General features: G+C 59.1%; 42 protein-coding genes and 1 pseudogene (1 of these 43 running past the window's edge). 16 read left to right on the top strand and 27 right to left on the bottom strand.

What is annotated here, in order from left to right; genetic code table 11:
* From GOB85_RS19585 to GOB85_RS07380, 3 genes and pseudogenes are all read right to left on the bottom strand, one after another.
* Window positions 1-2,073: pseudogene (locus tag GOB85_RS19585) on the bottom strand (peptidase domain-containing ABC transporter); it reaches 113 nt to the left of the window's first position.
* Window positions 2,070-3,380 carry an HlyD family secretion protein gene (locus tag GOB85_RS07385; RefSeq protein WP_173576917.1) on the bottom strand — a complete coding sequence of 437 codons (1,311 nt, stop codon included), beginning with the start codon at window positions 3,378-3,380 and terminating at the stop codon, window positions 2,070-2,072. Before GOB85_RS07385 ends, GOB85_RS19585 begins: the two are co-directional and overlap by 4 nt.
* 190 nt (window positions 3,381-3,570) lie before the next feature.
* A complete protein-coding gene (locus tag GOB85_RS07380; RefSeq protein WP_173576918.1) occupies window positions 3,571-3,972 on the bottom strand; it encodes a hypothetical protein in 402 nt (133 codons plus the stop codon).
* A gap of 429 nt (window positions 3,973-4,401) precedes the next feature.
* Here GOB85_RS07380 and GOB85_RS07375 point away from each other — a divergent pair, with 429 nt between their 5' ends.
* From GOB85_RS07375 to GOB85_RS07345, 7 genes are all read left to right on the top strand, one after another.
* Window positions 4,402-6,141 (top strand): Hint domain-containing protein, encoded by a 1,740-nt coding sequence (locus GOB85_RS07375; protein WP_173576919.1) that lies wholly within the window; start codon window positions 4,402-4,404, stop codon window positions 6,139-6,141.
* A gap of 551 nt (window positions 6,142-6,692) precedes the next feature.
* Window positions 6,693-8,762, top strand: a complete 2,070-nt coding sequence (locus tag GOB85_RS07370; protein WP_173576920.1) for an AfsR/SARP family transcriptional regulator — start codon at window positions 6,693-6,695, stop codon at window positions 8,760-8,762.
* A gap of 169 nt (window positions 8,763-8,931) precedes the next feature.
* Window positions 8,932-9,444 carry a DUF3576 domain-containing protein gene (locus tag GOB85_RS07365; RefSeq protein WP_173576921.1) on the top strand — a complete coding sequence of 171 codons (513 nt, stop codon included), beginning with the start codon at window positions 8,932-8,934 and terminating at the stop codon, window positions 9,442-9,444.
* A 122-nt stretch (window positions 9,445-9,566) separates the two neighbouring features.
* Entirely contained in the window at window positions 9,567-12,185 is a 2,619-nt protein-coding gene (gene leuS / locus GOB85_RS07360) for a leucine--tRNA ligase (RefSeq protein ID WP_173576960.1), read from the top strand.
* A gap of 1 nt (window position 12,186) precedes the next feature.
* Entirely contained in the window at window positions 12,187-12,888 is a 702-nt protein-coding gene (locus tag GOB85_RS07355) for a hypothetical protein (protein WP_242011347.1), read from the top strand.
* 51 nt (window positions 12,889-12,939) lie between these two features.
* Window positions 12,940-13,956 carry a DNA polymerase III subunit delta gene (gene holA / locus GOB85_RS07350; protein WP_173576962.1) on the top strand — a complete coding sequence of 339 codons (1,017 nt, stop codon included), beginning with the start codon at window positions 12,940-12,942 and terminating at the stop codon, window positions 13,954-13,956.
* A 1,160-nt stretch (window positions 13,957-15,116) separates the two neighbouring features.
* Window positions 15,117-16,406 carry a glycosyltransferase family 61 protein gene (locus GOB85_RS07345; protein WP_173576922.1) on the top strand — a complete coding sequence of 430 codons (1,290 nt, stop codon included), beginning with the start codon at window positions 15,117-15,119 and terminating at the stop codon, window positions 16,404-16,406.
* Window positions 16,407-16,966: 560 nt separating this feature from the next.
* Here GOB85_RS07345 and GOB85_RS07340 read toward each other — a convergent pair.
* The 3 genes from GOB85_RS07340 to GOB85_RS07330 are packed head-to-tail and all read right to left on the bottom strand — an operon-like array spanning window position 16,967 to window position 20,815.
* Window positions 16,967-18,289 (bottom strand): cytochrome c, encoded by a 1,323-nt coding sequence (locus GOB85_RS07340; RefSeq protein ID WP_173576923.1) that lies wholly within the window; start codon window positions 18,287-18,289, stop codon window positions 16,967-16,969.
* A gap of 50 nt (window positions 18,290-18,339) precedes the next feature.
* Window positions 18,340-20,124: a GMC family oxidoreductase gene (locus GOB85_RS07335; protein WP_173576924.1), complete on the bottom strand. Its 1,785-nt coding sequence runs from the start codon at window positions 20,122-20,124 to the stop codon at window positions 18,340-18,342.
* Window position 20,125: 1 nt separating this feature from the next.
* Window positions 20,126-20,815 (bottom strand): gluconate 2-dehydrogenase subunit 3 family protein, encoded by a 690-nt coding sequence (locus GOB85_RS07330; protein ID WP_173576925.1) that lies wholly within the window; start codon window positions 20,813-20,815, stop codon window positions 20,126-20,128.
* A gap of 408 nt (window positions 20,816-21,223) precedes the next feature.
* On the opposite strand from GOB85_RS07330, the gene arfB reads away from it, so the two are divergent.
* Window positions 21,224-21,646 carry an alternative ribosome rescue aminoacyl-tRNA hydrolase ArfB gene (gene arfB / locus GOB85_RS07325; RefSeq protein WP_173576926.1) on the top strand — a complete coding sequence of 141 codons (423 nt, stop codon included), beginning with the start codon at window positions 21,224-21,226 and terminating at the stop codon, window positions 21,644-21,646.
* A gap of 307 nt (window positions 21,647-21,953) precedes the next feature.
* On the opposite strand, the gene GOB85_RS07320 is transcribed toward arfB, so the two are convergent.
* From GOB85_RS07320 to glnK, 3 genes are all read right to left on the bottom strand, one after another.
* The gene (locus GOB85_RS07320) at window positions 21,954-22,724 is read right to left on the bottom strand and encodes an exodeoxyribonuclease III (RefSeq protein WP_173576927.1); all 771 of its coding nucleotides are present in this window, start codon (window positions 22,722-22,724) and stop codon (window positions 21,954-21,956) included.
* A gap of 48 nt (window positions 22,725-22,772) precedes the next feature.
* Window positions 22,773-23,123, bottom strand: a complete 351-nt coding sequence (gene erpA / locus GOB85_RS07315) for an iron-sulfur cluster insertion protein ErpA (protein ID WP_173576928.1) — start codon at window positions 23,121-23,123, stop codon at window positions 22,773-22,775.
* Between the two features lie 135 nt (window positions 23,124-23,258).
* Complete coding sequence (glnK, locus tag GOB85_RS07310; protein ID WP_173576929.1) at window positions 23,259-23,597, bottom strand: P-II family nitrogen regulator; 339 nt, start codon at window positions 23,595-23,597, stop codon at window positions 23,259-23,261.
* Window positions 23,598-23,800: 203 nt separating this feature from the next.
* Between glnK and GOB85_RS07305 the strand changes: the two genes are divergently transcribed.
* Window positions 23,801-25,030, top strand: a complete 1,230-nt coding sequence (locus tag GOB85_RS07305; RefSeq protein WP_173576963.1) for a UbiH/UbiF/VisC/COQ6 family ubiquinone biosynthesis hydroxylase — start codon at window positions 23,801-23,803, stop codon at window positions 25,028-25,030.
* An 803-nt stretch (window positions 25,031-25,833) separates the two neighbouring features.
* Here GOB85_RS07305 and GOB85_RS07300 read toward each other — a convergent pair.
* From GOB85_RS07300 to radA, 7 genes are all read right to left on the bottom strand, one after another.
* Entirely contained in the window at window positions 25,834-26,121 is a 288-nt protein-coding gene (locus GOB85_RS07300) for a hypothetical protein (RefSeq protein ID WP_173576930.1), read from the bottom strand.
* 199 nt (window positions 26,122-26,320) lie between these two features.
* Window positions 26,321-27,388 carry a histidinol-phosphate transaminase gene (hisC, locus tag GOB85_RS07295; protein ID WP_173576931.1) on the bottom strand — a complete coding sequence of 356 codons (1,068 nt, stop codon included), beginning with the start codon at window positions 27,386-27,388 and terminating at the stop codon, window positions 26,321-26,323.
* Window positions 27,385-27,894: an ankyrin repeat domain-containing protein gene (locus tag GOB85_RS07290; protein WP_173576932.1), complete on the bottom strand. Its 510-nt coding sequence runs from the start codon at window positions 27,892-27,894 to the stop codon at window positions 27,385-27,387. The genes hisC and GOB85_RS07290 overlap by 4 nt, the downstream gene beginning before the upstream one ends.
* Window positions 27,895-28,725: 831 nt before the next feature.
* Window positions 28,726-29,208 carry an RcnB family protein gene (locus GOB85_RS07285; protein WP_173576933.1) on the bottom strand — a complete coding sequence of 161 codons (483 nt, stop codon included), beginning with the start codon at window positions 29,206-29,208 and terminating at the stop codon, window positions 28,726-28,728.
* 498 nt (window positions 29,209-29,706) lie between these two features.
* The gene (locus GOB85_RS07280; protein ID WP_173576934.1) at window positions 29,707-30,789 is read right to left on the bottom strand and encodes an MBL fold metallo-hydrolase; all 1,083 of its coding nucleotides are present in this window, start codon (window positions 30,787-30,789) and stop codon (window positions 29,707-29,709) included.
* 202 nt (window positions 30,790-30,991) lie between these two features.
* Window positions 30,992-32,221, bottom strand: a complete 1,230-nt coding sequence (gene dgt, locus GOB85_RS07275; RefSeq protein WP_173576935.1) for a dGTP triphosphohydrolase — start codon at window positions 32,219-32,221, stop codon at window positions 30,992-30,994.
* Window positions 32,222-32,922: 701 nt separating this feature from the next.
* Window positions 32,923-34,311, bottom strand: coding sequence for a DNA repair protein RadA (gene radA, locus GOB85_RS07270; protein WP_173576936.1), 1,389 nt, complete (start codon window positions 34,309-34,311; stop codon window positions 32,923-32,925).
* A gap of 144 nt (window positions 34,312-34,455) precedes the next feature.
* On the opposite strand from radA, the gene GOB85_RS07265 reads away from it, so the two are divergent.
* From GOB85_RS07265 to GOB85_RS07255, 3 genes are all read left to right on the top strand, one after another.
* Window positions 34,456-34,917: a hypothetical protein gene (locus GOB85_RS07265; RefSeq protein WP_242011346.1), complete on the top strand. Its 462-nt coding sequence runs from the start codon at window positions 34,456-34,458 to the stop codon at window positions 34,915-34,917.
* Window positions 34,918-34,993: 76 nt separating this feature from the next.
* Complete coding sequence (locus GOB85_RS07260; protein ID WP_173576938.1) at window positions 34,994-37,267, top strand: ComEC/Rec2 family competence protein; 2,274 nt, start codon at window positions 34,994-34,996, stop codon at window positions 37,265-37,267.
* Between the two features lie 427 nt (window positions 37,268-37,694).
* Entirely contained in the window at window positions 37,695-38,351 is a 657-nt protein-coding gene (locus GOB85_RS07255) for a hypothetical protein (RefSeq protein ID WP_173576939.1), read from the top strand.
* 4 nt (window positions 38,352-38,355) lie between these two features.
* On the opposite strand, the gene bfr is transcribed toward GOB85_RS07255, so the two are convergent.
* The 6 genes from bfr to GOB85_RS07225 form a co-directional block, all read right to left on the bottom strand.
* Window positions 38,356-38,844, bottom strand: coding sequence for a bacterioferritin (gene bfr / locus GOB85_RS07250; protein ID WP_173576940.1), 489 nt, complete (start codon window positions 38,842-38,844; stop codon window positions 38,356-38,358).
* Window positions 38,845-39,406: 562 nt separating this feature from the next.
* Window positions 39,407-41,542, bottom strand: a complete 2,136-nt coding sequence (mdoH, locus tag GOB85_RS07245; protein ID WP_173576964.1) for a glucans biosynthesis glucosyltransferase MdoH — start codon at window positions 41,540-41,542, stop codon at window positions 39,407-39,409.
* A 44-nt stretch (window positions 41,543-41,586) separates the two neighbouring features.
* Window positions 41,587-43,080 carry a glucan biosynthesis protein gene (locus tag GOB85_RS07240; protein WP_242011658.1) on the bottom strand — a complete coding sequence of 498 codons (1,494 nt, stop codon included), beginning with the start codon at window positions 43,078-43,080 and terminating at the stop codon, window positions 41,587-41,589.
* A 106-nt stretch (window positions 43,081-43,186) separates the two neighbouring features.
* Window positions 43,187-43,549 carry a winged helix-turn-helix domain-containing protein gene (locus GOB85_RS07235; protein ID WP_173576941.1) on the bottom strand — a complete coding sequence of 121 codons (363 nt, stop codon included), beginning with the start codon at window positions 43,547-43,549 and terminating at the stop codon, window positions 43,187-43,189.
* Between the two features lie 86 nt (window positions 43,550-43,635).
* Entirely contained in the window at window positions 43,636-44,670 is a 1,035-nt protein-coding gene (locus GOB85_RS07230; RefSeq protein ID WP_173576942.1) for an FUSC family protein, read from the bottom strand.
* A gap of 43 nt (window positions 44,671-44,713) precedes the next feature.
* A complete protein-coding gene (locus GOB85_RS07225) occupies window positions 44,714-46,300 on the bottom strand; it encodes a DegQ family serine endoprotease (RefSeq protein WP_173576943.1) in 1,587 nt (528 codons plus the stop codon).
* A 155-nt stretch (window positions 46,301-46,455) separates the two neighbouring features.
* On the opposite strand from GOB85_RS07225, the gene GOB85_RS07220 reads away from it, so the two are divergent.
* On the top strand, window positions 46,456-48,114 hold the full coding sequence (locus tag GOB85_RS07220) for a lysine--tRNA ligase (protein WP_173576944.1): 1,659 nt from the start codon (window positions 46,456-46,458) through the stop codon (window positions 48,112-48,114).
* Between the two features lie 52 nt (window positions 48,115-48,166).
* Window positions 48,167-50,182: a putative bifunctional lysylphosphatidylglycerol flippase/synthetase gene (locus GOB85_RS07215; RefSeq protein ID WP_173576966.1), complete on the top strand. Its 2,016-nt coding sequence runs from the start codon at window positions 48,167-48,169 to the stop codon at window positions 50,180-50,182.
* A 458-nt stretch (window positions 50,183-50,640) separates the two neighbouring features.
* Here the strand turns inward: GOB85_RS07215 and GOB85_RS07210 are convergent, their stop codons facing one another.
* From GOB85_RS07210 to GOB85_RS07185, 5 genes are all read right to left on the bottom strand, one after another.
* Complete coding sequence (locus GOB85_RS07210) at window positions 50,641-51,675, bottom strand: Ldh family oxidoreductase (protein ID WP_173576945.1); 1,035 nt, start codon at window positions 51,673-51,675, stop codon at window positions 50,641-50,643.
* Window positions 51,672-52,988: a cation:dicarboxylate symporter family transporter gene (locus GOB85_RS07205; protein WP_173576946.1), complete on the bottom strand. Its 1,317-nt coding sequence runs from the start codon at window positions 52,986-52,988 to the stop codon at window positions 51,672-51,674. The genes GOB85_RS07210 and GOB85_RS07205 overlap by 4 nt, the downstream gene beginning before the upstream one ends.
* 162 nt (window positions 52,989-53,150) lie before the next feature.
* Window positions 53,151-53,540, bottom strand: coding sequence for a TonB-dependent receptor domain-containing protein (locus tag GOB85_RS07195; protein WP_194298712.1), 390 nt, complete (start codon window positions 53,538-53,540; stop codon window positions 53,151-53,153).
* 63 nt (window positions 53,541-53,603) lie between these two features.
* Window positions 53,604-54,155, bottom strand: a complete 552-nt coding sequence (locus GOB85_RS07190) for a DedA family protein (RefSeq protein WP_338421673.1) — start codon at window positions 54,153-54,155, stop codon at window positions 53,604-53,606.
* A 232-nt stretch (window positions 54,156-54,387) separates the two neighbouring features.
* Entirely contained in the window at window positions 54,388-55,920 is a 1,533-nt protein-coding gene (locus GOB85_RS07185; protein WP_173576947.1) for a replicative DNA helicase, read from the bottom strand.
* Window positions 55,921-56,136: 216 nt separating this feature from the next.
* On the opposite strand from GOB85_RS07185, the gene GOB85_RS07180 reads away from it, so the two are divergent.
* Entirely contained in the window at window positions 56,137-56,730 is a 594-nt protein-coding gene (locus tag GOB85_RS07180) for a hypothetical protein (RefSeq protein WP_173576948.1), read from the top strand.
* Window positions 56,731-57,124: 394 nt separating this feature from the next.
* On the top strand, window positions 57,125-57,604 hold the full coding sequence (locus GOB85_RS07175) for a DUF2147 domain-containing protein (RefSeq protein ID WP_173576949.1): 480 nt from the start codon (window positions 57,125-57,127) through the stop codon (window positions 57,602-57,604).
* Window positions 57,605-57,671 lie beyond the last annotated feature (67 nt).

Raw genomic sequence — 57,671 nt, 5'->3', positions numbered from 1 at the left:
ACGAATAAATATAGTCAGCATGAGCGATCGTCGCAGGCCGATGGGCCACCATGACCCGGGTGATCTTCATGTCACGAAGAGATCCCGCCACGATCGATTCAGTGTATTCGTCGAGATGACTTGTCGCTTCATCAAGAAAGAGGATTTGCGGCCGTTTGTAGAGTGCGCGGGCCAGAATGACACGCTGTTTTTGTCCTCCTGAAAGGCCCCCCCCATGTCGCCGACGAGCGTCTCAAAACCCATCGGCATACGTTTAATATCATCGAGAATCGCTGCTTTTTCAGCGCATTGTGTGATCAGTTCCTGATCCGGCTGCTCAGCAAAACCACTGATATTATCCGCGACAGACCCGGAAAAAAGTCCGTCATCCTGCAATACGCCGGCAATACGCTCACGGTAACCCTCAAGCGACAAAACCGATATATCCACACCGTCAATAAAAATATGCCCTTCATCCATAGGATGAAGCCCCATCATCGCTTTCAGCAGCGTCGTCTTGCCGCATCCTGATGGCCCGATGATCGCAACGCTCTGGCCTGCCGGAATGTCGAGATCGATACCCTGGAAAATCCATGGTTCCTGTGCGGCGTAACGCACAGACATTTCACGGCAGGCAAGGCTTGCAGCGTCATGATGCTCCGCGGGAATCGTCGGACTGACCGGCTCCGGCTCTGTCATGACGATGTCAGCGAGACGATCGCTCTGGATATTCAGCATCCGTAGCTTAAAGCCGGTTCCCACAAGAGATCCGACGCGGCTGGCGAACTGATCTTTGTAAGACAGGAACGCGACCAGCATGCCAACCGACATGGAGCCGTCCATGACCTGTCTCGCGCCGAGGACCATCATGATCAGACGATCTGCACCGAAAATAAAATCACCAAGCCGGCCATAGATCAGGTCGAAACGCTGAAGCCTGAGTTTGATGTTGATACTGTCGATGACGATGTTCAGCCAGGTCGTGCGCCGCCTCTCCCGAAGACCGAGCAGTTTGACGCTCGCCATACCACGCAGCGTCTCGATAAAATGACTCTGCTGGCGCGCATTAATGACAATCTGTTCTTCTGAAGCCTCGCGATAGGTTCGATATGTCACGAGCCGGAGCAGAATATCCAGGACCAGTGCGATACAGGCAACCAGGCCCAGCCAGCCGCCGTAAATGAACAACATGATTCCCATGCCAATGCCCATCAGACCGTCCATGATAGTCTGGACCATATCAGTCGTCAGAGCCTGCTGAATTGATCCCAGCGAACCAAAACGGGACAGAACATCTCCGACGTGGCGTTTGCTGAAATAATCGAGCGGCAAACGGGTCAGATGGTCAAAAAGACTTGTATTCCATTCAAGACCGACCCGTGTGCTGAACAATGTTACAGCCCAGGTTCGCACCGAGCCTATGAACATCTGCAGCAAAAGAAGCATGGCCAGACCGAAGGTGATCGTCATCAGCAAATCATGATCCGCAGTTACGATCACCTCGTCGATCACGACCTGTGAAATCATCGGCGAAATAAGCGCGATGACTTCCAGCCCCAGCGACAGAAAAAACAGCCCCATGAGCGCGCCACGCAGTCCGGCAACGTGACGAAACATGTCCCGTAGCCGAATGGTTTCGCGGTCGTCCTTACGTTCAAATGTCTCGTTGGGCGTGACCTCAAGTGCAACTCCCGTAAATTCACGGGAAACTTCGTCGAATGGCACCGTCCGGCGTCCGACAGCCGGATCATTGATTGTGATCAGATCACCTTTGACAGCGACCAGAACCACGAAATGGTTCATCCCCCAATGGAGGATACAGGGCGTTCGCAGCCTGGGCAGATCATCCAGTTCCAGACGAACCGCGCGACTGGTGAAACTGAGCGTATCGGCAGCCTGTACCAGGCTGCGCAGCGTCACGCCTTTGATAGAAACCGAATAGCGTCGCCGCAAAGTGGCAAGATCAATCTGATGCCCGTAATATCCGAGAATCATGGCCAGACAGGCGATACCACACTCCGCCGCCTCGACCTGAAGGACAACCGGCACTTTTTTGCCGAAACCAAACTGAAGGGAATCGAAAGCATTGCTCATTTATCGACGAGCCCGCCGCTGACCGACATAATACTGTCACGCATGCTTGTCACCGGGTCGAATATCCACTGGTAGAGACGCCGCGAATCGATTGCGATATCTGCCTCGACCTCCATCCCGGCCTGAATCGGCTTTTTTTGTCCGTAGGCCAGTATATACGGCAAATCAGGCCTGACCCGTATTCGGTACAGATCTGATCCGGAAGACGATTTCTGGTCTTTCGAACTGCCGTTCTGCTGTTGTTGCTGACCTTGTCCCGGCTCCGTTGCTGTCAAAGGCGCACGGGTAATTTCTGTTACCCGTCCCCGGGCAAGGCCGAATCTTTGATAAGGAAAAGCAGCATAACGCAACAGAACCGGCTGTCCTTCCCGGACAAAGCCGATTGAAGCGCTCGTGACGTAAAGCTCGGCATCAAGTGTACGACCTGTCGGAAGCAGGGTTACCAGCGGTGTTCCTGCACTGACCTGCTGTCCCGGATTTCCTCGCACGGCACTCAGAATACCGTCTTCCGGGGCTTCGATGATGATTTCGCGGTGGCTTTCACTCTCGTCAATCTGCTGGTCGATCTGAGCAATCTGCCGGTCAAGGTCGTTGATATCATGCGCTGTCTGACGATCATATCGCATCAGCTTCGAGGTGTTGTCTGAAATCTTACCTTCAGTATCAGTATAATTCTGAAGAAACTGAGCGTGACTGCTAAGAAGCTGAGCATAAGTATAAAGCTGGCTCTGAAACTGTGTTTCGGTGACGAGATGAGCACTTTCCGCATCCCTCATTCGTCTTACCGCAGCTTCAACCACAGGAAGTACTTTGGCATCATTTGCAAGCTGCTGCCCGGTCAGCACGTGCTGTTGCTGCAGGTTCCTGATCTGATTCACCAGAGCCTGTTTCTCGACGGGTGCATCAGCAACCCGGATCTCTTTTTGCCTCTCAAATAAGTCGCGCTGACGGCGCAACTGAGTGAGAACATGCTCCTGTGTCGCGCCAGCAGTTGTTCTCGCTTCAAGGTCGATCACGAAGAGCTGCTGGCTTTTATGCACCTGCATTCCTTCTTCAGCCAGTCTTTTGCTGATGATGCCAGTTGTGCTGGCATCGATGGTAATGAGCCCCGTTGGCGGCAGCATCAGTCCCGTCGCATGAACACGGCGCGTGTAGATACCGAAACGCAGGTAGAGAATTGTAAGAAGGACAAGTCCGAGTGTTGCCCAGGAAATAACCCGGACAGACAGGGATTGTGCTGCCTGCACCTGTCCGAGCCACGCCTGGCGACGAGCATCCAGCGCTTCCTGGCGATAAAGTGACGACATACAGAAAGGAATCTCTCGGGTACGGAGCGTGTCGCTGATAAATTAACGACAGAAAGATACAGATAAAGATAAAGAAAAGAAAAAGACGGTCCACCGGATCGCGCTGCCTGACACAGCGCGGCAGGAGGACCGTCAGTTCATCTGTAATGACAGTGCGCTCAGTATTCCGGCACGCACCCTGTTCGAAACATCAGCCCAGGTTGCCAGTTGTATTCGGCGGGAAGTCGATTGTGCTCATGGCAGTGACATAGCCGCACTGATTAAGGCTTACAGCTGAATGAATCGCTGAAACGACATTGTTAAGCAGGGTGGTTGCCTGACAAACTGTCATGCTCAGACCAGCCGTGTATCCCATTTTGGTATCAGTATAAACATTCTGTTGAGCTGAGCTTATTGTTGAGCAACTCGCATGATTAAAAATGTCTGCCTGTACATTATATTCGCCAGCGAGATACCCGGCATAAGCCGCGATAGAGGCAGCGCCTGGCGTGCAGGACGGGTGCGGATTACAGGCTGGCCGAGGGCTACAGGATGGGTGCGTATTGCATCCCCCGGAAACTTCATTGAGTTCCATCATTGTTAGTTCACGCATCTGAGTTCTCTCCATATTTTATGCCCTCCCGCGTCAGATTTCTCAGCGGAATGAGCAATGACGAGCGTGATGTCACCACAACGCCTCGCCTTAAGAGGTTGTTAATATTTTTTAGAGGCCTGTTCCAGAGAATAAATGCACCAGATGCTGGACATGCCACGAAAGACGTAACATCGCATTGTTCTTTATTAATATGAGAGAGGTTCTATTGTTTTGCTGCGTTTGTTTTATCATTTTGAAATGCATTGGAATATTGCTGGTCAGCTCAACAACATTGCAGGATTAACCTGAATAATCATCTGAAGATTAATTCTAAATTGTTTGTAAAATCAAAACATTTAACGTTTTATTTCGTTGACAGAGAAAGTTATAAAAAGTTAAAAAAAGCCAAACGGATGCCCTGTCGTCCGGAACCCCAAGGAACCTTACATGCTCGACAGCACAAAAACGAACACCAGCAGCGCGCTGACTGCCACGGCCGCTACTTCAGGCGGCACTGGTACTGAGGTCGATCCATACATCCTGGAAGGTAATTCTGGTACGATTACCCTTGCATCAGGTAAGTGGTATGTTCTGCCAGACAATGTAACGGTCGGCACAGCCGTCACGAAGGATTTCAATTCTTCGGCATCTACCGGCGGAATTAATGTCAACGGTGCCCATCTCGACATCAAGACGGGCGCTCATGTCGCCGGTACCATTGACATGTCCGGTACAGGGTCAACGCTTGTTCTGGAAAACACCAGCGGCAAGTGGGCTTATCAGGCCAATATGGCGGGTGAAGATCTGTCGGCTGGCGGTGATCAGTTCTATACTTATCCGTCGCTTCAGAATGCGACGATTGCCAATTTTGGTTCCGGTGCTGGTCTCTGCGCGCAGAATGTGCCTGGTGGTTACGGATCGAATGTCGGTATTGGCGGATCTGACACGACCAGTTCCACGCTTATTATCAAGCAGGATAGCGCAATCCCCGTCACCGGCACGCCAGCCAACCCGCAGGGTAATCCGTCTCCGGGCTATATTGGTGTCCCCGTGACTGTGGAGAAAGGCTGCCCGGTAACGTATTTTCATACCGATAAGAATGATTCCTGCCAGATTGACGGCTGCTTCCTGCCCGGTACGCATATCCTGACGCGCAATGGCGAAAAGCAGGTTGAGACCCTCTCCGAAGGCGATGAAATCGCAGTTCTGACCAATGGGGAGATTGCTTACCGTCCGCTTGCATGGCTGGGCCGTTCCCATGCTGACGTCGCAAAGCTTGGTTTCGATCAGGACGCCTATCCGGTCCGTATCGTCAAAGACGCCTTCGGCACAGATGCTCCTCATCGTGATCTGCTCGTTACATCAGAGCATTGTGTGTATGTCGATGGCCGCTTTATCCCGGTTCGCATGCTGGTCAATGGCCGGTCCATCATCGTTGAACGCAGCATGACATCGTATGACTTCTATCATGTCGAGCTTGATGAGCACGCCGTGATTGTGTCTGAAGGGCTGCTTAGCGAAAGCTATCTCGATACGGGCAACCGTGGCACATTCGAGAACTCCGTCATTCGTTCCATGCGCCCTCACTTTGCTGGTGGTCTGGTTATTGCTGGTGGTAAAGACTGGCAGAGCGATGCGGCAGCTCCGCTTACTACCGATCGTGACATGGTTGAACCGATCTGGAAGAACCTTGCTACACGGGCCGGGCAACTCGGCATGGAAATGGACGCCGCAAGAGTATCAAAGCAGTCTGTCGTGGATCCGGACATCCGGCTTGTTACAGAAGATGGCCGTGAAATTCGTCCGGTCCGTCATATTGACCGGACCTACTGCTTCATGGTTCCGGCCAGTGTCGAAACTGTCCGGGTCGTCACGAACGCTGCCCGCCCTTCTGAGGCGATTGGTCCCTTCTGTGATGACCGTCGCACACTGGGTGTTCTAATCGGTAACATCTTCATTGCGAACGGCCGTGAGCGTCATGCACTGACAGCCTGCAAAGATGCAGACGCTGTCGATGGCTGGCATGTCAGCGAGGGTGGTGTCGGTCGCTGGACGGCAGGTGATGCTCTGCTGTCACTGGGGCTGGCCTCTGAGGGACTGTTTGCAAAAATGGTTGAAATTGAAGTGCTTTCTGCTGGTCCTTATCTGATTGATGTTTCGGATGTCGCCGGAATTCAGGTTGCCTGATCGCAATCTATAGCGGCCCGATCCTTTCCGGAGCGGGTAGGAGAAGAAAAAAGGAGGGCATATGCCCTCCTTTTTTCTACCTGCACTATTTTAGCCAAACGGATACAGTCGGGTTTATTTCAGATTCAGGTCTGTTTCTGAAGCGATACTGCCCGGGGATGTCTCATAATAATGCCTTAATCCAGCCTCACATCACGATGGAACTGCTGCACGGGCAATAATCCGAAAAACGGCAGAATGGGCAATCCAGGCTTGCCGCTTTGTGAGTTTCGACGGTAACGGAGCCTGTGTTCAGGAACATTTCCGAAACAAACGTTCATTCGTATGAAACTGTTTTGCCTTAATACTCCGGCTCAACTGAGTTGTGGGCTCTGATCCGGAACTCTCACAAAGGGAATCTGAAAGTCCGTTCATCGGCTCCTTTGCCACTTATGTGCGGTGAGATTCCGGCGATATGGGTCGAGCAGGAGCGTATGGGTTTGTTTGAGTTAACAAAACCGGGACTAAGAAAATCCGACGCAGCGATTCTGCGAGTTGAACTTCTGGGTTCAATGTCTGTTCAGATGCTGGATGGCTCTCTGATCACGCCGACGGGTGCTAAGACCCGGGGCCTTTTGGCTATACTGGCGTTGTCAGATCGGCGTGCAGTAACGCGTCGGTCCCTTGCGCATCTCCTCTGGAGCCGTCGTTCGGATGAGCAGGCACGGGCCTCACTTCGACAGGAAATTCATCGTCTTTCGGACGTATTGAGTCCTCTGGGAACGGATATTCTCGACGTTCAGAGGCATACGCTTGCTCTAAAGCCGATACTGACGGCAGTTGATGCCGAGCGGTATCTGAACGCAACGGCATCCGGTATTCTCAAACTTCCCGGAACAGATGCGGCGCTGCTGACCGATCTTGATTCAGTTGATCCGGCGCTTGATGAATGGCTTGCGGCACAAAGAAACAGACTGCAGCAACATCTCATAGCTACTCTGGAGCAGGCGCTTCTGTCTCTTTCTGAGACTGAGCAGAAGATGATTGCGGCATCACGCCTGTTGCACCTCGATCGGCTCAACGAAAATGCCTGGAAAGTTCAGCTTCGGGAGCTTGCACGAAGAAATGACACCAGAGCCGGGCTTTTCTCTGCCGAACAATGCCTGGCAGCTTTTCGTGAGACATTGGATGCCGAGCCGGGTCCGTCAACAATGGCTGTTATCTCTGAACTTCGCGCACAGCATGTGAATGGTAAAGGAGCATTAGAACGAGGCACTACACCTCCGGACGCTGGCAGGCCGGAACTTTCAGATTTGGCCATTCACCTTCCTTCAGGGCAGTCGTCTGCTGACCACTTCGAACATCACGGTGTTTTAAGTGGCCATATTGCGAGTGTCGGTTTTTTGCAAATGATGGCCGGCCCGCGTCTGCCGATTTCTGCGGGGCAGGTGGAGACGTTGTTCGACCTTCTGGCTGCGGAGTTGGTGCAATTCGGATTTTTATCCATATTCCCGCCTTGTAATATCAGTTCGGACAAGGAGAAGGGGACACGATCTGAAAACCTGCCACAGCCTGATTATCTCGTGGAAACAAAATTTCAGGCCTGTACAATATTGCCGGGGACTTTCTCCGCTGAAACTCATGATAATGCTGCACGTCTGACAATCCGTGTTACTGATCAGCGACGAGGTAACGTCATCATCTGGGCTGATCGCTTTCATATTACGCCCGAAACCATTGATGATATTGCGGCTCTGCTTACGACAGAGATTGCCTGGCGGATCGCGGTTACGGAAGCCCGGAATGCGGCAGGTCGTTCAGCGGAGGACCTCCTGCCTGTCGAAGCAGGTTTACGCGCACTCGCTCTTGTCAGTCGGAATGATCCAGGTAGCTATTTGCAGGTGCAGATGCTGCTTGAACGAGCATTGCAGCGAGAGCCTGATCATCCGTTTCTGCTTCTTGTGTCGGCAATTTTCCGGCTGGTAAGATCCTTTGAGCAGTGGAGTGTAGTTAAGTACAAAGAGGATATTGACGCTGCAACAGATGCCGCGCGGCATCTTGTTCGGGTAATGCCGGAAAGTATAACCGGACGTCTGATTCTGACACGGTTGCTCCTGAATAATCCGATTGATCAGACCTATGGATGCTCCTTGCTGGAGGAGTTGAAATCAGTCACTCCCTCAGGTGGGGTCATCGCTACTATTGATGCTTATTCGAGTCTCGCAAATGGCGATGCCGCTGCTGCGTACGACGCAGTAGAACTTTTTATGAAATCTCACCCGACACATCCGTTCATGGATCTGTTCGATGTTGATTTTGTCCTTCTGTTGCTTCTGACCGGCCGGACATCAGATGCAGTCAGGCGGGCAAAAACATCCCTCAGCACGGCACCGACCCGTATAGCGATGCTTGTGCTTTGCCTTGCCGCACTGGATCAGTTGCAACGTGAAGGAGCGGCAGACACTCAGGGCGAAAGAGACGTTTTAAAAGACTATCTGGCCCGGCTGGCTCCGTGTCTGTCAGTGAATATGGTCATGGCGCATTACAGTCATTTTCCCGCATCGCAACGGATAATTCTCACTAAACTACTAATCAGCGCAGGAATACCCGAAACGGCACCTGCCGCCTCTCAGGGACGTTAATATCTGGCGAGAAAGGTCAGTGGTGCTTGGCGGCGTCTGCTCAACGGGATATGAAAGCGACTTGCAGACTGTCCCGGTCGTGCCTCATTTTACCGCGCCCTGATACCAGGAGGCTCTCACAAAGGGTGAGGCCAGTTGGCGGGTCTTGCTACAGGAGTCGCAGCACCACATGCCCACCACTCGCGTTCACCGGACTTCATTGCGTGCCAGACATACAGCATGTGTGGTCACAGTTCTCACACTCTTTACGCTGACCGCATGTTCCGGTGGTGACAAAGCCAGCGATCTGACGGCCCCCCGTAATCACCTTCTCAGTGAAGATCGCGGCGCAACTGGCGGCGACGATCAGCTGGCAGGCGGCGTTAATGCCTATTTGTGGCGTGGCGCGCTGGATACACTGTCTTTTATGCCCATAGCGTCCGCTGATGCCGTTGGCGGTTTCATACTGACAGACTGGTTCACACCACCGGCTGCGCATAGTGAGCGTTTCAAGATCACGGCATATATCCTTGATCGTCGCCTCCGCTCAGACGCTCTGCGCGTCAGCGTGTTCCGGCAGGTCTATCAGGATGGTGCCTGGACCGATACGCCGCCGGCCGCGAACATGGCCTCGGATATCACCTCGAAGATCCTGGCGCGTGCGCGCGAACTTCGTGCCGACAATGGAAACCGCGACAACTGAAATCGTCCGGATCGTCACGCTTTTTGTGGTGACGGCCCTGTCGCATGATCCGGCCATTATCGGGCTTCGCTTTCTTTGAAGCGCAGAGTGGCCATATTCCCCGTTTTCTGGATGAAGCCACTATGACCGCCGATGATGCTCTGACCCATTACGATTTCCGCAACGTGGAGCGTCACTGGCAGGAACAATGGGATAGGGCCGGGGTGTTCACAGTCCCGGATGTCCCTCCTGCCGGAAAGCCAAAATACTACGTTCTGGAGATGTTTCCCTATCCGTCCGGGCAGCTTCATATGGGGCATGTGCGGAATTATGCTCTGGGAGACGTAATAGCACGCTATAAGCGCGCCCGCGGGTTTGCCGTGCTGCACCCGATGGGATGGGACGCGTTCGGGCTTCCGGCTGAAAATGCGGCGCGCGAGCGTGGCGTCCATCCACAGGAATGGACTCTGGCTAACATTGCCGCGATGCGCGAGACGCTGCAGCGTCTCGGTTTTTCGCTCAACTGGGATCGTGAAATTGCTACCTGTCTGCCGGATTACTACGGCAAGCAGCAGAAGCTGTTCCTGGACTTTTTCAAGGCAGGCCTTGTTGATCGCCGTGAATCCTGGGTGAACTGGGATCCGGTGGATCATACTGTTCTTGCCAACGAACAGGTGGTTGATGGCAAAGGCTGGCGTTCCGGTGCGCCGATCGAGAAAAAACAGCTTTCTCAATGGTTTCTGCGTATTACGAAATTCGCGCCTGATCTGCTGGATGGTCTCAAAACACTTGATCGCTGGCCAGACCGTGTCCGCGTCATGCAGGAGCGCTGGATTGGACGTTCGGAAGGTGCCCGGCTGCGATTCTCGCTTGCCCGGCCGCCAAAAGGTTTCGACGAGAACCTCGATTCTGTTGAGGTATTTACCACCCGGCCTGAAACGCTTTTTGGTATGGCCTTTCTGGCCATTGCGCCGGATCATCCGCTTGCGGCCAAAATTGCGGCTAAGAACCCTGAGGCTGCGGAATTTGTCGCGGAATGCCGCCGTCTCGGAACGTCGGTGGAGGCTGTCGAGACAGCAGAAAAGCGTGGTTTCGATACGGGTCTTAAAGTGGCTCACCCATTCCTGCCGGATGCAGCCTTTCCGGTATGGATCGCCAATTTCGTGCTGATGGATTATGGCACCGGCGCCCTGTTCGGCTGCCCGGCCGGTGATCAGCGTGACCTCGATTTCGCCCGCAAGTATGATCTGCCGTTCAAAGCTGTTGTTTTGCCGCCGGGTGAAGAGGCGGACAGCTTCCGGATCACGAACAAAGCATGGACTGCCGAAGGCACCATGATCAATTCCGGCTTTCTGGATGGCGAGACCTGCGAAGCAGCCCGGAAAGAGGCGATCAGTCGTCTTGAGGGACTTGGTATTGGCAATGGCGTCGTCAACTGGCGGCTGCGTGACTGGGGCGTGTCGCGTCAGCGCTACTGGGGTTGCCCGATCCCGATCATTCATTGCGAGAGTTGTGGTGCTGTTCCGGTCCCGGATGACCAGTTGCCGGTCGTCCTGCCAGAGGACGTGACATTTGATCGCCCCGGCAATCCGCTCGACCATCATCCGAGCTGGAAGCATGTTGTCTGCCCGTCCTGCGGAAATGCCGCTATACGGGAGACGGATACGTTCGATACTTTTGTTGACAGTTCCTGGTATTTCGCACGGTTCACGGCACCGCATGCTCCCACTCCGACGGTGCGGGCGGCGGCGGATGGCTGGCTGGCCGTTGACCAGTATATCGGTGGCATCGAGCACGCCATTCTGCATCTGCTTTATGCCCGCTTCTTTACCCGCGCTATGAAGGAGACCGGTCACCTTGATGTGGCGGAGCCGTTTGCCGGCCTCTTCACCCAGGGGATGGTCAATCACGAGAGCTATAAGGACAGCAACGGAAACTGGTTGTATCCGGAGGAGATCGAACGGAGTTCGGTCGGGGCCACGCATCGCGAAAATGGCAGTGCTGTGACCGTCGGGCGCGTTGAGAAAATGTCGAAATCGAAGCGGAACACGGTGGCGCCTTCGGCGATCATTGATCGCTTTGGTGCGGACACGGCGCGCTGGTTCGTGTTGTCTGACAGTCCGCCGGAACGGGATATGGAGTGGACGGAAGCTGGTGTAACCGGTGCGGGCCGGTTCGTACAACGGCTGTTCCGTATTGTAAAAGGTGTGGTCTCTGACTGCCCTGCCGATTCTGTGCTGCCAGATGAACTGCCTGAAGCGACTGACAAGCTGAGGCGTGCGACGCATCGTACTATTGCGGCTGTCACGGAAGCGCTTGAAGGATTCGCCGTGAATGTTGCCGTGGCGCGCCTTCACGAACTGACTTCGGCTCTGGGAGAGGCCGAGCGCTTTGCTCAGGAAGCCGGTATGGCTTTTGCCCGGCGTGAGGCCGCGCGTACGCTCTCCATTCTGGTCGCGCCGATGATGCCGCATCTGGCGGAGGAGCTTCTGGCGGCGCTTGAGCCGGGTCAGACTCTTGTCGCTGAGCGGAACTGGCCGGAAGCTGATCCGGCGCTTCTCGCGGTGACGCGGGTTCATCTCGCCGTGCAGATCATGGGGAAACTCCGGGGCACGATCGAGGCGGAACCGGATGAGGAACCGGCTGCGGTGCTGGCCCGTGCCGAAGCTGAGCCCAATGTCGCACGGCTTCTGGAGGGACAGAAAATCGTGAAACGCATTCATGTGCCGAACCGGATCGTCAATTTCGTGGTGGCGAAATAAGATGTGGGTCACGCGTGGTCGTATGTCCGCTCCGCTTGTGAAGGCTGCCTGCCTGCTTATGCTGGCCACGCCGGTCGGCCTTTCAGGATGCGGATTCCGGCCGCTCTATGAGGATACCGCAAAACATACCGGGGTCAGCGAGACGCTTAAGCGTGTCTATGTCGCCGGCATCCCTGACCGGTATGGTCAGCTTGTCCGGCTTGCTCTTCAGGAAGATATGGCCGGTGCGGGGCCGGAAGACCCCGACGGGTTTACGCTGTATGTGAGCCCGTCCATGAGCAACGAAGTGATTGATATTCACTCTGACAACACCTCCGGGCGTAATCGTGTTGTCGGTCGGGCGCACTGGCGTCTTTTCACGGTTGCACAGTATCCCAAACTGCTTGCGGAGGGCGATGCGACAACCATGGACGGGATGAACGGCACGTTTGAGCAGTATTTCACTCAGAGCCTCAACACCGAGACCCTTCAGGCACGTGTTGCGAAAACTCTTGCGGAAAGTGTGACGCAGCAGGTTTCCGTCTGGTTTGAAACCAAAGCGCCGACGGCGACCAGCACGAAGAAAACGCCGGCTTATTACCCTGTCCCGAATGGTATCCCCAACTCAAGCGAGGAGCAGCCCGTCGAGCGCGCCGGTGATGATGGTCTGCCGGCCATGGCGACCGGGCGACTGGACCCGAACAGCAATCCGGCTGGTGAATAGACGCAACGTCATGCTGCGGCTCACGACAACCGAAGTCCTGGTTCTCGCATGGTGAAAATCGATGCCCGCTCGATCGGTAAGGTTCTTAACGCGCCGGATGCCTGGCGCTTTGTGTTGCTCCACGGCGATGATAGCGGGCTGATTCGGGAATATGCGTCCGATCTGACACGGCGGGTGGCTGGCTCCCTTGATGATCCGTTTCGGGTGGCGGCGCTGACGCGCGAGACTCATGACCGGTTTGCGGAGGAGGCGACGGCGTTGTCGCTGGATGGCGGGCAGCGGGTGGTCTGGGTCCGGGAGGGATCTGACAGTCTGGCCGGGCCGGTTTCCAGTGTTCTCGATGGTGTGGGCTCGGCGTTGATCATCGTGGAGGCGGGCGTTCTGCCGGCGCGGGCGAAGTTGCGGAAGCTGGCTGAAGCGCGGCAGGATTCCGCGTCAATCGGCTGCTATCCCGAGGAAGGGCGGGTACTTGAAGGCTCGGTGCGCCGCATGTTCGGAGAGAGGCAGGTCAGGATTACCAATGAGGCTCTGGGCTGGCTGGTGACGCAGCTTGGCTCAGACCGGGCGGGAGTTCGCAACGAGATTGAGAAGCTGGCGCTTTATGCCGGACCGGATCACGAGCTTGATCTTGAGGATGTTCGGGTTTGCATCGGGGATTCCGGCTCTGCGTCGATTGATGATTCGGTGTTTCTCGCCCTGGAAGGAGATCGGGCCGGAACTGATCTGGCGCTGGAGCGGGCTTTGTCCGAAGGGGCTAATCCTGTGGCGGTGGCGCGGGTTCTGCTCGGGCATATCAGTCGGCTGCGTCGGGTGAAGGCGGCGACGGAGCAGGGCGAATCCCGGGTTGAGGCAATGAAATCACTGCGCCCGCCAGTGTTTTTCAAAAAGCAGCAGAGTTTCGAGCGGGCGCTCAGCCTGTGGTCGCTGCCGGCGCTGGCGGAACTGGCGCAGCGGACTCAGGCGTTCGAGCTGTCCTGCAAGCAGACGGGGGCGATGGATATGCTGCTATGTCGGCGACATCTTTCGGTCATCGCGGCGAAGGCGGCTGCGGCGTCGCGACGGCGGTGACGACAGTGGGCCTGTTGCAAAGGCGGCATGGGTATGGGCCCTGATCAGGTGAATCGGGTTTGTGGGAGGAGGTCTGTCTCCGTGTCGTGAGGCCAGGGGATTTTCTTTTTCCGACGGTATTGGTCTGTTTCGGAGACGGGACGGAAATGAGTCTGATTCCAGAAAGTTATGGATATTGTTGTTTTGACTCTGGAATGGAAATTTTCGTGTAGCCCGGGTCAGCGCCTGTTTTTTTTGATTGCAGTTTGTATGGGGACGAGGGGCGTTGCGGGGCGAGGGTTCAGCTGAAGGGGGTCTCTGATGCTGCGATAAGAACCGCAGGCCCCTGCATTCCTGCTGGTCGAACAGGAGAGTGCTTGTGAAAGATGGCGAGCGGGAGGGACGGGCTGGTCCTCCGGGGTGATTTGCGGACTGCCCGTTTTCAGCTTCAGAATATGACAGGCCGCCTGGATATCTCAGGACGTCGCCTGTGGAAATCAGACCGGATCGAATTCTGATGGTTCCGAAAATGTGCTGTTTTGAAGGATGAATTTTGATCTCATCCGGCTTTCTCTGCTATTTAACGCAGAGAGGTGACGTGTGGTGTGTCTTCTTTTGTATTGACGAAAATCCGGGCTGTCTGATCGGGCCGGTGACCGGCATGAGAGCTTTTTTACCGGATAATACCAGAGGTTGTGAAGACTGACCTGTCGATGAGAGCATCCGGGCTCTGCCCGGATCCGGCAGGGACCACAGGCCCCTGCACCCCGGTTTGCTGATCATAAGACGATTTGTAAAGGCGAGCTTTTGCCGGGGGTTCCAGGGCTGAGCCCTGACAGGCCCTGACAGCCAGTCTCACACAGGTCAAAGGCCAGACCCTCTGGTATAACCGGACGTTCTGTTGTCGTTGATTTCTCAGAATTCACTAAGGTAGCAGGGATGAATATGCTTACAGACTGCGTCGTTCCGGATAATCTGGCAGAACAGAAGCATCTGAAGCCTCAGATAAGCCATGTTCAGGATACAGTTTTTTACCCGAAAAATGATCATCATGGCTCCCATCCCTGGGGCATTTATGACCTGGATGGTCGTATCAACACGCAGGCTGCTCTTATACAGGGGCTAATTCCCTTGGTCATGGACAGGAATGGGTTGCACCGGGTCTGCGCAACAGTATTCACATGCCGGAAATCGAATGTGCCATCTATGGGGGTATGATCGGGCTCCATTATGGGCATACGCTCCTGGAATTCCTGCCTCGTCTCTGGTATCTCCGCAACACAATGGGGGTAAACGCTAAAATCCTCGTGCATTGTGGTCCTGGCCTGGGGACGCCCTGGTTCCGGGATTTGATGAAACTCGCCGGTATTTCTGAAGACTGTCTGATTTCACCGCTGTCCACCACGCTTGTCCGGCATCTTCTGGTGCCGGAATCCTGCGTTCAGCTGAATCATTACGTCATGCGTTCTTTCCTGGATTTTACAAACCAGATGGGTGACAGAATTTCTTTTGACAGTAACGATCAACCTGTTTTTCTGACGAAAAAAAATCTTCCGTATGGCGTTGTCAACTGGGATAACGAAGCTGAGTTATGTTCAGAACTTGAAACTTATGGCTTTCGGATCATCGCTCCGGAAGAGCATAATCTCAGAGAGCAGATCTCTTTTTTCAGGAATTCTGGCGGAGCCTGCGGAATTCTGGGTTCCAATATGCATACCAGTATTTTTGCCAGGGAACCGTTTGGTCTCGTTCTGAATATTGGTTTGCATATCTCGCCATCTTTTTATCTTCTTGATCGCTGTAATAATGCTGATTTCCGATATGTTGCCTGTGACGAAAGTCATGAAGTCGGGGCTCAGAAAAACTTTCGCCGCACTTTTCATATTTCGGATCCTGTTGCGCTGGCCGCTGAATTTTCCAGAGAGTTTTTTCAGAAACGGGATGAGGTAAGAAGCCGAAAAACAGCCCGTGCTCCGGCGGTATCCGAAAAAACTCTTTTTTTTCGTATGACCGGACAGGATGGAAAACGTTTGTGTGCCCGTCTTTCCGATGGGCGCCTTATTTCATCCATGGCGGCAGAAGCCGATAATCAGGTGTGCGACATGATTCTGCAGATTACGGATCAGAATATCTGTAGTCTGTTTGCCTTGTCTTCCGTTCCTCTCCCCGTCACCACAGCATCCACCTCTCAGCTGGCCGCCTTCGTTCCGTGCGTGGTTACCGAAGAAACAATCGGGGATACGATACGGTATGGCATCCGGCAGCCTGATTCAAAACGCTGGTTAAGTCTTGCTCCTGGCGCGGAGGATCGGGACGCGTTTTTTGGGGCGGAGCATTTCCGTGAATGGGAATACGTCACATTTATTGAGCTGACCGGTTCAGCGCTGGTGAAAGCCAGAGCGATGTCCCTGCGTCTTCTGGAACGGGAAATGACGGAGCAGGTAACGACTGGCGGTTTTATGATGATGTAAGAATAATACCAGCCAGCGAGGCAGGGTGCTTTCGCGCCGTATTCCGCCGAAGGGTATTATACCGGAGGGTCCGGGCTTCGACCTGTGCGGGACTGGCAGGGGCAGGACTGGCAGGGCTCTGCCCTGGAACCCGGCAAAGGCTCTGTTGTCGTTAAGTGTTGATCTGTGATTTTTCAAAGGGTTAGAAAAAGATCGGGCTCTGCCCGAACCCGGAAGGGGTCGCGGACCCCTTCACCCCAATCTGTTGATAAATAAGCATGTTTCCAAAGGTCTGTGACCTTTGGTCAGTTCCAGAGCAAAGCCCTGGGAAGAAGCCAACACTTAATGACAACAGAGCCTTTGCAAACCGTTTTATGATCAGCAGACCGGGGTGCAGGGGCCTGCGGTCCCTGCCGGGTCCGGGCAGAGCCCGGATATTCTCATCGACAGGTCAATACTCACAACCTCTGGTATCAGGTATTACTCAACAGATCGGGGTGAGGGGACAGCGCCCCCTTCCGGGTCGGAGCCCTGGCCTTCTTTTTGACGGTCAGTTTTTATGTGGTGACTGTCACTCCGGTCTAATTGAGTGGCGTCGGGGTCACGGGGGTTGCTGTCGACAGACTTTTTCTCAGGCGAGCGACATCTGTGGGACTGACCGGAGCGGTATTGTTGCCCCAACTGGCGCGAATGAATGACACGACTTCCGCAATCTGTTCGTCGGTCATTGTTTTGCCGAAGCCTGGCATGACGAATGCAGAGGGCGAGGCACGCATTGCGGGAATGGTGCTGCCGGCGAGGACGATCTGTATCAGGCTGTCCGGAGCCGGGTTCATCACCACAGGGTTGCCGGCCAGCGGCGGGAAGGTTGTCGGGTAGGCTGCTCCATCCGTCCGGTGGCAGGCGGCGCATCGGTCAACATAGAGTCTGGCGCCCGGTGCTGACGTATCACCATTGCGCAGCGCCTGTGCTTCGGAGGCATCATAGTGCCACGGGATCTGATCTTTATCGTATGCCGGAAGAGATTTCAGAAACCGGGCGATGGCGTGGAGATCGCTGTCATCAAGATATTGCGTTCCGTGGCCGACAGCGCCGGACATGCCGCCAAAGACGGAACCGTGTGCGACACGTCCGTTGCGGAGAAAGCTGACAATATCGGTCTCTGACCAGCGGCCGAGACCAGTCCGGTTTTCTCCCCGCAGGCTTGTGGGTGTCCAGCCGTCAACAGCGCTTCCGCCTGACAGGAAAAGCGGACTTTCCTGTGCTGTTAGGGATTTTTCCTGAAGTGTTGCTGCTCGTGGTGTATGGCACGCGCCACAGTGGCCGGGGCCTTCGACCAGATAGGCTCCACGGGCCATGACGGCGTCATCCGGGAAGCGTTCTGTTGATTTCTTCGCCTGGTCTGACTTCGGAACGAAAAAAGCCTGCCAGATTCGCAGTGGCCACCGGATCGACAACGGCCAGGCTGTTGTATTGACCGGTGGAATTTCGGATGATGGTGTGACTGCTGTCGTGAAATAGATGTAGAGCGCATGGATGTCGGCATCTGTCATGCGGGCATAAGACGGGTAAGGCATGGCCGGATAGAGCGGCGAGCCGTCGGCCCGAACCCCCTCGCGGATGGCGCGGCCGAACTGGGCTTCCGTATAGCGTCCCGTGCCGTGATCGCGATCCGGTGTGATGTTGGACGAGAAAATCGTCCCGAAGGGGAGGGCAAAAGGCACGCCGCCTGAAAATTGTGCGTGTCCGGACACCGTGTGACATGCCGCGCAGTCAGAAGCCCGTGCGAGATATTCACCGCGCTTTGCGATGGAGGCGTTGTCGCCTGCCGTGGCGCTTCCTGCGAAGGACAGGGCAAAGACCGCACCGGGAATTGCGAGCAGATATGTCTTTTTGCGTAACATCAGTGTCTGGAAAACCGGGTTTCTAACCGGGATCTTTTTTCGGTTTGTCATCATGCCGGGACCAGAGGGCCGGGGTTTTTCAGGTAAGTCGTACGGATATGGTGAGCACTCCAGTACGCGAGAGCGGCGACCATACCGGTCGGGTTGTAGCCTGTGCCTTGTGGAAACGCATTGGAGCCGATGACGAAGACGTTGGAAACGTCCCAGCATTGCAGATAACGGTTGATCGCGCTGGTTTGGGGATCGTTGCCCATGACGGCGCCGCCGCCGAGATGGGTTGTCTGATAGAAACGTGTGTCGAAGGGCTGTCCGAATTCCTTCATTCCGAGATGGGTTCTGCGGGCGCCCATGGCTTTTGTCACATTCGCGATTTTGCTGACGACGTATCGGTTCATGCGAATGTCGTTGTCTTTCCAGTCGAACGTCATTCGCAGAAGCGGACGGCCGAACGCATCTTTCCAGGTGGGGTCAAGATCGAGGAAAACATCGCGATAAGCCATGTTGGACCCGTGAGCATCCATGCGGACGGCATGTTTATAGGTGTCGATCATGCCGCTTTTCCAGGCGGAGCCCCAGCGCGGAGTTCCCGGCGGCCCACCGGCTTTTGCAGCGGCGATCGCCTTGACGCCGGCCTGATTGACCCAGACGGGTGATCCGCCGATGAAACCCTGCGGCCCGTGATCGAAATTTTCGCTGTTGAAATCATCGAAAGCGACGCCGCCGCCACCGGTTCCGATGAACTGGCTGGTGTAGACTGACGGATCGAGCCAGGCGGTTGTCGTGCTGATATTCTGATAGACAAAGTTGCGTCCGACAACACCAGTGTTGCTGACAGGGTCGTAGGGTTTTCCAATTCCGGACACGAGCATCAGATGCACGTTATTGAACTGGAAGGCCGCCAGGATCACCAGTTCGGCTGGCTGGATGATCTCATCGCCTTTCTCGTCGAGATAGATGACGCCTGTGGCTCGGCTTTTCGTGGAATCGAGCGTTACGTGCAGCACGGTTGCGTTGGAGCGCAGTTCGAAAAGCGGGTTTTTACGCAGCGCGGGCAGAATGTTTACGTTCGGCGAGGCCTTGGAATACATGTAGCAGGCATAACCGCTGCAATAGCCACAGAAGTTACACGGACCCATCTGGGCGCCGTAGGGATTGGTGTATTGCCGGGAGGCGTTGGCTGCCGGGATGGAATAGGGGTGATACCCCGCTTCCGCGGCAGCTTTTCGGAAGAGATGCGCGCCAGTGACGTCTTTGAGCGGCGGCAGAGGGAAATCATCCGAGCGGTCAGGGGCAAAAGCGTTTCCGTTGCCGACAATTTTCCCCTGGACTTTGTAAGCTTCGCCGGATGTGCCGAAGACTTTTTCGGCTTTATCGAAATAGGGTTCGAGTTCGGCATAGGTAACGCCATAGTCCTGAAGATTCATGCCTTCCGGGATAAAGGATTTTCCGTATTTTGAGATTACTGTGCTGCGCAGTGTCAGGTCATCCGGCGCCATGCGCAGATGGACACCGGACCAGTGCAGGCCGGCGCCTCCGACACCTTCACCGGGAAGAAACGCGGCGAGCTGGCGGTAGGGGAGAGCAGTCTGGTTGATATTGTTTCTTACTGTGACTGTTGTTTTTGAGAGTTTCTGGAAAATTTTGAAGCGGAAATTTCCTTCGAGTTCATCAAGGGAGCCGGGATAGGCGCCGTCTGAGGCTGTGCTGCGTTCGCCGCCCCGTTCGAGCATGACGACGTGCTGGCCGGCTTCTGTCAGTTCTTTGGCCATGATGGAGCCGGCCCAGCCGCCTCCGACGATGACGACATCCACGGATTTTCTGGTGATGGTGGCCATATCAGATGGTTTCTCCGGAAATCGACACGGAGCCGAGCGGATATTGTCTGCCGTACTGGTCAACCCAGTCCATGAAGTCGGCGCGGGCACCGGGAAAGCCGGTCATGGCCCAGCCGCCGAGGCCTTTATTGCCGCCGTGGATCGGGTCGGAGAACGCGCCTTCCTGTGTGTTGCCAAGAAGATGTCCGAAGAAGGTTGATGCGGGCAGATCGTCAAATTGGAGATCGCCGGTTTCAAGCACGGTGAGGACGCTGTCGCGTGTGTCCGCGTCCAGATCCGCGAACTCGGCATTGTGCGTCTGGCGGGCGAGCTTGCGTGCTCCCGCGATGCCGCGTCGGTAGATGTCCCGTGGTGTGTAGGGGAGCTGATAGCCGAGATTGGCCGGGCCGGCGACGTGGGGTGCCTGCATGTACCACAAGGCGCCATGGGCGTATGGGGTTGCCATTTGGCGGTCGATGAATTCGGGAACGCCGAGTTCGACAGCGCCGGGGCCGTTCGCATCTTCGGGGATCAGACGGTCGCAGGCGGCGTGAAGAAAGCGCCATTCTTCGGGTGTGAAAAATGTCGGCGTGTAGGCGCTGGCCTGCGGGGCGGCTTTCGGGCTGCGGGCGAGCCAGGTGCAGGCGGTGAGTGCTGTGGCACTGCTGAGAGCCTGGATAAAGCGGCGTCGTGAGAGAGGCGGGGACAGCATAGGATGATGGTGGCTTTACGTAACGACAGGGCAGAGCGGGCGGGTGTGTTCCGTGACTATAGAGACGGGGAGCGGAGTGGGGCAAACTGAACGGGGTTCCGGTCATCTGATGGTGTGTTCTGGCTGAGAGACTGTCTCAGGCGTTTTTCGTCCTGTCGAAAGTACCCTGCGATGGGGGTGGCTGACATGAATTCCGGGCATCGAAGCGGAGTGGCCAGCGGGCCGTGTTGAGCGTCGGACCTGGAAAATGAGGGGCGGAGTGCTGGCGGAGGGACTTCTGAAACAGTCTCAGAGGTGTTCAGGCGAGGTGGCTGGCTATCTGCCCTCAGGGCCTGTTAGAAGTGGCGTTCATTTCCTGCGTTCAGAATGAACACAGGTTCATCTTCCTTTCGGTTCCCGATTTTTCGCATGGCTATCACTGTTGCTCCTGGCGTGTCTCTTCAGGAGGCAGAGCTGGTTTTCTCTTATATTCTGGCATCCGGTCCCGGTGGTCAGAATGTCAACAAGGTTGCGACGGCGGCACAGCTTCGTTTCGATGCGGTGCGGTCTCCGTCTTTGTGTGACCGCACTAAGGCGCGGCTGATCCGGCTGGCGGGCAGTCGTGCGACGCGGGACGGAGTGATTGTGATCACCGCCCGGAACTTTCGCACGCAGCAGAAGAACCGCGAGGATGCGATCGGGCGTCTGGCTGCTCTGATTCGTGAGGCGGCCCATCGTCCGACATTTCGTGTGGCGACGCGGCCGGGGCGGGCGGCCCGTCAGCGGCGTCTGGACGGGAAGGCGCATCGGGCGGGTGTTAAGAAGGGCCGGCGGGCTGGTGTGGACGACTGATGTCCGGGGTCGAGGCTTCTGGCGCTTTCTCAGGGTTTTGCCCGTGATGACCACCAGAAGTCGCAGACCTTTGCCCGGCCTCTGTTCGCGTTACGTGCTGATCTGTGATTTTTCAAAGGGTTAGCAAAAGGCCGGGCTCTGCCCGGACCCGGCAGGGACCGCAGGCCCCTGCACCCCGATTTATTTACAATAAAATGGTTTCCAAAGGTCTGTGACCTTTGGTGGGTGCCAGGGCAAAGCCCTGGGAAGGGCCAGCACTTGATGACAACAGAGCCTTACGAAGCAGCTATCGGTTGAGTGCGGGCGTTCATTTAATCGTGATGAGGACTGGCACGTGATCTGAGGGCTGGGGTAGCGAGCGTTCCTCACGATCCGGGTCGGCGCTGATGAGACGTTCGGCGATGCGGGGGGAGAGAAGGGCGTGATCGATCCGCAGCCCGCTGTCGCGGTTCCATGCGCCGGCCTGATAGTCCCAGAACGTGTAGGCCGGATCGTTGGGGTGCAGGGCGCGGACGGCATCTGTCAGACCGAGCCAGAGCAGGCGGCGGAAGGCAGCGCGGCTTTGCAGACGGACAAGGGCGTCTGTGGGGGGCAGGGCGCCGGGCGCGAGGTCACGGTCTGTCGGGCAGACATTGTAATCGCCGGCGAGAATGAAGTCCGTTCCGTCGCGCAGCATGGTTTCAGCGTGTTGTGCGAGGGCATTGAAGAAATCGAGCTTATTTTCGTAGCCTGCTTCGCCGCCGGAGTTGCCGTTGGGAAGATAGAGGTTCCCGATTGTGAGCGTGCCGGTGGAGACTTCGATGTAGCGGGCCGGAGGGGCCGGGTCACGCAGGCCGGGGAGGTGTGTGGCGCGGAGTTCGACCGGAATACGGGAGAGGACGGCGACGCCGTTATAGGATTTCTGCCCGACGACCAGGGAGGTGTAGCCGGCGGCCTCGAATGCTTCTGTCGGAAACTGGTGGGTTTCGCACTTGATTTCCTGGAGAAGCAGGATGTCGGGGCTGACCCGGTTCAGCCAGTCCAGGACGAGGGTCTGGCGCTGCCGGACGGAGTTGACGTTCCAGGTTGCGATTTTCATGTTGGCATAGCTTTGGCGTGAGGCTTCCCGGTGGGTGGTGTGTGGGATTCAGCCGGCGAGGGAGAAGCTGGTGCCGCAGCCACAGGAGGAGGCCGCGTTCGGGTTTTTCACCGCGAAATGGGCGCCCATGAGTTTATCCACGAAATCGAGTTCCGCGCCGGCGAGGAGATCGAGGCTGGCCGGGTCAACGACCACGCGGATATCGTGGGCTTCGATAACGGCGTCATCGGGGGCGGTTTCCGGGTCGAGGCGGAATTCGTACTGAAAGCCGTTGCAGCCGCCGGCTGACACGGCCACGCGCAGGGCGGGCGCTGTTTCGTCATTGCCGCGCGCGGCAATGATTTCCGCGATGCGGCGGGCGGCGGCGTCTGAGACGGAGAAGCGTGGCGGCTGGGTCATGAGAGGATAATGGGGTGCCGGTGGCGGGATGGGAAGAGCGATGCGTGTTTTGTTATGTGCTTTTGGGGGCTTTGCCCTGAACTACCACAGAGGAACATGGCCTTTGTCGGTTTCAGGGCAGCGCCCCGAGGCGGGTTACAGTGCGTCTTCGCCGCTTTCGCGGGTTCTGATCCGGATGACGCGTGACAGTTCGCTGACGAAGATTTTGCCGTCTCCGATTTTGCCTGTGTGAGCGGACTGGAGAATGGCTTCGACGACCTGATCGACCAGGCTGTCGGCGATGGCGACTTCGATTTTGATTTTGGGCAGAAAGCTGACGTGGTATTCCGCGCCGCGATAGATTTCCGTTTGTCCCTTCTGGCGTCCGAAACCCTTGACTTCAGAGACGGTGAGTCCCTGGATGCCAAGCGGCGAGAGGGCATCGCGAACGTCATCGAGCTTGAAGGGCTTGATTATGGCCGTGACGAGCTTCATCGCAGTTCCTCATTCAGATACGCAGGCAAAATGACTGTCACAGGGAAGCATATCGCCAGGCCGCTGTCACGTTAGTACGGGATAGTCTCCTGTCATAAACCGTGCCATGTCCCGGCCGGTCTGACGGGGGTTGATCCGGCGGCCTGTGGCTGGTTGTGGCGGCGGGACACGTACCCCTCAATTTTTGAAAGGACACGGGCATGATGACATCCGGCATGACGGATCAGACCGGGGCGAATGCTGCTGACGTCGGGATCTGTATTATCGGTGCGGGGCCTGTGGGCGCGACGCTTGCGTGCAGGCTCGCGCGTGAGGGTATTCGCGTGGCGGTTGTCGACCGGGCTGCGCTGCCGCCGATGGAGCACCCGGATTTTGACGGCCGGGCTTATGCCATTGCCGCGGGTTCGAAGAACCTGCTGGAGGCAGCCGGTGTGTGGGAGCGGCTGCCGCATGTGCCGTGCGCGATTGAGGATATTCTGGTGACGGACGGACGGCCTGGCGAACCGGCCTCTCCTTTGTCGCTTGAGTTTACCCGCGAGGATGCCACCCAGCCATTTGGCTGGATGGCCGAGGCGCGGGCGCTGCGGGTTGCGCTGAATGCGACGTTGCATGCCTCTCCGAACGTGACGTTGCTGGCGCCTGCGGAGGTGTCTGTGGTGCGCAATGAGGCTGGTGTGACGGTGACGGCGAAGGACGGTCGTGTGGTGCGGGCGCGGCTGCTTGTTGCGGCGGACGGGCGTGGCAGCCGGACGCGGTCACAGGCCGGGATTGCGGTGACGAAGCTGCCTTACGGGCAGAGCGGGATTGTCTGCGCGATTTCGCATGAGTTTCCGCATGATAACGGTGCGCTGGAGCATTTTCTGCCGGGCGGTCCTTTTGCTCAGCTTCCGATGACCGGGACGGCTGAGTATCCTCATCTTTCGGCGGTGGTGTGGAGCGAGAAGGATGCGATGGCGCGTCGGCTTGCGGAGCTGCCGCAGCGGGAGTTTGCGCGGGAGTTGCAGCGTCGGATGGGGAGCCGTCTGGGCGAGGTGACGCCGGTGGGTCGTCGGTGGGTTTATCCGCTCTCGGCACAGTATGCCCAGCGTTATACGGCGACCCGGCTGATTCTGGCGGGGGATGCCGCGCATGGGATTCACCCGATTGCCGGGCAGGGGCTGAATCTTGGGTTCCGCGATGTGATCGCGCTTTCGGAATTGCTGATCGAAGCGCACAGGCGCGGGGAAGATCCTGGATCACCTGCATTGCTGGCGCGGTATCAGGCGCGGTGCCGGCCCACGAACATGCTGATGTTTGTGGCGACGGATATGCTGGACAGGCTGTTCAGCAATGACAATCCGGTTCTTCGGCTGGCGCGGGATATGGGGATTGCGACGGTGCAGCGGTTTCCGCGTCTGCGAAAGGCTTTTGTGAAGCATGCGATGGGGGTTTGAGGGCGGGGTGCTCCTGTTGCGGGGGTGAGAATTTGTGACAGGGGGGATTTGTCTGGTTTTATTGTTCACCCCGGTCTTTCAGTTCCGGACGTTTCTCACCCGGCGCAGTCAGGCATGCTGTCTCAGCGTTGTGTTTTCCCCACTGTCGGGGATCCCCGGAGAAGGCATCACGCTGAGGATGGTCCGGTTCGCGCCAGAGGCGAACACGCTCCTGTCGTTCGGCTTCATTCTCTTCTTCAGCGAGATGCATTGAAATATATTGTGCTATCCGAACCCTGTTTTCAGAATGATTCGGGCGAACGCCGTGCGCAGGCGGAGTAATGAAGATCAGAAGATCACCTGCTCTCATTTCGGTATTGACGATTTCGGGACCTTTCAGATCTGGATGCGTCGGGTCCCGGTTTCGTATGTCAACAAAGGCATCGCAGACGCGTATCTCCCGTAACTCAGGAGAAAATGTTTGCGGATTTGACTATATATTTCCGGAAAAGATATCGACGACCGCGTTGATCACCGCCTCCTGGTTCCGGGCCTCGGCAAGTCGCACAATAAACCGTGCTGAACTTGTTTCAGCAGCCGGTTCATACCGGAGGGTCTGGCCTTTGACCTGTGTGCGACTGGCTGGGGCAGGGCTCTGCCCTGGAACCCGGCAAAGGCTCGCCTTTGCAAACCGTTTTATGATTAGCAAACCGGGGTACTGGGGCCTGCGGCCCCGGCCGGGTTCGGGCGCGGAGCTGGTTCTGGCATAAAAAAGCGCCCGGGGAGTGATCCCTCGGGCGCTTTTTCTGGTTCCGGGTCTTAGCTCAGAGGGCGTCTGACCGGATGCGGCTCCGGGGGCGACGCTGGGCGTCGTCGGAGCGTGGGGTGGTCCGGGTGTTTTTGGTGTCACCGGCGGCTTTGAGGGCCGGTGCGGCGGAGAGTTCGGCTTCGAGCTGGGCGATGCGCTTACGCACGCTCTCGCGCAGGGCGGGAGCGGTGTGTGACTTCATCGACCCCAGTGTCTCTTTCAGGTCGCGAAGCTGTTTCTGCTTCTCGGCAAGAGTACGGCGGATCGGCTGGTTATCCGAAAGCTGGCCGTGAAACGCACGCATGATTTCAAAACCCAATCAGGCAGGACAAAAGGAGACAGGCCCCATTACAGGGCCAGACCATGAACAAAAAACGAAGAAACAGGATTTTCCGACAATGCTTTGCGAAAGGCTGATCCTGCCGATCAACCCGCGCCGGCATGCCGGTTTGTGGTCTGTTTCCGGAAAATGACGCTTTCAGGACTGCTCCGGTGTGACCGGGTCAGGTATTCCTGCGGACGATTGTCCCCAGAGCGTCAGCCAGAGCCGCGCATTGCGGGTCGGTGCCGATCGTCACCCTGAGCCATGGGGACGTTCGCGGGCCTTTTAAGTGGCGCACGATAATCGCCCTTTCTCTCAGCGCGGCAGCCACCATGGCTGCGTCACGATCAGGATGCCGAACGTAAACAAAGTTGGCACAGGAAGGCAAGACCTCGAATCCCAGTCCTGTGAGAGAGGCTGAGAGGTTTGTCCGTGTGGCCATGATTTTTGCCACGGATTCGCTGAACCAGGCTTCATCTTCGATCGATGCCAGAGCGCCTGCCTGGGCCAGACGATCGAGCGGATAGGAGTTGAAGCTGTCTTTGACGCGCACGAGGGCCTCGATCAGATCGGGGTTACCGAGTGCGAAACCGACGCGCAGCCCGGCCAGGGCCCGTGACTTGGAGAGGGTCTGGACGACGAGCAGATTCGGATAGCGGGCGATCAGCGGGATGGCCGAATCGGCGCCGAAATCGACATAGGCTTCATCGATCAGAACCACCCGGTCCGGGTGACTGGCGAGCAGGTTTTCGATGTCCCCAGGGCTGAGTGCAATCCCTGTCGGGGCGTTCGGGTTGGCGATGATGATGCCGCTGTTGGGGGTGGTGTAGTCTTCCGGCCGGATGCGCATGGTGTCGTCGAGCGGCACGGTCTGGAAAGGGAGTCCGTAGAGGCCGCAATAGACGGGGTAGAAGCTGTAGGTGACATCCGGGAAGAGAATCGGGTCACCGTGACTGAACAGGGCCTGGAAGGCGTGGGCGAGGACTTCGTCGGAGCCATTGCCGATGAAGACGTGCTGCGCGGTCAGGCCGTGGCGGGCGGCGATGGCTTCGCGCAGGGCGAGGGATTCCGGGTCGGGATAGAGGCGCAGGCTGTCGCTGGTTGCTTCCTGGATGGCGGCGATGGCCTTTGGCGAGGGGCCGTAGGGGCTCTCATTGGTGTTGAGTTTGATGATGTTGGTGATTCTGGGCTGTTCACCGGGGACGTAGGGGGTCAGGCGGTGGACGAGGGGGCTCCAGAAGCGGCTCACGCGTCGCCTCCGAGCAGAGTGATCATTTCGGGGTAGCCCTGGGCTGTGGCGAGATCGCGGGCGCTCTGGCCTTCACCGTCTTTCATGGCGGGGTCGGCGCCGGCTTCGAGCAGCAGGCGGACCATGTCCCTGCGGCCGAACATGGCGGCGAACATGAGCGGGGTACGCCCGACGGTGTTGGGGGCGTCGACGGTGGCGCCGGCTTCGAGAAGCAGTTTTGCGAGGGCGACGCCGCCTTTGAAGGCGACGCCGGCGAGGGCGGTGGCTCCTTTGGCGTCACGCTGATCGATGCTGGCGCCGGCGTTGAGCAGGACGCGCGCGGTGTCTGCGTGGCCGTTATAGGTGGCCAGGATGAGGGCGGAATGGCCTTTGTCGTTAGCGAGATCGGGGCTCAGGCCGGCGACGATGAATTCGCTGACGAGGTCGGTTTCGCCGTCGCGGGCTGCGTTCAGGAACAGGGCCTCGACTTCGGCCTGGTCGAACGTTTTGTCTTCCTGGTCTGTCATGAGATTCTCCTCCTGTTGCTGTCCGGGACCCGGGTTCCGGCTTTTTTGTTCTTACGGCATAGGTGGCGGCTTGCGAAGCGTTCGGCGCCGGATGTGTGGTGGTGGCTGGGTTCCGGTTTCCGGGCTGTGTTGTGGCAGGGGCTTTGTTCCTGGATCAGCCAGAGGCCGGGGGTCTTCGGAAGAGTTCTGTCAGTGTTGTGTGTTCACCTTTGATTTTTCAAAGGGCTGGCGAAATCCGGGCTCTGCCCGGATCCGGCTCGGACCGCAGGCCATTGCACCCTGAATGGTTTCCAAAGGTTCTGTTGTCATTAAGTTCTGGCTCCTTCCCAGGACTTTGCCTGGAACCCACCAAAGGTCACAGACCTTTGGAAACCGTTTTATTATAAACAGATCGGGGTGAAGGGGGCCGCGACCCCTTTCGGGTACGGGCAGAGCCCGGTCTTTTTCTAACCCTTTGAAAAATCACAGATCAACACCTACGAAGACAGAGCCTTTCCAGAGACTCTGTCTTCGTTAAGAGGCTGAAAAGCCCTTCTGCCGGCGATCTGACGCGCGTTTTCTGCGCTCCGGTGCTCACGGCCCGCACGACTGCTCCGCTTCCGTGCTCAAAAACACGCGTCGGTCACGCCCGTCAGGGGGAAGTTCCCGCCCGACGGTGAGGCTTTTGAAACAGCCTCTGAGTGTTTGAAGTGTGATTTTTCAGAGGGCCGGGGGAAGTCCAGGTTTTGCCTGGACTTCCCCCGGGACCGCAGATCCCTGTATCCCGATTTATTTAATATACGCCGGTATCCGGAGGATTCTGACCTCTGGCGGGCTATCTTATCTGTGAGATCAGTAGCCAGGCGATGCCGGATATGGCGCTTGCCCGGACGGATATGCGCCGTAGGTCGGATAGGGCGTTGCGACCGGCTGTGCGGCGCCATATCCGCTGCCGGCGATGACGTTGGCGATGATACCCGTCGTGATTGCCGTGAGAAGGAAGCTGCCGCCGTAATCTATCCAGCGATACCCTGGCGGCGGGGCGGACAGGCCACGGTATCCGCGCCAGTTGTCAACGTATACGCCGCCCCCGTTATAGCGGTCCCCGGAGCGCCACATACCGCCATGCGGGCCTCCTCCGCCGCCGCGAAAGCCACCACGGCCCGGACCACCGCCACGACCGCCGTTGTCTCCTCCACCATGACCGCCGCCGCCACGACCTCCGCCATCATTCCCTCTTCCTCCCGGACCCGGCTGGGCTGCCGCGACGACGGGAGCAACCGTCATCGCCAGGGCCATAAGGAGGGCCATGGGGCGATTCATCTTAGTGGACATCGAAATCTCCTTCTTTACCGACTCATCAGAGTGCCCTGATGTGGCGAAAATTTGCCGCTCTCGTAACAGGCGGCGACGGTTATGGGCAGCCCTGCTGAAATGTGTCTTTTCCCGACGGCAGGTAAGCGCAGTCTGGATACCGAATTCCTATGCCGGCTGAGGCGGGAATGCCGGGCGGGATTGCCGGTGTTCCTGCCTTCGTACTCAATATTCAGCATCATTTATTTACAATTTTAGGGTGTGAAGCGCAGCGCTGGTTTTCCGGGAAGCACGGCGGAGCCCTGCCATGGACCCCCGGCAAAGGCTCTGTTGTCGTTACGTGTTGAAGCCTGAGTTTTCAAAGGGCTGGAAGAAGATCGGGCTCTGCCCGGACCCGGCAGGGACCGTCACGCGAAGGCGTGCTGCGCACGACGACCCCTGCACCCCGATTGATTAATAATAAAATGGTTTCCAGAGCAAAGCCCTGAGAGGGCGCCAGCACCTGGAACGGGCAGAGTCTTAGCGGAGCAGGATGTTTTGTGTTTCTCCAAACGCCATTGGGGCAAAGGCGTCGGGGGCGAGGCCGGCCCAGGCGGCGGTTTCTGCGAGGCAGCGTTCGGCCTCGCCGGGTGGTTCCCGGGACAGGGGGAATGTGTCGTAGTGCATGGGAATACCGCGACGGGCATTGAGGCTGCGGAAGGCGGCGACGGCTTCGACGGGGTCGACGTGGACAGCTTTCAGGAAGTTGCGCGGGGCGTAGGCGCCGATGGGGAGCAGGGCGAGATCGGGCGGGCCGAGACGGTCGTGGATGGTCTGCCAGTGTGGGCTGTGGGCACTGTCACCGGCGAAGAAAATGGAGAGTGGCGGCGCGTTGTCCGGTTGTGGGGTGCGGAGCATGAAGCCGCTCCAGAGGCGTTTTGAGGCGTCCCAGGGGGAGCGCTGGGAGAAGTGGCGGGCCGGGGTGCAGGTGATTTCGGTGTCGCCCATCCGGGAGGATTGCCACCAGTCCTGTTCGGCGATGCGGGTCTGGCCGGCTTTGCGGAGGATGTCGCCGTTGTTCAGGGGGGTGATGACAACGGGGTTATCGCGGCGGGCGATGGAGCGGAGGGAAGGGAGATCGAGGTGGTCGTAATGACAGTGTGAGATCAGCAGGAGGTCGATCTTCGGCAGATCTTTGAAGAGACGTCCGGGCGGGCGCAGGCGTTTCGGACCGAAGAAGGAAAACGGTGAGCAGCGTTCTGAGAAGATGGGGTCGGTCAGGGCGGTGAGGACGCTTCCATCCTTCTGGCGGAGGCGCAGCAGGAAGGTGCAGTGACCGATCATGGTAACGCTGACGGTGCCGGGATCGGGGATGGCGTGCGGGTCGCCCGTGGGGATGGGATCGCTGATCTGTTTTTGCTGGTCGCGGGCCATGGAAATCATCCAGCGCAGCATCAGGGCGGGTCTGACACCGCGTTTGCGTCCGGAAGCGGGTGCGGCGCCGGGTATGGGGTCGTCGGGCCAGGCGGGCGGGCGCGGGGCGGGCTGCCAGCTGGCGGGCAGGGGCAGATTGGAGAAGTGTTCGCCATCGCAGTGGTCGGAAACGGGGAAGACGAAAGGCATTGTGTTGCAGGCTCCGGAATTTGAATTGTCGGAGGTATTTTCAGGGCGCCCCCACGAAGACCTGCAGGGACCGCAGGCTCCCGCACCCCGGTTTGTTTTATAAAATGGTTTGAGCTGGTCTGTGACCTTTTCCGGGTCCGGGCAACGTCCGGCCAGGCTTCGCGAAGGACATTTCCATACTTTTTGAAATGCCCCCGTGACGTTAGCCGGGAACAGACAGATCGGTGAGGCGCCGGTGTTCTTCCATGGCGAAGCGGTCTGTCATGGAGGCGAGATAATCGGCGACGACGCGGCGTCTGGCGGGTTCGTCTGTTGCGGCGAGGGCCTGATCGCGCCAGCCATCGGGGAGGAGACCGGGGGAGGAGCCGAGGGTTGAGAAGAGTTCGGCGACGACATGTTTCGCCTTGTGGGTCATGCGGTTGACCTTCCAGTGGCGGTAGAGTTTCGCGAACAGGAATTCGCGGATGGCGGCGTTGGCATCGGCGATTTTCGGGCTGAAGGCGACCATGGGGCGATCCGCGTGGCGGACATCATCGGCGGAGTGCGGGTCGAGTTTCAAGAGGTTGCGTTTTGTCTGCGTGAGGACGTCGGTGGCGAGCACGTTGATGACGCGGCGGACGGTTTCATGACGCAGGCGCTGTTCCAGGGCGGGGATGGCGACAGAGCCTTCGGCTGGTGGCTCGCCGGTTTCTCCGGCGCCGTAAGCGGGATTGCTCCGGGGCGGGAGGTGACGGGCGAGGGAGCGGGCTTCTTTGAGGGCGGTGCCGACGATGGGGACGCTGGTGAGATCGTCCAGGGCGAGGAGGCCGGATTTCACGCCGTCATCGAGGTCGTGGCCATGATAGGCGATGTCGTCGGCGAGAGCGGCAAGCTGGGCTTCGACGGAGGCGAAGGTGTGCAGGTCCAGCGGGTGGGCGGCGTCGTAGTCGCGGAGCCAGCCGTCCGGGTTATCGACGGGGCCGTTATGTTTGGCGAGGCCTTCGAGGGTTTCCCAGGTGAGGTTGAGGCCGTCGAACTGAAGGTATCGGCGTTCGAGGATGGTGACCTGACGGAGGGCCTGGGTATTGTGGCTGAAGCCGCCCCAGCTTTCCATGGCGAGCGAGAGGGCGTCTTCGCCGGCGTGTCCGAAGGGGGTGTGACCGAGATCGTGGGCCAGCGCGATGGCTTCGGTGATGTCTTCATCGACGGCGAGGTTTCGCGCCATGGACCGGGCGATCTGGGCGACTTCCAGCGAGTGGGTGAGGCGGGTTCGGAAGAAATCGCCTTCGTGATTGATGAAAACCTGTGTTTTGTACTGGAGACGTCTGAATCCGGAGGAGTGGATGACGCGGTCGCGGTCACGCTGCCAGGGAGAGCGGGTGGGGGATTCTGCCTCCTGGTGGAGCCTGCCCCGTGTGGGCCGTGCGTGGATGGCGTACGGCGCTGTGGTCATGCGGTCCTCGTGTGGTGGTCGTGCTTACGAGGGGGAGTTGAGCATGTTTGGGGAGAGGTGGCGAGGTTTGGGGGATACGGGGGCTATCCCCTATTGGAGGAAATGTTATGCCTGCGTGGTCTGTTTCAGAGCGAGACTGGCGGTTTCGTGGCTGCCGTGGCCTGTGATGAGGGTATCACGCAGGGCTTTGAACTGGCTCTGTTGTCATGACGTTTTGATCTGTGATTTTTCAAAGGGTTAGCAGAATCCGGGCTCTGCCCGAACCCGGCAGGGACCGTCACGCGAAGGCGTGCTGCGCACGACGGCCCCTGCACCCCGATTGATTCATAATAAAATGGTTTCCAAAGGTCTGTGACCTTTGGTGGGTTCCAGGGCAAAGCCCTGGGAAGGAGCCAATACTTAATGACAACAGAGCCTCTGGAAACCTGCTTAATTGATCAACAGATCGGGGTGAAGGGGGCATCGCGTACAGCACGCCTTCGCGTGACGAACCCCTTCCGGGTCCGGGCAGAGCCCGGTCTTCCGCCAGCCCTTTAAAAAATCACAGATCAGCCCTTAATGATAACAGAGCCATTGAATTGCGTATTTCTGCCTCGGATATGGAGTGAAGGAGGCGTCGCCATCGGGGGAGCGGGCCGGACACGAACCCTGAGTGATGATCAGGCCGGCCTGGGTGAGTGGGTTCGGCCAGTGCCGGGGCGTCACTCTTCCGTATTTTCGGTCATCATGGCGACGAGGTCTGACAGGTGTCCGTGTTCGTTCAGGGTGAGGCCTGGCGGGGGACGGACGGTGGCGTTGGTGGCGCGGGCGACGCGGCGGGGGAGGATGGCGGTATTGAAGCCGAGTTTGGCGGCTTCTTTGAGGCGGAGATCGGCCTGGGAGACCTGGCGGAGTTCGCCGGAGAGGCCGATTTCGCCGAAATAGACGGTGCCGGCGGAGGTGGGGTGGCCGGTCGCGGCGGAGATGATGGCGGCGGCGACGGCGAGGTCGGCGGCGGGTTCGGAGACGCGGAGGCCGCCGGCGAAGTTGAGGTAGACGTCCATTGCTGAGAGCCTGAGGCCGCAACGGGTTTCGAGCACGGCGAGGAGCATGCCGAGACGGCCCGAGTCCCAGCCGACGACGGCGCGGCGGGGGCTGCTGTCCCCGGCTTTGGGCGAGAGGAGGGCCTGGACTTCGAGGAGGACGGGTCTGGTTCCTTCCATTCCGGCGAACACGGCTGACCCGGCGATGTTGCCGCGTCGTTCGGCGAGGAAGAGGGCGGAGGGGTTGGGGACTTCGATGAGGCCATGGTCAGTCATGGCGAAAACGCCGATTTCGTCGGTGGCGCCGAAGCGGTTTTTGGCGGCGCGGAGGATGCGGAACTGGTGGCCCCGATCGCCTTCGAAATACATCACGGCATCGACCATGTGTTCCATGACGCGGGGGCCGGCGAGGGCGCCTTCTTTGGTGACGTGACCGATGAGGATGAGGGCGAAACCGCGTTTTTTGGCGAGGCGGATGAGTTCGAAGGCGCAGGCGCGGACCTGGGCGACGGAGCCGGGGGCGCTGTCGATGCTGTCGAGCCACATGGTCTGGATGGAATCGATGATGACCAGGCCGAGCTGTTTTTCGGTGTCGAGGGTGGCCATGATATCGGAGAGGTTGATGGAGGCGGCGAGCTGGAGGGTCGGGGCGGCGAGTTCCAGCCTTTGCGCGCGCATGCGGATCTGATCGACGGCTTCTTCGCCGGAGATATAGACGACGTGTTGTCCGGTCCGGGCGAGGCGGCAGGCGGTTTGCAGCAGGAGGGTTGATTTGCCGATACCGGGGTCACCGCCGACGAGGACGACGGAGGCGGGGACGAGGCCGCCGCCGAGGACGCGGTCGAGTTCGGCGATATCGGTATGGATTCTGGGTGGAGGGGCCGCGTGCCCTTCGAGACCGGTGAGGGTGAGGCGGGTTTTGGAGCGGCTGGCGCGGGAGACTGTGGGTTCGACGCTCTCTTCGACGATGGTGTTCCACTCGCCGCAGGCTTCGCATTTGCCGCTCCATTTAGGGTAAACGGCGCCGCAGGTCTGGCAGACAAAGCGGTGAACGGGACGTTTTGCCAAAAGAGAGTTTCCTCCGGGGTCTGTGTTTAAGTGTATTTTAACGGGAATCTGTTGCGGCGGAACATTGTCTTTCCCCGCCGGGTCTATAAACATTGCACTCTGTGATCTTTTATGGATCGTCAGGGACTTAGGGGAGAAGAACGCGTGGCACGAGCCAGGGTGAAAACATCAGCAAGCCATGCAGGGGCACGGCAGCCGGCACCAGCCAAGTCTTCCGGTCGCCGGGGTGAGCCCGGGATTGTCGGAAGTGCGAAATCTGCGGCTGGCAGGAAGCGTGCGGTTAAAGCGGACACACTGCCGGAAGATGACATCATTGAGATTGTTGAGGTTGCCGAGCCTGTCCGGCCGAAGGTGCCGCCACAGCGTGATGCTCTGTATTTTGATTCGGAATGGTATCTGACGGCTTATCCTGATGTGGCGGGTGCGGGTGTTGACGCGGCCACACATTACAGGACGGTTGGTTACAAGGAAGGGCGCAGGCCGAATGCGCACTTTGACGGGAAGGCCTACGTGGCCGTCAATCCGGATCTTCTCGGGTATGAGGGCGACCTGTTCCTTCACTATGTGTTTTTCGGCGCATTTGAAGGTCGCCCGCTGGCTCCCTGACGGCACCTTGCGGTAACTTCTTTGTCCGGGTGCCGTGCCTGTCTGCCCGGGCATGAGGTTATGGAGGCTGATTCGGGTGAGTGGGTCGCTGCCGGATCGTTTTCAGGCGCTTCTTCTTTCCGAACGCCACCGGTTGCCGCTCTGGCTTCCGGTCGGGCTGGCACTGGGTGTGCTGGCCTGGTTTCAGCCCCGATACGAGCCATCTCCCTGGCTGGCTGTTATCGGGCTGTTTCTTTCTTTTCCTGTTCTTTTTGCTGGCTGGTGGCGTCTGTCGGGGCGGATTGCCGGCTGTGCTCTGCTCTGTGTTTCGCTTGGGTTTCTGGCGGCCTGGAGCGAGGGGCATCGGGCGGCGCAGATGCCGGAACTGCCGCGACGCGGGGTGATTCTGACGGGCCGGGTTCTGTCGGTCGATCAGCTGCCGTCCCGCGCGACGGGTGATCCGGGCAGTCGTCGCGTCACTCTGGGTGATGTGCGGTTTGACACCTGGCTTGATGCCGGAATGGCTCCCCTTCGGCGCTCCCTGAAAATCCGGTTGCGGAATGATGACGATCTGGTTTTCGGGCCGGGTGACAGGTTGCAGGTGCGGGCGCTCCTGTCTGCGCCGCCTTTTCCGGTGATGCCCGGGACGCGGGATATGCAGCGTGAGGCCTGGTTCGGCGGCCTTGCCGGTACGGGTCGGGCGCTGGGTCGGGCGGGGTTTGCTCCGGTTGAGAATACTGTTCCGGCGGATCAGGCGGGGGCTGCGCCTGAGGGAAGCGCTGTTTCCGCTGAGGGAGATGCAGGGGAGCCGGCGGCGGGTGAAACCGGTCGTGGCCGGAATGGTGCTGCTGGCCGGATGTTTCTTGAACGGCTGCGTGAGGGTGTGGCGGACCGCGTGATGTCGGTGCTGCCCGGAACGGATGGTGCGATCGGCGCGACGTTACTGGCGGGGCAGTCCGCAGCCATTCCTGCTTCCGACAGGGATGCGTTTGCGGCTTCCGGATTGTCGCATCTGCTGGCTGTGGCGGGGCTTCATCTTGGCATTGTCGTGGGGCTGATTGTGGCCGTCACGCGGTATGGGCTGGTGTCTGTGGAATGGGCGGCGCTGCGCTGGCCATGCAAGGAAATTTCCGCTCTGGCGGGGCTGCTGGGCGGAGCGATTTATGTCGTTCTGACGGGGCTTCATCTGCCGGCGCTGCGCAGTCTGGCGATGGCGGCGCTTGTTGTGCTGGCGCTTGTGACCGGGCGCAGGGCTGCGTCGATGCGGGGGCTTGCGGTTGCGGCGGCACTGTTGCTGCTGACGGGGCCGTCTGTATTGCTGGATGTTCCGTTTCAGATGTCTTTCGCGGCGGTGATGGGGCTGATTGCAGGCTATGAGGTTCTGCGTCGGCCATTGATGCGACTGTATGGCGAAGGGGGACTGAGGCAGCGGTTGTTTGTGCATATCGTCATGCTTGCGCTGACCAGTCTTCTTGCTGGCGTGGCGACGCTACCGGTGTCGATGGCGCATTTTGGGGAGATTCAGCCGTTTTTTGTCGTTGCGAATCTGATGGCGGTGCCGCTGACGGCCTTATGGGTGATGCCGGCGGGGCTGCTGGGGCTCCTGCTGATGCCGTTTCATCTGGATGCCCTGATGTTTGTGCCGATGGGCTGGGGCATTCATGCGATTGTCTGGTCTGCGCGGGAGGTGGCGTCCTGGCCTGCGGCGCGGATTGCGGTGCCGCTGACGCCGGGATGGGGACTGGCCACGTTTTTACTGGGGCTGTGCTGGCTTTGTCTCTGGACGCGGCGCTGGCGTCTCCTTGGTCTTGCGCCGGTTCTGGTCGGGTTTCTGTCACCGTTTCTGACGCCCCTCCCTGATCTGGTGGTTGCGCCGGATGGTGGCCTCGTGGCGGTTCGTGATGGCGGGCGGTTGCTGATTGTGGGGCGGTCGCGGGATGCGTGGTTTGAGCGGGATGCTTTGTCGCGGGCTTTTGCGCGTCCGCTGGCGGATCTGCCGGCTGGTGGCGGGACGGCGGATGGTGAGGTGTCCTGTCGGGAAGAGGGTGCTCCCGGTGTGTGTGTGATCTCGCGGGGGGACTGGTCTGTGCTTCTGCGTGCGGAGGATCACTCGGACGGGGACGTGCGATTGCCGGATAACGTCTGTGCGGGAATGGATCTTTTTGTGACGGTCAGCCCCGCGCGGCGTTCCTGTCCGGGAGTGCGGACCCTGGACCGGTTCACGGTCTGGCGGGAGGGGGCGCAGGCGGTCTGGTTGCGGTCCGGGGGTATCCGTGTGGTGTCGGACCGGTCGTGGTCGGGGCAACGTTTGTGGGTGATGCGGCCGGGGGGACATGGGGTTCCCAATCTGCCGCTGGCGCAGGAGGAGTAGTTTTCCGCGTGGATCGGGAAGGAATGGCAGGGCTCTGCCGTGGAATCCGGCAAAGGCTCTGTTCGCCTTAAGTGCTGGCTCCCTCCCAGGGCTTTGCCCTGGAACCCACCAAAGGTCACGGACCTTTGGAAACCATTTTATTATTCATCAATCGGGGTGCAGGGGCCTGCGGTCCCTGCCAGGTTCGGGCAGAGCCCGGATTCTGCAAAAATCACAGATCAACACGTCACGCGAACAGCGCCTTTCCGGAGACGCGCCTCTGGTGGGATGTGGGGAGGACCCAGGAGGAGGCTGCTTTGTATCCGCAGGTCTGTGCGGCACGGGGCAGAATATCAGCAGGCGGTGTTTTTTAATTTGCAAATGAGAATTGTTTGCAATTAAGGTGAGGCATCACGACAGGGAGCGGGCCAGCGGCCCGAAGGGTGCCATGATCGCAATTTCCGATATTCTGACTGATCTGTCCGGCGACGAGCGGATGGCTGTGTGGATGCTGCGCTGTTTTGTGGGGCCTGGCCGGCCCTTTTGCCGGCTGGGGTTTGGCTCTCTGGATAATTCCTGCTTTCGAAAAGATGCGGAATCGCTGGGGGCAGCGTTTCGTATGGCCCTGGACCGTCTTTCGGGGCTGGGAATGACGCCGCTTGATGTGCGGATGCGTGGCTGTCGGGATATCAGCAGGACAGAGCATCAGCTTCTTGAAGCGACGGCAGCGGCACAGAAGGGCGATGAGTCCGCGGTGAGGTCTGCGCTGCGCCCGGTCTTTTCACATCATCATGTGCTGGCGCCCTTTGCGGCCGCGGTGACGCAGCTGGGAGCATGTCTTGCCGCAGCGGGATACTGGCTGCGACGGACGACTGGCATCGCGGAATCGGCCCGGCCTGAGTCGTTCCCGTCAGAGTCGTCTGTGATGGGGTTTGAGTCCGCTAAAGGACGGAGGGACGCCGCGGTGACACCGGGTGATGATCACGAGGATGTGTCTGTTGCGGCGGCCTCACTGGTCACGCTTGCGCGGTGGCGTGACCAGGACATGGGCATCACCCATGTCCTCTGGCCGCACGCGGTGGGCGCGTGCGGCCAGTCAGTGTGAAGACTTAGCCCTGCTCGGGAGCAGGCGCGGAGTTCAGGTGGATGTAGCGTTCGATACCGACCTGTCTGATGAGGTCGAACTGACGGTCGAGGAAGTCTTCATGCTCTTCTTCGTTTTCGAGGATCTTTACGAAAAGATCACGCGACACGTAATCGCGGACGCTTTCGCAATATGCGATGCCTTCACGCAGATCGCCGATCGCCTTTTCTTCGAGCTTGAGATCACATTCGAGGATTTCCTTGACGTCCTGGCCCACCAGAATGGTGTTCAGCCGCTGCACATTCGGCAGACCGCCCAGGTAAAGGATGCGCTCGATCAGCAGGTCGGCGTGGCGCATTTCCTCGATTGATTCTTCGTATTCTTTCTTGCCGAGCAGCGTCACGCCCCAGTGGCGCAGGGTGCGGGCATGGAGAAAATACTGATTGATGGCTGTCAGCTCGTTGGTGAGTTGCGTGTTCAGATGCTCGATGATCTTCGGGTCTTTGATGGGCATGGTTATACGTCCTGGCGGAATGGATTAAGGGGAATGGATTGCCTCTACACTGGATTTCCGGGTGCGCGCAATCAAAAAAATGTAGTTTTATCAAGGTAATACAAGAAGTGACTTGCATTCGCAACTGGTGAGGGAATGGATGTTTGTTTCATGACTGTGCGGATACTGGTTGCAGTGGGATTTGCTCTTTGCGCGACTTTTATGGAGGGGATGATCCGGAGTGCTGAAGGGATTGGTTCCGGTTCACAGATAGCCAATACCCGCCAGCGTTGAGACTGACACGCGGAAAGAGAGCCGCGGCGTTCCGCCCCCCATTCCGCCAAAAGTCGCGGGCCTTTGGAAGGGCTCTGTTATCGTTACGTGTTGATCTGTGATTTTTCAAAGGGCTGGCGGAAGACCGGGCTCTGCCCGAACCCGGCAGGGACCGCAGGCCCCTGCACCCTGATTTGTTGATCATAAATGGTTTCCAGAGGTCTGTGACCTTTGGTGGGTTCCAGGGCAAAGCCCTGGGAAAGACCGGCGAAGTCGGGCGCGGAGCCCGGATCTGCTTCCGAGGCCGGAGTCAGCCGGGGAGGGAAAGCAGGCGGTCCAGGCTGCGGGCATCTGTGAGGGCCGCGGCTTTTTCTTTTGGGGTCAGTCTGACGTCGGCATCGGAGAGCGAGCGGGCTTCCTGAAGTTTGAGCAGTCCTACGAGGCAGTCCGGATCGATCGGGTCGCCGGGCTGGCGTGGCGGCGGCAGCATGGCGCGGTGACTGGCCATCAGGGAGGGACTGGTTCGCAGAGCGACCAGAGCGTCCTGCGGGCGGGCGGGTTCCGGGAGGGCCAGGGCCTGGGAGGCTTTCACCAGCACGTCCGGTGGCATCGTTTCTTCCGGCACGAGCAGGAGGCCGGCGCGACGCAGGGCCTGGCCGGCATCGCGGCTTGCCGTGAGGGCCGCCAGAGGAATTGCCAGCACCAGACCGAGCAGAACCGGCGTCATCCAGAGGAACAGCGCCAGGGAGACGGCCCAGGCGCAGGCGCCGAGGATGAGGCCGAACAGGGTGAACCGCCAGTAGCCGCGGACGATAATGCCCAGGGGAATACGGCCGTCATCGCGTCTCTGGGCGTTCCAGCCGGAATCCTGACCGCTCAGAATGGAGATCACGCCGGTTGTCTGGATGAGCATGGCGATCGGGGCAATCAGGCCGCCGATCAGCGTTTCGACCAGCACGGACGCCGCGGTTCGGGCCGCGCCACCGCATTCCCTGAGCGTCGTTCTGTCGAACATCAGGGCGATGTAAGCGAAGAGCTTTGGTGCCAGCAGGATGCCCATGGTGGCCATGAACACGAATTTCGCCTGGATTGGATCGACCTGGGGCCAGTGCGGGTAGAGGGTTTTCGTGTCGCCGAAATATTCCGGCCGCACGAAGCGGGCCTGCAGGGAGATGAGGATGCCGACCAGCAGGAAGACCAGCCAGAGCGGTGAGGTGACATAGGAGCCGATGCCCATGAGCATGTGCAGGCGGCTCAGCCAGTGCAGGCCTTTTGTGGGGACGACTTTGTAGTGCTGAAGATTGCCCTGACACCAGCGGCGGTCGCGGATGGCAACATCGGTTAGCGAGGGCGGGCTTTCTTCGTAGGAGCCGAGCAGGGCGGGGACCATGTGAATGGCCCAGCCGCCGCGCCGCATGAGGGCGGCCTCGACAAAATCGTGGCTGAGAATGTGGCCGCCGAAGGGTTTGCGTCCCGGGAGGTGGGGCAGGCCGGCCTGTTCGGCGAAGGCGGCTGTGCGGATGACAGCGTTGTGGCCCCAGTAATTGCTGGCCGCGCCGTGCCACCAGGCGATGCCGTGGGCGATGAGCGGTCCGTAAACGCGGCCTGCGAATTGCTGCATGCGGGCGAACAGCGTGGTTCCGCCTGCGATGATGGGGAGGGTCTGGATCAGGCCGACATCGGGGTTTCGTTCCATCGCGGCGGCGATTCGGACGAGGGTGCGGCCGTCCATGACGGAATCGGCGTCCAGGGTCACCATCAGCGGGTAGGCTTTGCCGAAACGGCGGACCCATTCGCCGACATTGCCGGCTTTGCGCTCGATGTTTTTCGCCCGGCGGCGGTAGAAAATATGGGTGTTATCGCCTGTATCGCGGCGCAGATCGAGGAAAGCGGCTTCTTCGGCGATCCAGACATCGGGGTTTGTCGTATCCGACAGGATGAAGATGTCGAAGACCCCGGCCTGACCGGTTTCCCGCAGGCTGGCGTGGATGGCGCGCAGACCGGCCATCACGCGGTGCGGGTCTTCGTTGTAGGTTGGCATCAGCAGCGCGATACGGGTGCGCAGGGAGGGCAGAGGCCCGTCCGCGTGGATGCCCAGACCGAGGCCGCCCCGGGTCAGCAGCGAGAAGAAGCCGGCGATGGAGGATGTGAACGCCAGGGCGATCCAGAGAAACAGGGCGACGAACAGGATCTGCATGATGACGCCGAGCACGGAGGCGCCGTTGGCATCCAGCACGAGGTGCATCTGGTACGCGCCGTAAGCGGTCAGCGCCATGGCGGAGCCGATCACGGAGAACCGTCGGAGCGCGATCAGCCTGGGTTCGGTTTCCGGGGCATGGTCGCGTCCGTGCCTGTCAGGCGCGGCATGAAGATCCTGCGCGTCCATCCGCATCGGTGCTTCGGGCGGCAGGGCGGGAAACCGTGCCAGCGGACTGACTGCATCCATGTCGGCTGCCCCCGTGCTGGCGGTTTCCGTGCCGGATCTTGTTGTTATGGTGTCCAACGATATACCCATCGTTCTGAAACCGGTCCCTGATCATTGGCAAGTACGGCGCTGAGTTCCGCCAGCTTTACGTTGCCGGGCGCAAATTCAAATGTGGTGCGCCAGCCGTTAATATTTGGATTAGGCTCGACGACGACGTTGCGGATCGTGCCGGCCGAGGCCTGCGGGATCAGGTGGAATTTCGCATCCGGCCCTGTGTTGGCGACAGGACCGCCGGCAAAGTCGATGGCGAAGAAGCGGTCGTCCTTGTGGTCGGTGACGGCGCCGATGCGGGTGGCGCCGACACGGGCCAGTTTCGTCGGGAATGGTGTGTCCCAGCCCCAGTACATCCGGTAGGTGTAGCTGTATTCATGGCCGGCTTCGAGCGGGGTTTCAGGTCGCCAGAAGGAGACGATGTTGTCGTTGACTTCGTTGGGTGTCGGGATTTCGACGAGATCGACGGCGCCTGTTCCCCAGTCGCCGATTGGCTCGATCCACAGGGAGGGCCGCTTCTCGTAATTGAGTGCGAGGTCTTCGAAATCGTGGAAGGAGCGGCGGCGTTGCATCAGGCCGAAGCCGCGCGGAGAGACATCCGTGAAGGCGGAGAACTGGAGATCGAGCGGATTGCGCAGCGGGCGGTAGAGTTCCTGATCGGAGCCTGTCCAGATCTGCAGGGCTTCGCTGTCATGCGCGGCGGGGCGCCAGTCATCGATGTGGTTGCGATCGTTGGAATCGAAATAGAACATGCCGGTCAGGGGCGCGATGCCGGATTCTTCCATCTTCACGCGGGGGAAGAAGGTGGACTGCACGTCAAAGACGGTTGTTTCGCCCGGACGGATGGTGAAGCGGAACGCGCCGGCGACGGACGGGCTGTCGAGCAGCGCGTGGATGACGATGGAATCGACGCCGGGCTGGGGTTTTTCCAGCCAGAAGGAGCGGAAGAGGGCGAATTCTTCGCCTTTCGGGTCACCGGTTCCGTCGGCGAAGCCTCGGGCGGAGAGGCCGTAATTCTGGTTTTTCGCGACGGCCCGGAAGTAGGAGGCGCCGAGAAAGACGGCGCATTCTTCCATGATTCCGGGGGTGTTGATCGCATAGCGCAGGCGCAGGCCGGCGAAGCCGAGATTATCGGTGACGCGCAGCATCGGGTCGCCGTAGCTGAACAGGTCGGGGTTGTAGGGGACCAGCGCGGATTTTCCGTCTGTCACTTCGAAGATTTCGATGCGGGGGCGGTAGAGGAAGCCGCGCGGGAAGAATTCGACGTCAAAAGCGAGGTTCTGGCCGTGCCACAGGGCCTGATCGGGGCGGTAATCGATGGAGCGGAACTGGTCGAAGTTCAGATTATCGATGGCTTTGGGGAGTGACTGGTCCGGGCCGCTGTAAGGGCTGGCGGCCAGTTTGCGGGCGATCTGTGCCACGGTGCTGTTATCGAAAGGCGTGGGACCGGCGGGTGCGTCTGCGGCTTTCGCGGAGGTGCTGAACAGATCCGACGCAAGGGCCGCCATGGCCGCGCCGCTTGCCGTGCGCAGAAGATCGCGACGCAAAACTGATGATGACACGCTTCCTGTTCTCCCGAATCTGTCCAGAACCATTGTTTCGATTGTCACTCTGTTACGATGCTGCGGCTTTTTCAGGGCGTTTGACCAGACTGGCAAGCGTTCCCAGCGAGGCTTTCGCTCCTGCCGTCGCTTCTTTCTCTGCCGCGCGGTAACAGTCAACAACGGCCTGGCCGGTTTCTGACAGGCTTGCGCCGCCGCCGCCGCCGGGTTTTGTTTCGACCAGGGGCTTTGTGAACTGATGGTTCAGCGCATCGATCAGCAGCCAGGCCCGCCGGTAGGACATGCCCATGGCGCGTCCTGCCGCTGAGATGGAGCCGGTGGCCGCCACGTGTTCCAGGAGCCTGATTTTGCCGTGGCCGAGGGTTGGATGCCCCTCCACGTCGATCCGCAGGGTCAGGCGCAGTGCAGGCACCATCAGACGTTTGCCTCCTTTGTTACCGGGTCGTGCTATGCGGCTGTTGTTCTGCTGTCGAGAGAAAATCATCCGTTTCGGGCTGTCTTTCAGGCACTGGCCGGCGAGCCGGATGTGCTGTTCCGGTTTTTGTCACCGGTATCGGTGAGGAAGCTGATGAAGGCTGTCATATCCGATCTCAGGATACGCAGGATGAAGCGCCATTCCGGTGCGGCGGTGATGTCATCATGTGGAATGGCGGCAAGGGCCTCGCGGGTATAGTCGTCTGCCGGCTGGCGTCCCTGTGCCTGTTCATCACAGCCTCTGGCGATCTGTTCCAGGGCTGACACGAGGCCGCGCACCAGCGTCTGGGCGTCCTGAGCATCGTGGACCGGGCTGGCGAGCGCGGCCCGGGCGAACACCATGGCGTCGGTCTGAAGTTGTTGCAGGGCCTGGGGCAGGGCAGCCAGCATGGGGTCGCGCTTTTCCAGGCTTGTCCAGCGTTCGCGGCGGGCTTCTCCGACATTGGCGGCGATGCGGCGGAGGCATGTGGCGCAGGTGTCGTCCAGGGACTGGATGTCGTGCCAGCCGATATTGTGATGGGCCGCGCCGTCGAGGATGCTGCCGATGCCGCGTATCATGGCGGCGGCGAGACGGAAGGCATCGCGCCGGGTCTGTTCGTGCAGCACGGCGAAGGACACGACCATCGAGACGATGACCCCTGCCAGCACGCAGATGACGCGCTGGATCGGCACGAAGAAGGGCGAGTTATCGGAGGGGAACAGCATGGCGATCAGCACGGTGACCAGACCGAGCCGTGTCTGCGGGCGCCAGGCGGCGAGTGCGGCGAGGGGGATAAGGGCTGACCAGAGGGCGGCTTCCCCGGGCAGGCCCAGCTGATGGAGGCTGATGGCGATCAGGCTTGCGGCCCCTCCGATCAGGGCTCCGAGGATCTGGCTTTGTCCGTTTGAGACGGTTTCGCCGATGGTGGTCTGTGTGACGACGGCCGCCGTAATGAGCGCCCATGCCGGGTCCTGCAGACGCAGAAGCTGACTGAGGATTTCCGATACGCCGATGGCGACCAGAACGCGGATGGCCTGGCGGACGATTGTGCCGGCTGACCGCTCGGGGATGGCGATGGGCATTCAGTGCTCCGTCGTCATGCGGGCGCGATTCCCGCAGGCGATCTTAATGCGCGCTGCCATCGAGCGGGAAAGGCACCCAGCGCAGGCCGTCCATATCGTGCACGAGGAGCAGGACGGAATGACGCTTTTCCTTTTGCGCTGTTTCTATGCCTTTGCGGAGTTCCGCCGGGCTGTTCACGGCTGTCTGCTGCACTTCGGTGACCACATCGCCGGGCTTCATGCCGCGATCCGCGGCGGGGCCACCATCGACGACGCCCGTGACCACGACGCCTTTCTGGTCGTCGGAAAGCCGGTATTTTTTTCGCGACTCGTCTGTGATGGAGGCGGCGCTGAAGCCGAGCGCACCGAGATCGACGGCTTTGTCTGACTTTGGGGCGCTGGATTTCGCGGGTTTTTCCTCGGGGTCGGTCTTCGATTCGGGGAGGGCGCCGATTGTCACAGGGATGTCTGTGATTTTCCCTTTGCGCCAGACGGTGAGATGCGCCTGCGAGCCAACGGGCAGGTCGGCGATCAGACGCGGCAGTGCGCGGCCTTCGATGTCTTTGCCATTGAGCTGCCGGATCACGTCGCCTGTGGTGAGCAGGGCTTTTGCAGCCGGGCCTTTTGGTTCGACGCCGGCGACGAGGGCACCTTTCGCGGGTTTCAGGCCGAGGCCGTCGGCGATGTCCTGCGTGACGTCCTGAATGCGCACGCCGATCCAGCCACGTGAGACTTTTCCGGTTTTGCGGAGCTGTTCGATGATCCCTTTTGCTTCGTTGGCCGGGATGGAGAAGCCGATGCCGACGGAGCCGCCGGAAGGGGAATAGATGGCTGTGTTCACGCCGATGACGGCGCCGTGCATGTCAAAGAGCGGGCCGCCGGAGTTGCCTTTGTTGATTGAGGCGTCGGTCTGGATGAAGTCGTCGTACGGACCCTGGTCGATGTTGCGGCTGCGGGAGGAGACGATGCCGGCGGTGACGGTGCCGGAGAGACCGAACGGGTTGCCGATGGCCAGCACCCAGTTGCCGACGCGGGCGGTGTCACTGTCGCCAAAGGAGACGAAGGGCAGCGGGCGGGGGCTGCTGATTTTCAGGACGGCGAGGTCGGTGCGTTCATCATGTCCGATGAGTTTCGCTGGCAGGACGGTGTTGTCCTGCAATGTGACGGTGATTTTGTCCGCGTGACGGATGACGTGGTTGTTCGTGGCGATATAGCCATCGGCGGAGATGATGAAGCCGGAGCCAAGGGCCTGCATCTTGCGGGGCGGCGAATTTGGCGTGTTCTGCCGGTTCATGAAGTCGTGAAAGAATTTTTCGAACGGAGAACCGCGTGGAAAATCAGGAATCTGAGGTCCCTGTCCTTCTTCACCCTCTTCATCTTCAGAGTCGCCTTTCAGGGTCTGCGTGGTGGAGATGTTGACCACGGCGGGAAGCAGGCGGTCGGCAAGATCCGCGAAGCTGTCCGGCACGCCGCGGGCATCCACGGTGACTGCGGGGGTGACTGCGGGGGCGACCACTGGGGCGACCGCGGGCGGGGCATCCTGTGCCGCGCGGGCATGGGGTGCGAGTGCTGTCGTGACCCAGAGGGCGCTGGTGACGCTGAGTGAAAGGGCAAGGACGCGGCGGGTGGCGGGAAAGCCTGAAAGGCGCATGAAGGGCGATGCTCTTTTATCTGAACGTGCTGAAAGTGCCGGGACTCTAAACCAGCGAATCCCGGTCGCACAGCCCGCGGGCGTGTGCTGCGTGCAATTTCGTCCTGTACGATTTGGATTGACCGGAGGCCGGTCAGTTTCTAGCTTCCCGCTCCATGTCTGAGCACAGTGCATCTCTGGCGGATCGCCGCCCTTTTATTTCCTCCGGCGCCATTCCTAAGGCGTGGCCGTTTGAAGAGGCGCGAAAACTCGCTGAACACGTTGCCACGAAAGGCGATGACCGGCCGGCTTTGCTGGAAACCGGATATGGGCCTTCGGGACTGCCGCATATCGGTACTTTCGGCGAGGTGGCGCGCACGAGCTGGGTTCGTCAGGCCTATACGGCGCTGACAGGTCGCCCGACGCGCCTGCTGGCGTTTTCGGATGACATGGACGCTTTGCGGAAAGTTCCGGACAATGTGCCGAACCGGGAGATGCTGACGCAGTTCATCGGAATGCCGCTGACGAAGGTTCCCGATCCGTTCGGCACGTTCGGGTCTTTTGCGGCTCATAACAATGCCCGGTTGCAGTCCTTTCTGGACAGCTTTGGCTTTGACTATGACTTCGCCTCGTCCACGGAATACTACACGTCCGGGCGTTTTGACGCGGCGCTGCGTCGTGTTCTTGAAGTGCATGATGAGATTGTCGCGGTCATCAGACCCACGCTCGGTGCGGAGCGGCGGGAGACGTATTCGCCGGTGCTGCCGATCCATCCGAAGACCGGACAGGTGATGCAGGTTCGCATGGACAGGGTTGATCCGGTTGCCGGGACTGTCTGCTGGACGGATGAGCAGGGTGAGCGGTTTGAGACGCTGGTCACGGGTGGTGCTGCGAAGATGCAGTGGAAGGCCGACTGGGCCATGCGCTGGTATGCGCTTGGTGTCGATTATGAGATGTCAGGCAAGGATCTGATCGACAGCGTTCGGCTGTCGGGGAAGATCTGTCGCATTCTGGGGGCTCCGCCGCCGGCCGGACTGACTTACGAGCTGTTTCTGGATGAAAATGGCCAGAAGATTTCGAAATCGAAAGGCAATGGTCTTTCGGTTGAGGAATGGCTGCGTTATGCGCCGCCCGAGAGCCTGAGCCAGTTCATGTTCAATCACCCGGAGCGTGCCAAGCGGCTGTTTTTCGATGTGATTCCCAGGGGCACGGACGAGTATCTGGCGCATGTCGACAAGGCCGCGGCTTTGCAGGCACGCTGTGTTGCAGCCGGCGATGCGGTTGAGGCGGATGCGGACCGGGTGGCTCTTTGCACCAGTCCGGCATGGTTTATTCATGCCGGTCATATCCCCGACCATGCCGGTAGTCCGGTGTCGTTCAGCATGTTGCTGAATCTGGCGAGCGTGGCGAATGCCGAGACCCCGGATGTTCTCTGGGGCTTTCTGCGACGCTATGATGCGGCGGTATCGCCGGATACTCATCCGATGCTGGCGACGCTCGTTGACCGGGCGGTTGTCTTCTATACTGATTTCGTGCGGCCGGCGAAAAGCTATCGTCTGCCGGATGAGCAGGAGCTTCAGGCACTGACTGATCTGGCGGAATCACTCAGGATGTATGAAGGCGAGGAGGCCTCTGCGGAGGTGCTTCAGAACCTGGTTTTCGAGATTGGCAAGCGCCATAAGTTCGAGCCTTTGCGTTCCTGGTTTACCTGTCTCTACGAGGTTCTTCTTGGGCAGAGTGAGGGGCCGCGTTTCGGAGGGTTTATTGCGTTGTATGGTGTCCGGAGCACGATTGCGCTGATTGAAGCGGCGCTGGTCCGGAGTTCAGAGGCCTGAGACTCCGGGTGTGTCTGACTGCGGACCGACGGGGGAGAGGCCTGTGACCGGAATGCATGATCATGCGCCGGCTTCCGTTCCGCCGCCGTCCGGCTGGAAACGGTGGCTGCGTCATGCGCCCCACCTCATTGGTCTGGTGCTGATGGTGGCGGCGATTTTTGTTGTGCGGCGTGAACTGCACACGCTCAGCATGGCGGATATCCGCACGGCTCTGCATGGTATTTCCCGGCGGGCTCTGCTGGCCGGTGTTGGCTGTACGTTCCTGTCCTATTTCATTCTGTCATTCTACGACCGGCTGGCGGTGATTCAGGTCGGGCATAAAAACCTGTCTTTTCTTCGCACGGCGTTCGCGGCGTTCTGTTCTTATGTGCTGTCGCACAATCTCGGTTTTTCAGCCGTGTCCGGTGCTGCTGTCCGCTTCCGGCTTTACCGGAACTGGGGACTGCCGCCTTTTGCGATCGCGCAGATCATTGCTTTCTGTTCCGCGACCTATCTGCTGGGGGCATCTGTTCTGATCGGCAGCGTGCTGCTGATCGAACCCGGGGTGTTGCCGGTTCTTGGCGATCGGGCGCCGGTTCCGGTTTTGCGGGCGGCGGGCGTTTTGCTGTGGCTTGGCGTGCTGGCCTATATCGGTGCGACGCTGAAATGGCGTGAGCTGACCTTTAAGGGGCGGCAGATCGAACTGCCGTCTGCGCCGATGGCTGTCGCTCAGACCGTGGTTGCCGCCGCGGATGTTGCTGCGACCGCGGCAATTGCTTTTGTGCTGTTGCCGCCGGGAACGCTGGATTATGGATCGTTTCTTGCCATCTATATTGCTTCCTACACGGCGGGGCTCGTGGCCAGCGTGCCGGGTGGGCTTGGTGTGTTCGATGGCGCGATGCTGCTGGCGCTTGGTCCTTATCTGCCGGCACCGCAGATTCTGGGGGCGATCCTCGTCTTCAGGTTGTTTTACTATATCATTCCGCTTTTTCTGGCCGGGGGCATGTTTGCCGCGCATGAGCTGTTTCTGCGTGGTGACGCTGTTCTGCTGTCGCGTAAAGCTGGCAGGGAGGGCTCTGAAGAGCCACGCCGGATCAGACCGAGCCAGGTTGTGCGCGAGAGTGAAGCGGATTTCTCCGTGGCTGTCTCGACCGGCACCGTCGCTTTCTGCGGGATTCTGCTGCTGGTTCTGCCGCTGATAAATCCGGTTCACGCTCATGGCGGATCGAAGATCATCGGCTTTCTTTCAAATGTTGTGGGCGATTATGTGCTCACCGTCGTTGGGGCGGCCCTGATTGCTCTGGCGATCGGGCTTTCCCAGCGCGTGACGCTGGCATGGGGTGCGACACTTGGTCTGCTGGTGCTGGCGGCGGTTGCGACATTCCTTCGGGGCAATATCCCGTTTGTTCCGCTGGCCCTGGCGCTTTCAGCCTTTCTGATTGCGCCGTTCCGCCGGTGTTATTATCGCCACGCGCGTCTGCTGAGCGAGCCGCTGTCTTTTTCCACCCTGCTGTCTCTGCTGCTTCTGATTGGCTGCGCGGTTGTGATCGCGACCCATCGGGCTGGCGCGGAGGGCTGGTGGGAACTGTTCGTTCCGGAAGACAATGATGCCCGCTGGATTGTGATGCTGGCGGTGTTGCTGTCTCTGGTTGTCATCGGTCGTCTCGCAAGGCCTGGTCGTGTTGTCGTGCGGCCCTGGGATGAGAAGTCTGCCGCCTGGTATCACAGCCTTGCGCATGCTCTGCCGGAGATTCCCGGGCCTGTGCCGGATGGACTTATTACAGGCGAGGGTGGCAGTGCCGCCATTCCGTTCCGCCGGCGTGGCAGCTTTGTGGTCGGGCTTGGCGATCCGGCTGGCGAGGACGGGGATTGTGCGTCGGTGATCTGGCGTCTGCGCGATCTGGCGTTGCAGGAGGGGCACCGGCCCGTTTTCTGGCGGACCGGCGATACCTTTCTGCCGATTTATGCCGATATGGGGCTGGTGAACTGGCCGCTGGCTGATGTGCCCGGGGCTTATCTGTCCTGTCCGTCTGAACAGATTGGTCTGGTGCGTTCAAAGTTGTTCGGACGTCCGCCGGTCAGGGGCTGAGAAGGCTCTGTTCGCGGTCTGCGCTTTATATCAGAGGGTCTGGCCTTTGACCTGTGTGCGACTGGCAGGTGAAGGACTTGCCGGTGCAGGACCGGAAAGGGCAGGATTAGCAGGGCTCTTCTGCCTTGGAACTCGGCAAAGGCTCTGTTGTCGTTACGTGTTGATCTGTTATTTTTCAAAGGGTTAGCAGATCCGGGCTCTGCCCGGACCCGGCAGGGACCGCAGGCCCCTGCACCCCGATTGATTCATAATAAAATGGTTTCCAAAGGTCTGTGACCTTTGGTGGGTTCCAGGGCAAAGCCCTGGGAAGGAGCCAGCACTTAATGACAACAGAGCCTCTGGAAACCGGCTTGTATTCAACTGATCGGAGTGCAGCACGCCTTCGCGTGACGACCCCTGCCGGGTCCGGGCAGAGCCCGGATTTCTCATCGACAGGTCAGTCTTCACAACCGCCGGTATTATTTTAGTCCCAGCGCCTGCATCGTATCGGGATCGACAGGAATGCCATGCTTCATCCGTTCGGCCGCTTCCTTCCATTCCCGGTCTCCGGGCGCCATCACCGGATGGGCGGGATCGGTGGCAGGCGAGTTTCGCAGAAGCGCGAGGTAGTGGGTTATCGCGGTTTCGTAAGCGGTGCGTCCGACGAAATGATCCGGATTGATGGCGATGAAAAAGTGCCCGACATTCTGTGGCGTATTTGCGTTGCGGGTTGCGTCAGTGGGGACCATTTCCGGGTCGGGTGTTGCGCCGGTTATGACAGCGGAAAGAATGGTGACGACGCCTGCCAGAGCAGCGCCTTTGAAGCCATAATCCTTTCCGCCAAGAGGCTGGAGGAAAGCCGCCGCATGCTGGTCCTGAGTCGGGTGACCGTTCGCATCGACCGCGACACCTGCGGGAAGAGCCTGATTCAGTGAGCGGTAAAGTTTTACCCGGTTGAACGGGATCGATGATGTCGCCATGTCCAGCAGCCAGGGATTTGTGTCTGGGACTGGTGCCGCCATGGCGATGGGGTTGGTGCCGTGAAAAGGAACGGCTCCGCCGAACAGGCAGACGGCGGCATCCGAATTGGTGCTGACCAGACCGATCATGCCCTGTTCCGCCGCAGCGACGGCATAGGCGCCTGCGGCGCCGAAATGCGAGGAATGATGGACGCCGACGGCGGCGATACCGGTTTCCCGTGCCAGATCAACGGCGGCGTTCATTGCTTTGAAGGAGGCGGGGTGTCCGAGTCCGTTATCGGCATCCAGCATGGCGGCGGCCGGTGCCGTGTGACGCAGCGCATAGTTGGGCGAGGCGTTGAAGCCGCCGGAGCGGAGCAGTTCCGCATAGCCGGGTGCCAGACGGACACCGTGACTGTCCACGCCGATGCGCGAGGCGTACAGCAGGGCGCGGGTAGTGTCCCGCGCGTCGTCGGGGCGGGCGCCGGCCTGCGTCAGAAGGGCTTCGGTACGGTCACGAAGGAGTGGCTCCGGAAACCGGTCTGGTTCACTCATGCGGTCTGGTCCTTATCCTGCCCGGCATATCCGAGAATATCGGCTGCCCGGTCGCGATCAAGCTGGCCTTCCCATGCGGCAACGACAACCGGCGCCACACAGTTTCCGGCAAGGTTGCCCACTGCGCGGGCAATTCCGATAAACCAGTCCACAGCGAGAAGAAGGACGAGGCTGGCGACCGGAATGGAGGGAATGGCGGCCAGGGTTGCAGCCAGGACGACGATGGCGATTCCGGGCACGCCGTGGGCACCTTTGGAGGTGACGAGCGCGGTGAGCAGCATTGTCGCCATTTGAATCCAGGTCAGGTGTGTTCCGGTGACCTGGGCCAGGAAAACGACGGAAAATCCGAGATAGATCGAGAGGGCGTCGAGATTGAAGGAATATCCCGCCGGAACGACGAGCCCGATGACCTGTCGGGAGACGCCGATGGCCTCAAGTTTCGTCATGATGACCGGCAAGACGGCATCGGAGCTTGTTGTGGCGGTGACGATAAGAATCTCTTCCCGAAAATAAAGGAAGAACCGCACAGGCTTTATGCCGCAGGCGGCAAGGCAGCCTCCGAGGATGACGAAGACGAAAAGGGCGATCGCCAGAAAGTAGAGCAGGGTGAAGGCGCCAAGCTGAATGATGGCGCCGATGCCGTAGCGCGCGGTGGTGGTGGCGACGGCACCGAAGACACCCAGTGGCGCGACCGCGATGATATATTTCATCATCCGGGAAAACAGCGTGGACAGGCTTTCCACGAGTCTGACGACGGGCGCTCCGGCTGGTCCGATCTGATTCAGGCAGCATCCGAACAGGATGGCGAAGAACAGGATCTGCAACACGTTGCCTTCCGCGAAGGCGGAGGCTGGTGAATGGGGAATCAGGGCCATGAGGAAGCCGGTCAGGCCCTGGCTGTGCAGAAGGTGGGCGTTACCGGCATAGGAGGCGACGGCCTGTGAGTCCGCGGGTGTGGCTGTAAAGGTCATTCCGGCGCCGGGACGGATGAGCAGGGCCGCGCCCACGGCGAGCAGGAGCACGAGCGTGGTCATGGCCTCGAAATAGATCAGGGCCCGCACGCCGAGGCGACCGACGGTTCTGAGCGAACCGGCTCCTGTAATGCCTGTGACGATGATGCAGAACAGCAGCGGCCCGACGGCCATGATGATGAGATGCAGGAACAGGTCTGTTGTCCAGCGGGTCTCTGCTGCCAGTGCCGGGTCGGCCAGTCCCAGGATCAGGCCGATGATGGTGGCGACGCAGACCTGCTGGAAAATGCCGAAGCGGAGTCGCCTGTGTGAGGGGGTTCCGGTCTTCGGCATGTCTGTCATGTGATGATCCTGTGGTGGCGGTCAGTAGGTCAGGTTGATACGTGCGCCGACAAAGCGGGGCAGGCCGGGCATGACGCCGTAGAAGGTGGCCTGGGTTCCGCCGGAAAGCCAGTAGCGGCGAACTGGCTTGTTGTGGTGCCACGGTTGAGGCTCTGGAACTGTTTATAGGCGCCGTTCTGGTAGTTGAAGTTCTGTGTCAGAGTCAGGCCGTGAAAGGGGTGCGCTTCGATATCGAATTCCGCCGCCGCAGATGTATGAGCGCGGGGCGTTCACGTAGCCGCCAGGGACATCGTAGGGTGGTACGGGGATGGATCCGGGAAGCTGCTGGTCGCGATAGTCATAGTAGAATCCGGCGGCGTTGAAGCGCAGGTGGCGATCGAACAGCATGGTTTTGAAACCGCCTTCGCAGGTCAGGACCTGTTCTGGTTTAAACGGTTTGAGCCGGCTTTCTGCGGCGCCTGTATTGAGATTGTAATTGGTGCTTGTGACATTGAGCATCTGCCGGTCGTCGGACTCATGACTGATGGAGCCTGAAACACGTTGAAAAAGCACTGAACTGTCGTACGGTCACGAATCGTCTGGCCCATCTGATGGCGGCTCTTCAGGCGTAAGGCATCAGGGTTCTGCGAGCTGACCGCTTTTTGCTTCGGCTAGTGCTTTTTGGGTCAGTTGCTTTTCGTTCTTTTTCAGGAACATGCCGGTGCCGACCATACAGGCCGCGGCGAGAACGCCGATGGCGATTCCGGCCGGGCCGGAGACCTGTGAGATCTTGCGACCCAGCATGTAAGTGCCGAATGCGTAGCCGCCGGCCCAGCAGGAACCGCCCAGCGCGTTAAACAGCATGAACCGGGGCCAGCGCATCCTGCAGGCGCCGGCGAGCAGGGCGACGAAGACGCGCATCACGGAGACGAAACGGCCGCAGAAGACGATTGCGCTGCCGTGGTGGTGGAAGAGGTATTGCCCGAGGATCAGCCTGTTTTCTGTCAGGCCTATTTTGCTTCCGTGTTTCCGCAGCAGCGGCAGACCGACTTTGCGGCCGATAAGATAGCCGAAATTATCGCCGATAATGGCGCCCGCGATGGCGGCTAAGGCAACCCACTGGATTTCCAGATGGTGGGTTTTCAGGGTGTAGAGCGATGCTGTGATGATGCAGGCTTCGGCAGGCACGGGAAGGCCCATGCTTTCGGCCATGACAATGAGGGTCACGACGCCGTAGCCGTAATGCTGGAGGAGGTTATCCAGGTGGTGAAGCAGCGTTCTTAGTCCTTTTGCTGGCGCGGCCGGGCACGCTCAGGATTTTCTGGCCGGGTGGCACCATGCAAAAAAGGCTGTCAGGCGGGAAGTGGATGCGGGGACATGGCTGTTCTTCGGGAACCCGCAGGGGCTGAGGTTTTGCGGATCACTGATGATAGTCTTCGTGGAGCGTATCGAGGTCGGCGAAGCGGGTGAATTCGCCTTCGAAGAAGAGCTGGATGGCACCGGTAGGGCCGTGACGCTGTTTTTCCAGGATCAGCTCGGCTTTGTTGTGGACGAGTTCCATTTTGCGGCGCCAGTCATCCAGGGCGATCTGATATTTTTCTGACGATTCAAAGGCGGTTTCTTTGGGTTCACGCTGCTGGAGATAGTATTCGTCGCGGTAGACGAACATGACGGCGTCGGCGTCCTGCTCAATGGAGCCGGATTCACGCAGATCGGAGAGCATCGGGCGCTTGTCTTCGCGGCTTTCGACCTGACGGGAGAGCTGGGAGAGTGCGATGACGGGGACTTCCAGTTCCTTGGCAATGGCTTTCAGGCCCTGGGTGATCATCGAGATTTCCAGCACGCGGCTGTCGGGGCGGGTGCCGACGGCGGGGCGCATGAGCTGGAGATAATCGACCACGACGAGGCTCAGGCCTTTGGTGCGTTTGAGGCGGCGACAACGGGTTCGCATCGCGGAGAGGGAGATGGCCGGGGTGTCGTCGATGACCATCGGAAGCTGGGCGAGTTCACGGCTGACGCGGACGAAGCGGTCGAATTCCTTCTGGCCGATATCACCACGACGGATGCGCTCGCCGGAGACTTCGGCCTGTTCGGAGAGGATACGGGTGGCGAGCTGTTCGGCGGACATTTCGAGCGAGAAGATGGCGACCGAGCCTTCGGGCTGGACACCGTCTCCCTGTTCTTCGGCTTTGCGCTGAAGGGAGCGCGCGGCGGAGAACGCGATTTTGGTGGCAAGCGCGGTTTTGCCCATGGCGGGGCGACCAGCGAGGATGAGAAGATCGGAGGGGTGGAGGCCGCCGGTTTTCTTGTCGAAATCGCGCAGGCCGGAGGTGAGGCCGGAGACGTCACCTTCGTTGCGGAAGGCTTTTTCGGCGACCTCCAGAGCGTTGGCGAGGGCCCTGTCGAAGCCGGTGAAGCCGCCATCCTGGCCTTTGTCGGTGGCGAGACGGAAGAGTTGTTCTTCGCCGGCGGCGATCTGATCCTGACCGTCGAGATCAACACCGCCAAAGGCGTTGTTGACCATGGTTTCGCCGATGTCAATGAGCTGGCGGCGCAGCCAGGCATCGTGGATGGCGCGGCCGTAATCGCCGGCGTTGATAATGCCGACGGTCGAGGTCAGCAGGCGGGCGAGATAGGGAATGCCGCCGACTTCATCAAGGATGCCGGAGTGTTCCAGCGTGGCGCGGAGTGTGACCGGGTCGGCGAGCTGGCCGCCCTCGATGCGTTTCGCGATGGCGTCGTAGATGGCGCCGTTGATCTGGTTGGCGAAATGGGCGCCAGTCAGGAAGTCCGAGACGCGGTCATAGGCGCGGTTGTTGGTAAGCAGGGCGCCGAGGAGAGCCTGTTCGGCATCCACGTTTGCCGGGGGCGCACGGAGGGAGACGCCCAGAATGGTTTCACCGTTCGGGGAAGAGGATGGGGTGCCGGTAGCGGGGGTTGGGGAATCGATCATGTTCACGCCCCCTCTCTACCATCTGATGCGATCCCGGTGCAGCCCCGGAAGTGGTTCGTCACACGATAACGACAGGAATACGATGCCCTGTGATCCCGGATGCCACGGCTATATTGTGGCTGATCCGCCTGCATGCGAGGAAGATCCGCACAGACTCGGTTCGCCGCGTGTGCCTGTTATGGACTGGTTGGTTCCTCTGGTTAAGGGCTGCTGCGTATGACGACCCCGCCTCTTTCACCCGTCGAAATTTTTCAGCATGTGCGGATGGTTCTGGGAATGATTCTGGGCCTGAGTGTCACCCGGCTTCTCAACGGCCTTGTGAAGATTATCCAGCATCCGGGGACCGCCAGGCCTGACGCTGTGCATATCGGCTGGGTTCTGAATATGTTGCTGACGCTTGTGCATTTCTGGTGGTGGCAATGCTGGCTGGCCGAAGTGCCGCACTGGACGTTTGAAATTTATCTGTTCCTTGTTGTTTACATGATTTTTCTGTTTTTTCTGTGTGCTCTTCTGTTTCCGGACACGATCAGTGATTACAGCGGCTACAGGGATTTTTTCATGTCCCGGCGCAAGTGGTTTTTCGGTGTTCTGGCTGCTACGGTTGTATTTGATCTGATCGATACGCTGATCAAGGGGCCAGCGCATTATGCTTTGTTTTCAGAGGAATACTGGTTTCGCGTTCCTGTTTATCTTTGTCTCTGTGCTGTCGCGGCCTGGTCTTCGAACAGACGGTTTCAGATGGCTTTCGTGACAGTGGCACTGCTCTATAATGTTTCCTGGATTGTGCGCCATTTTAACACATTGAACTGAACGAAAACTGATCGGGAGAATATTTTTCAGGACGTTCAATTTTCATGAATCCGGTGTGACAGAGTCGTCTTGCCGTCGATGTGGTCTGATTGACAGAAAGGTGATCTGTTTTTCTGAAAACCTGAGCCCGGTCAGTTTGTTCACCGATGTAATGTCCGGAAGCGGAGTCTGATTTTCTGTATTTCCTTTAATACCATCCGGCGTTGAGGCTGACACACGGAAAGAGAGTCCCGGGGCTCCGCCCCGTACCCCGCCAAAGGTCACAGACCTTTGGAATCCGCTTTGTTAGTCAGCAGATCGGGGCGATGGGGCCGTCGTGCGCAGCACGCCTTCGCATGACGGTCAGTCTTTATGCGGGATGGTATAAATGCTCCCTTTTATGGAAATGAAAACGATGAAAAGACTTGTCTCATCTGTAATGATTATTTCGTTTTCGATTTTTATGTGGGGAAGCGTTGCTTACGCTGACACGGCGATGAGCCCGGTCGGACTCTGGCGGACCATTGATGACAGGACAGGAAAACCTAAAGCTATTGTGAGGATTTCTGAAACAGCATCTGGTGAATTCGGCGGTGAGATTGTGCGGAGCCTTGATCCGGCCATTCCGCCTGACCGGCGATGCACGGCCTGTAAGGATGAGCGCAAAGATCAGTTGCTGACAGGATTACCTATTATCAGAGGCATGAAAAAGGATGGGTCTCACTGGGAAGGTGGCAATATTCTCGATCCGGCAAGTGGTGAAGTCTATGATTGCAGCATGAGACTTAAAGATGGTGGCCAGAAACTTGTTGTGCGTGGATTTGTGGGGATGTCGCTGTTTGGCAGGTCTCAGTGTCTGACCGAAAATGAGTTGAGTGATTTCAGCGGGTTATGATTCATGGGTTTGCGATAACCTGATGAGATCAAGATGGCCTGGACTGAAATCACCCGAGCGCAGTATC

Origin of the sequence: Acetobacter fallax, from assembly GCF_011516735.1 — a bacterium.
GTDB lineage: Bacteria > Pseudomonadota > Alphaproteobacteria > Acetobacterales > Acetobacteraceae > Acetobacter > Acetobacter fallax.
The sequence above is the reverse complement of the archived record's forward strand: the minus strand, read 5'-3'. Positions and strand labels throughout refer to the sequence as shown.

Bases quoted from the DNA above. Each gene is read 5' to 3' on its own strand.
- GOB85_RS07180 (WP_173576948.1), top strand. From the start codon at position 56,137: ATGACGACCCCGCCTCTTTCACCCGTCGAAATTTTTCAGCATGTGCGG.
- GOB85_RS07220 (WP_173576944.1), top strand. From the start codon at position 46,456: ATGTCTGAGCACAGTGCATCTCTGGCGGATCGCCGCCCTTTTATTTCC.
- arfB (WP_173576926.1), top strand. From the start codon at position 21,224: ATGGCTATCACTGTTGCTCCTGGCGTGTCTCTTCAGGAGGCAGAGCTG.
- GOB85_RS07210 (WP_173576945.1), bottom strand. From the start codon at position 51,675: ATGAGTGAACCAGACCGGTTTCCGGAGCCACTCCTTCGTGACCGTACC.
- GOB85_RS07215 (WP_173576966.1), top strand. From the start codon at position 48,167: ATGCATGATCATGCGCCGGCTTCCGTTCCGCCGCCGTCCGGCTGGAAA.
- GOB85_RS07380 (WP_173576918.1), bottom strand. From the start codon at position 3,972: ATGCGTGAACTAACAATGATGGAACTCAATGAAGTTTCCGGGGGATGC.
- GOB85_RS07225 (WP_173576943.1), bottom strand. From the start codon at position 46,300: ATGCGCCTTTCAGGCTTTCCCGCCACCCGCCGCGTCCTTGCCCTTTCA.
- dgt (WP_173576935.1), bottom strand. From the start codon at position 32,221: ATGACCACAGCGCCGTACGCCATCCACGCACGGCCCACACGGGGCAGG.
- GOB85_RS07345 (WP_173576922.1), top strand. From the start codon at position 15,117: ATGCCGGAAATCGAATGTGCCATCTATGGGGGTATGATCGGGCTCCAT.
- GOB85_RS07370 (WP_173576920.1), top strand. From the start codon at position 6,693: ATGTCTGTTCAGATGCTGGATGGCTCTCTGATCACGCCGACGGGTGCT.
- GOB85_RS07175 (WP_173576949.1), top strand. From the start codon at position 57,125: ATGAAAAGACTTGTCTCATCTGTAATGATTATTTCGTTTTCGATTTTT.
- GOB85_RS07280 (WP_173576934.1), bottom strand. From the start codon at position 30,789: ATGCCTTTCGTCTTCCCCGTTTCCGACCACTGCGATGGCGAACACTTC.
- GOB85_RS07375 (WP_173576919.1), top strand. From the start codon at position 4,402: ATGCTCGACAGCACAAAAACGAACACCAGCAGCGCGCTGACTGCCACG.
- glnK (WP_173576929.1), bottom strand. From the start codon at position 23,597: ATGAAGCTCGTCACGGCCATAATCAAGCCCTTCAAGCTCGATGACGTT.
- GOB85_RS07330 (WP_173576925.1), bottom strand. From the start codon at position 20,815: ATGCTGTCCCCGCCTCTCTCACGACGCCGCTTTATCCAGGCTCTCAGC.
- leuS (WP_173576960.1), top strand. From the start codon at position 9,567: ATGACCGCCGATGATGCTCTGACCCATTACGATTTCCGCAACGTGGAG.
- mdoH (WP_173576964.1), bottom strand. From the start codon at position 41,542: ATGGATGCAGTCAGTCCGCTGGCACGGTTTCCCGCCCTGCCGCCCGAA.
- erpA (WP_173576928.1), bottom strand. From the start codon at position 23,123: ATGACCCAGCCGCCACGCTTCTCCGTCTCAGACGCCGCCGCCCGCCGC.
- GOB85_RS07230 (WP_173576942.1), bottom strand. From the start codon at position 44,670: ATGCCCATCGCCATCCCCGAGCGGTCAGCCGGCACAATCGTCCGCCAG.
- GOB85_RS07255 (WP_173576939.1), top strand. From the start codon at position 37,695: ATGATCGCAATTTCCGATATTCTGACTGATCTGTCCGGCGACGAGCGG.
- GOB85_RS07320 (WP_173576927.1), bottom strand. From the start codon at position 22,724: ATGAAAATCGCAACCTGGAACGTCAACTCCGTCCGGCAGCGCCAGACC.
- GOB85_RS07285 (WP_173576933.1), bottom strand. From the start codon at position 29,208: ATGTCCACTAAGATGAATCGCCCCATGGCCCTCCTTATGGCCCTGGCG.
- GOB85_RS07355 (WP_242011347.1), top strand. From the start codon at position 12,187: ATGTGGGTCACGCGTGGTCGTATGTCCGCTCCGCTTGTGAAGGCTGCC.
- GOB85_RS07340 (WP_173576923.1), bottom strand. From the start codon at position 18,289: ATGTTACGCAAAAAGACATATCTGCTCGCAATTCCCGGTGCGGTCTTT.
- GOB85_RS07185 (WP_173576947.1), bottom strand. From the start codon at position 55,920: ATGATCGATTCCCCAACCCCCGCTACCGGCACCCCATCCTCTTCCCCG.
- GOB85_RS07305 (WP_173576963.1), top strand. From the start codon at position 23,801: ATGACATCCGGCATGACGGATCAGACCGGGGCGAATGCTGCTGACGTC.
- GOB85_RS07300 (WP_173576930.1), bottom strand. From the start codon at position 26,121: ATGCGTGCGTTTCACGGCCAGCTTTCGGATAACCAGCCGATCCGCCGT.
- GOB85_RS07205 (WP_173576946.1), bottom strand. From the start codon at position 52,988: ATGACAGACATGCCGAAGACCGGAACCCCCTCACACAGGCGACTCCGC.
- GOB85_RS07385 (WP_173576917.1), bottom strand. From the start codon at position 3,380: ATGTCGTCACTTTATCGCCAGGAAGCGCTGGATGCTCGTCGCCAGGCG.
- GOB85_RS07290 (WP_173576932.1), bottom strand. From the start codon at position 27,894: ATGACAGACCAGGAAGACAAAACGTTCGACCAGGCCGAAGTCGAGGCC.
- GOB85_RS07365 (WP_173576921.1), top strand. From the start codon at position 8,932: ATGCCCACCACTCGCGTTCACCGGACTTCATTGCGTGCCAGACATACA.
- GOB85_RS07240 (WP_242011658.1), bottom strand. From the start codon at position 43,080: ATGGCGGCCCTTGCGTCGGATCTGTTCAGCACCTCCGCGAAAGCCGCA.
- bfr (WP_173576940.1), bottom strand. From the start codon at position 38,844: ATGCCCATCAAAGACCCGAAGATCATCGAGCATCTGAACACGCAACTC.
- GOB85_RS07335 (WP_173576924.1), bottom strand. From the start codon at position 20,124: ATGGCCACCATCACCAGAAAATCCGTGGATGTCGTCATCGTCGGAGGC.
- GOB85_RS07235 (WP_173576941.1), bottom strand. From the start codon at position 43,549: ATGGTGCCTGCACTGCGCCTGACCCTGCGGATCGACGTGGAGGGGCAT.